Annotated in this window: 40 protein-coding genes and 1 pseudogene (2 of these 41 running past the window's edge); 10 read left to right on the plus strand and 31 right to left on the minus strand. The window is 41.1% G+C overall.

Features of this window, described 5'->3' with window-relative positions:
- From BV902_RS22520 to BV902_RS22560, 9 genes are all read right to left on the minus strand, one after another.
- A protein-coding gene (locus BV902_RS22520; protein ID WP_172840730.1) for a glycoside hydrolase family 95 protein crosses the window boundary here: on the minus strand, nucleotides 1–318 show its start. 1911 nt of this gene lie to the left of the window's left edge; the window shows 318 of its 2229 coding nt (coding positions 1–318); the start codon lies at nucleotides 316–318; its stop codon lies off the left edge, out of view.
- Between the two features lie 34 nt (nucleotides 319–352).
- Complete coding sequence (locus BV902_RS22525; RefSeq protein ID WP_075993874.1) at nucleotides 353–1948, minus strand: solute:sodium symporter family transporter; 1596 nt, start codon at nucleotides 1946–1948, stop codon at nucleotides 353–355.
- Between the two features lie 16 nt (nucleotides 1949–1964).
- Complete coding sequence (locus BV902_RS22530; protein ID WP_075993875.1) at nucleotides 1965–3005, minus strand: GntR family transcriptional regulator; 1041 nt, start codon at nucleotides 3003–3005, stop codon at nucleotides 1965–1967.
- A gap of 13 nt (nucleotides 3006–3018) precedes the next feature.
- The gene (locus BV902_RS22535) at nucleotides 3019–5040 is read right to left on the minus strand and encodes an alpha-galactosidase (RefSeq protein ID WP_157626193.1); all 2022 of its coding nucleotides are present in this window, start codon (nucleotides 5038–5040) and stop codon (nucleotides 3019–3021) included.
- Between the two features lie 73 nt (nucleotides 5041–5113).
- Nucleotides 5114–6313 carry a DUF4998 domain-containing protein gene (locus tag BV902_RS22540; protein WP_075993877.1) on the minus strand — a complete coding sequence of 400 codons (1200 nt, stop codon included), beginning with the start codon at nucleotides 6311–6313 and terminating at the stop codon, nucleotides 5114–5116.
- Nucleotides 6314–6337: 24 nt separating this feature from the next.
- Entirely contained in the window at nucleotides 6338–7567 is a 1230-nt protein-coding gene (locus BV902_RS22545) for a DUF4959 domain-containing protein (protein ID WP_075993878.1), read from the minus strand.
- Nucleotides 7568–7581: 14 nt separating this feature from the next.
- Nucleotides 7582–9519, minus strand: coding sequence for a RagB/SusD family nutrient uptake outer membrane protein (locus BV902_RS22550; protein WP_075993879.1), 1938 nt, complete (start codon nucleotides 9517–9519; stop codon nucleotides 7582–7584).
- A 25-nt stretch (nucleotides 9520–9544) separates the two neighbouring features.
- Nucleotides 9545–12784 (minus strand): SusC/RagA family TonB-linked outer membrane protein, encoded by a 3240-nt coding sequence (locus BV902_RS22555; RefSeq protein WP_083663739.1) that lies wholly within the window; start codon nucleotides 12782–12784, stop codon nucleotides 9545–9547.
- A gap of 304 nt (nucleotides 12785–13088) precedes the next feature.
- On the minus strand, nucleotides 13089–13394 hold the full coding sequence (locus BV902_RS22560; protein ID WP_075993880.1) for a hypothetical protein: 306 nt from the start codon (nucleotides 13392–13394) through the stop codon (nucleotides 13089–13091).
- A gap of 222 nt (nucleotides 13395–13616) precedes the next feature.
- Here BV902_RS22560 and BV902_RS22565 point away from each other — a divergent pair, with 222 nt between their 5' ends.
- The 3 genes from BV902_RS22565 to BV902_RS22575 all read left to right on the plus strand — a co-directional run bounded on the left by BV902_RS22565 (nucleotide 13617) and on the right by BV902_RS22575 (nucleotide 16405).
- A complete protein-coding gene (locus BV902_RS22565; RefSeq protein ID WP_075993881.1) occupies nucleotides 13617–14489 on the plus strand; it encodes an AraC family transcriptional regulator in 873 nt (290 codons plus the stop codon).
- A 134-nt stretch (nucleotides 14490–14623) separates the two neighbouring features.
- Complete coding sequence (locus tag BV902_RS22570; protein ID WP_157626195.1) at nucleotides 14624–14956, plus strand: hypothetical protein; 333 nt, start codon at nucleotides 14624–14626, stop codon at nucleotides 14954–14956.
- 483 nt (nucleotides 14957–15439) lie between these two features.
- Entirely contained in the window at nucleotides 15440–16405 is a 966-nt protein-coding gene (locus BV902_RS22575; RefSeq protein WP_172840731.1) for a DKNYY domain-containing protein, read from the plus strand.
- A 409-nt stretch (nucleotides 16406–16814) separates the two neighbouring features.
- Here BV902_RS22575 and BV902_RS22580 read toward each other — a convergent pair whose 3' ends face one another.
- The 7 genes from BV902_RS22580 to BV902_RS22605 all read right to left on the minus strand — a co-directional run bounded on the left by BV902_RS22580 (nucleotide 16815) and on the right by BV902_RS22605 (nucleotide 27303).
- Nucleotides 16815–18278, minus strand: a complete 1464-nt coding sequence (locus tag BV902_RS22580; protein WP_075993884.1) for a polysaccharide lyase 6 family protein — start codon at nucleotides 18276–18278, stop codon at nucleotides 16815–16817.
- 28 nt (nucleotides 18279–18306) lie between these two features.
- Complete coding sequence (locus BV902_RS22585; RefSeq protein WP_157626197.1) at nucleotides 18307–19074, minus strand: hypothetical protein; 768 nt, start codon at nucleotides 19072–19074, stop codon at nucleotides 18307–18309.
- A 24-nt stretch (nucleotides 19075–19098) separates the two neighbouring features.
- Nucleotides 19099–19263 carry a RagB/SusD family nutrient uptake outer membrane protein gene (locus BV902_RS27845; protein WP_216640397.1) on the minus strand — a complete coding sequence of 55 codons (165 nt, stop codon included), beginning with the start codon at nucleotides 19261–19263 and terminating at the stop codon, nucleotides 19099–19101.
- Complete coding sequence (locus tag BV902_RS22590) at nucleotides 19260–20660, minus strand: RagB/SusD family nutrient uptake outer membrane protein (RefSeq protein WP_216640398.1); 1401 nt, start codon at nucleotides 20658–20660, stop codon at nucleotides 19260–19262. The genes BV902_RS27845 and BV902_RS22590 overlap by 4 nt, the downstream gene beginning before the upstream one ends.
- 58 nt (nucleotides 20661–20718) lie before the next feature.
- Nucleotides 20719–23817: a SusC/RagA family TonB-linked outer membrane protein gene (locus BV902_RS22595; RefSeq protein ID WP_075993886.1), complete on the minus strand. Its 3099-nt coding sequence runs from the start codon at nucleotides 23815–23817 to the stop codon at nucleotides 20719–20721.
- Nucleotides 23818–24021: 204 nt separating this feature from the next.
- On the minus strand, nucleotides 24022–26154 hold the full coding sequence (locus BV902_RS22600; protein ID WP_075993887.1) for a glycoside hydrolase family 31 protein: 2133 nt from the start codon (nucleotides 26152–26154) through the stop codon (nucleotides 24022–24024).
- A 9-nt stretch (nucleotides 26155–26163) separates the two neighbouring features.
- Nucleotides 26164–27303, minus strand: coding sequence for a glycoside hydrolase family 88/105 protein (locus tag BV902_RS22605; RefSeq protein ID WP_237241790.1), 1140 nt, complete (start codon nucleotides 27301–27303; stop codon nucleotides 26164–26166).
- 255 nt (nucleotides 27304–27558) lie between these two features.
- On the opposite strand from BV902_RS22605, the gene BV902_RS22610 reads away from it, so the two are divergent.
- Nucleotides 27559–29214, plus strand: a complete 1656-nt coding sequence (locus BV902_RS22610) for a hypothetical protein (RefSeq protein WP_075993889.1) — start codon at nucleotides 27559–27561, stop codon at nucleotides 29212–29214.
- A gap of 951 nt (nucleotides 29215–30165) precedes the next feature.
- Here BV902_RS22610 and BV902_RS22620 read toward each other — a convergent pair.
- The gene (locus BV902_RS22620; protein WP_075993891.1) at nucleotides 30166–33471 is read right to left on the minus strand and encodes a TonB-dependent receptor; all 3306 of its coding nucleotides are present in this window, start codon (nucleotides 33469–33471) and stop codon (nucleotides 30166–30168) included.
- A gap of 465 nt (nucleotides 33472–33936) precedes the next feature.
- On the opposite strand from BV902_RS22620, the gene BV902_RS22625 reads away from it, so the two are divergent.
- Complete coding sequence (locus BV902_RS22625; protein ID WP_075993892.1) at nucleotides 33937–34413, plus strand: hypothetical protein; 477 nt, start codon at nucleotides 33937–33939, stop codon at nucleotides 34411–34413.
- A 76-nt stretch (nucleotides 34414–34489) separates the two neighbouring features.
- On the opposite strand, the gene BV902_RS22630 is transcribed toward BV902_RS22625, so the two are convergent.
- From BV902_RS22630 to BV902_RS22645, 4 genes are all read right to left on the minus strand, one after another.
- Nucleotides 34490–35275, minus strand: coding sequence for a M48 family metallopeptidase (locus BV902_RS22630; protein WP_237241793.1), 786 nt, complete (start codon nucleotides 35273–35275; stop codon nucleotides 34490–34492).
- A 153-nt stretch (nucleotides 35276–35428) separates the two neighbouring features.
- Complete coding sequence (gene plsY, locus BV902_RS22635) at nucleotides 35429–36079, minus strand: glycerol-3-phosphate 1-O-acyltransferase PlsY (RefSeq protein WP_075993893.1); 651 nt, start codon at nucleotides 36077–36079, stop codon at nucleotides 35429–35431.
- 15 nt (nucleotides 36080–36094) lie between these two features.
- Nucleotides 36095–36952 carry a carboxylating nicotinate-nucleotide diphosphorylase gene (nadC, locus tag BV902_RS22640; protein ID WP_075993894.1) on the minus strand — a complete coding sequence of 286 codons (858 nt, stop codon included), beginning with the start codon at nucleotides 36950–36952 and terminating at the stop codon, nucleotides 36095–36097.
- Between the two features lie 77 nt (nucleotides 36953–37029).
- Nucleotides 37030–37488, minus strand: a complete 459-nt coding sequence (locus BV902_RS22645; protein ID WP_172840732.1) for a DUF4783 domain-containing protein — start codon at nucleotides 37486–37488, stop codon at nucleotides 37030–37032.
- A 173-nt stretch (nucleotides 37489–37661) separates the two neighbouring features.
- Between BV902_RS22645 and gpmI the strand changes: the two genes are divergently transcribed.
- From gpmI to BV902_RS22665, 4 genes are all read left to right on the plus strand, one after another.
- Nucleotides 37662–39194: a 2,3-bisphosphoglycerate-independent phosphoglycerate mutase gene (gpmI, locus tag BV902_RS22650; protein ID WP_075993896.1), complete on the plus strand. Its 1533-nt coding sequence runs from the start codon at nucleotides 37662–37664 to the stop codon at nucleotides 39192–39194.
- Nucleotides 39175–39762: a hypothetical protein gene (locus tag BV902_RS22655; RefSeq protein ID WP_075993897.1), complete on the plus strand. Its 588-nt coding sequence runs from the start codon at nucleotides 39175–39177 to the stop codon at nucleotides 39760–39762. The genes gpmI and BV902_RS22655 overlap by 20 nt, the downstream gene beginning before the upstream one ends.
- A gap of 213 nt (nucleotides 39763–39975) precedes the next feature.
- Nucleotides 39976–40290 (plus strand): hypothetical protein, encoded by a 315-nt coding sequence (locus tag BV902_RS22660; RefSeq protein ID WP_157626199.1) that lies wholly within the window; start codon nucleotides 39976–39978, stop codon nucleotides 40288–40290.
- A 163-nt stretch (nucleotides 40291–40453) separates the two neighbouring features.
- A complete protein-coding gene (locus BV902_RS22665; protein ID WP_075993899.1) occupies nucleotides 40454–42748 on the plus strand; it encodes a TonB-dependent receptor in 2295 nt (764 codons plus the stop codon).
- A 98-nt stretch (nucleotides 42749–42846) separates the two neighbouring features.
- On the opposite strand, the gene BV902_RS22670 is transcribed toward BV902_RS22665, so the two are convergent.
- On the minus strand, nucleotides 42847–43401 hold the full coding sequence (locus BV902_RS22670) for a ferritin (protein WP_075994939.1): 555 nt from the start codon (nucleotides 43399–43401) through the stop codon (nucleotides 42847–42849).
- A gap of 260 nt (nucleotides 43402–43661) precedes the next feature.
- Complete coding sequence (locus tag BV902_RS22675; protein WP_075993900.1) at nucleotides 43662–44318, minus strand: tetratricopeptide repeat protein; 657 nt, start codon at nucleotides 44316–44318, stop codon at nucleotides 43662–43664.
- Between the two features lie 342 nt (nucleotides 44319–44660).
- Between BV902_RS22675 and lon the strand changes: the two genes are divergently transcribed.
- On the plus strand, nucleotides 44661–47138 hold the full coding sequence (lon, locus tag BV902_RS22685; protein ID WP_075993902.1) for an endopeptidase La: 2478 nt from the start codon (nucleotides 44661–44663) through the stop codon (nucleotides 47136–47138).
- Between the two features lie 75 nt (nucleotides 47139–47213).
- Here the strand turns inward: lon and BV902_RS28790 are convergent, their stop codons facing one another.
- From BV902_RS28790 to xylA, 8 genes and pseudogenes are all read right to left on the minus strand, one after another.
- Nucleotides 47214–47324, minus strand: coding sequence for an IS3 family transposase (locus tag BV902_RS28790; RefSeq protein WP_083295844.1), 111 nt, complete (start codon nucleotides 47322–47324; stop codon nucleotides 47214–47216).
- 99 nt (nucleotides 47325–47423) lie between these two features.
- On the minus strand, nucleotides 47424–48686 hold the full coding sequence (gene dctA, locus BV902_RS22695) for a C4-dicarboxylate transporter DctA (RefSeq protein WP_075993903.1): 1263 nt from the start codon (nucleotides 48684–48686) through the stop codon (nucleotides 47424–47426).
- Between the two features lie 132 nt (nucleotides 48687–48818).
- The gene (locus tag BV902_RS22700; protein ID WP_070563684.1) at nucleotides 48819–50729 is read right to left on the minus strand and encodes a class II glutamine amidotransferase; all 1911 of its coding nucleotides are present in this window, start codon (nucleotides 50727–50729) and stop codon (nucleotides 48819–48821) included.
- A 120-nt stretch (nucleotides 50730–50849) separates the two neighbouring features.
- Nucleotides 50850–52727: an Nramp family divalent metal transporter gene (locus BV902_RS22705; protein ID WP_075993904.1), complete on the minus strand. Its 1878-nt coding sequence runs from the start codon at nucleotides 52725–52727 to the stop codon at nucleotides 50850–50852.
- Nucleotides 52728–52811: 84 nt separating this feature from the next.
- Complete coding sequence (locus BV902_RS22710; RefSeq protein ID WP_075993905.1) at nucleotides 52812–53459, minus strand: 2'-5' RNA ligase family protein; 648 nt, start codon at nucleotides 53457–53459, stop codon at nucleotides 52812–52814.
- 42 nt (nucleotides 53460–53501) lie between these two features.
- The gene (locus tag BV902_RS22715) at nucleotides 53502–55457 is read right to left on the minus strand and encodes a gamma-glutamyltransferase family protein (RefSeq protein WP_075993906.1); all 1956 of its coding nucleotides are present in this window, start codon (nucleotides 55455–55457) and stop codon (nucleotides 53502–53504) included.
- A gap of 135 nt (nucleotides 55458–55592) precedes the next feature.
- A pseudogene (locus BV902_RS22720) lies at nucleotides 55593–57268 on the minus strand (sodium/sugar symporter).
- Nucleotides 57269–57319: 51 nt separating this feature from the next.
- Nucleotides 57320–57671, minus strand: the final stretch of a protein-coding gene (gene xylA / locus BV902_RS22725) for a xylose isomerase (protein WP_075993907.1). 977 nt of this gene lie beyond the right edge of the window; the window shows 352 of its 1329 coding nt (coding positions 978–1329); its start codon lies beyond the right edge, outside the window; its stop codon occupies nucleotides 57320–57322.

A 57671-nucleotide genomic window follows, 5' to 3' on the forward strand; every position in this document is an offset into this window, starting at 1 on the left:
TAAGCCCTTATCCAAATTCAATTTCCGGCTATAAGCGGCAAAGGATTTATTGACGTCGGAGTCAAAGCGAACAAAAAGATCGCCAAAAGCCTGATAGGCACCTGTTTCCTGTTCATCACCTGTCCAGAGGCTATTTTCATTAAATTGAATATGTTCCTGATTTACGCCCGCGAAGATCATCGCGCCAATTCGTCCATTTCCGATGGGGTATGCTTCGGTCATCCAATCTTTGGCAGGTCGATCATCCCAGAGATAATACCGTTGGGCCTGGGAAGTGCCAAAACAAATGATCAAGAGTGTTAAGAGAACGTATTTCATTTTTGTGTGCATCAACATAGCGGTTTATACAATTTTATTGGGCAATGCCCAAAGGTGAAAAAACAAGGTATATGACAATCATCAGGACAATCAAAATTGCGCCCACACCATAGCGGCCTTTCCAATAAGCTTCTTTATCCTGGCCCGAAAACTCAAATTGATACTCCGATAGATAGTTTGGCTGGCTCAGTTTACTTCCCCCCCAAATGACCAGTGCCACAGCGATAAACAACAGCGCGAACAGGTGCAGATAGTGTAGCTCTGTTTTCCAGACAAACACCAGAAAAAAATAACTGAACATGTATAAAAACAATCCAATCTGTGCCATGCGCGGTGTCACACGGCGGGATAAAATCCCTAAGATCATAATGGTGAAAATGGGCATATTAAATAAGCCCGATACGGTCTGCAAATAGGTATAAAATCCATCGTGGGCAAAAAGGATAAAAGGGGCAATAAACATCGCCGAAATTGAAATAATCAATTCAAACAATTTCCCTTTTCGCACCAATTCCTTTTCACTGTATGGTCTCTTTTTATAAGCCAGATAGGGTTTGTAAATATTAAAAATAAATAAACTGCCGCAGCTCTGCAGCCCTGCGGTATATGTTGTCATCGCAGCGCCAAAGACTAAGGCCAAGGAAAAACCGATCAGGATATCGGGAAAAATTAAAACGATAAGTTTCGGAAAAACAGAAGCCGTAGGCTGTACATGCGGCAACAGATGCACAGCCAAAAGCCCCGGCAGATTGATCAACAAGGGCATAAGGAGCTTACCACCTGCAGCCAAGGTCATCCCTTTTTGGGCCTCCTTTAAATTCCTAGCACTCAGGGCCTGCTGTGCAATATAGGGTTCCATCCCCCAGTAATAGAAATTGATCAGCAGCATTCCGGTAAATAAGGTCGAAAATGGGACCGCATCATGCTTTCCGCCAACAGCATTGAGGTGCTCTTTTTTTTCATGCAGCAACTGCGCTAGACCAGACCAGACATCGCCACCTCCAAGGTGCCAGAGCGCAAAGACAGGAATAAGCACAGCAAGTAAAAACAGACATAAGCCTAAGCTTAAATCCGATAAGGAAATCAGCTTGAGACCACCCAAAATACTATAAAAACTACCTATCACGCCTAAAGCCCATACCAGCAACCAGATGCTCTGCCAGTAGGTAATATGCAATAACGCCGGGACATCAAACATGGTCGCAAGGCTCAATGCTCCACCATACAATACAGGAGGCAGCAAATTGACAATATATCCAATCAAGATGAGGATAGAAACCAGCATTTTTGTTTTGGTGTCAAATCGCAGCGCCAAGAAATCCGGAACCGTCCGAAAGCCATGCTTAAAATAAATAGGTAGCAGAAACTCCGATACCAAAAGCATGGCAACAACGGAACTAATGCCCCAGCCGATAACTGAAAGATTATTGATATAAACCGATTCGTTTTCACCTATAAACTGGTTGGCACTCAAGTTTGTCAACAGCAAGGCTGAACCAACCATCCAAAAGCTATTGCTCTTTCCAGCCAGAAAGAAACCGTTGAGCGTCGTGGAATAGGTGGTCTTAAATTTCCATAAGGACCATAGCGCAACCAAACCGGTAAAAAGACAAAAACTAAAAATTATCATCGTAAAACTTTCTTTTTTATACAGAGCCGCGATCTGCCAATGTTGTCGGCACCACTTCCCGGATCAATGTTCTTTCGAGCACAAACTTGGCTGCTTCGGCCCCAATCCGTGCAAAACTTGTTGAAAAGGTGGTAATACCACCGCTGATAATCTCTTTGATGACATCATCATTATGCGATAAAATCCCCAGATCCTCACCCAAGGTCCAGCCCTTTTGCAGCACCTCTTTTAACATCTGATAGAGTTCCGGATTATGAATGGTAAAATACAGTTTCCCTTTTTTTAGATCACCTACATGGTACTGCTTTTCGATACGTCCTTTTATCTTATGGTCTTTCAGAAAGCGTAAGAAAGCATTTTTGATTTCATTGGGTTCGGCTGTATTTTCCCTAAAATAGAAGATCACTTCTTTATACTTTTTGATCTTTGGTTGTAGTTGCTGGAATACGGCATAGGTGGCTGCTTCAAATTCCTGAGAAACATAAGAATATTCCGCACCCAAATCCATCAGCCGGTCGATAATCAATAGTTTTGACACAGGAATATTTCGCAATAAACGCTCAGAATCGGCATTTTCAATCGGAGCGACAATATATACCGTATAGCGTCCCTGAATCCGATTGAAAATATCTTCAAAGGTTTCCATATTGTTGTGATGGAAAAAAAGATCGACCGTCACTTCCTCCGGAAGATTGGCCCGCAATTCGGATACCAAGGTATCCTGAAAAGTATCGTAAGCATATAACAGGACGGCAACTTTCTGTTTCAACTGCGTGTTATTACTGACTACAAAATATCCTTTTCTATTTTTGGATTCCACCACACCATGAGCAATCAGGTCACGGTAAGCTTTGGCAAAGGTTTCGCGTGCATAACCCAGGTATTGGATCAAGTTATTGACAGAAGGCAAACTGGCGTGCACCTCCAGTTCATTGGCATCAATGGCATCCAACACGCCCTGTACGATACATTCATGTTTCGAAAGCCCATTTAAAGCTTCCAATCGTTTGATCCGATCGATCAACGCCTTAAACTGTTCTTCTTTGGTTATCTTCATATAATATTATTAACTAAAGAGCAATCTTAAGCAATTTTGCTCCTGCTTGCTCAAAGGCAATGGGATTCTTAGCAGTAAATTCCTGCGCTGTTTTTTCAAACAGTTCCACCGCCTTATAGGTTGTATTTGGCTCCAGGCCAATCTGTTTAAAATCTATGTTTATTGTTGCCGGGGCTGTATTGTAATTAAATACGGCCACATACAGCGTTGTTCCAATCTTTTTGTAATAATACGTATTTGCTGCCTTTCCTTCTACAAATCCTGCCGGACGGAAGCTTTTACCGTCGGCTATAATTTTTAGAATTTCGGGATCCTGCAGATATTGATTCATCTTTGGTTGCCAGTTTTCTTTTTTCGACAGGTCGTCGCCAAGGATAATGGTCCCTGTTACCACACCGGAAAGCAATCTTGCCTTATTGACTTCAGGGCTTTCATCGTGAAAGACCAGGTGGTCGGCATCGATAAAATCGTAGAGATAGGTTTGCCACCAGCCGTAACTAACGCTATTTAGCGTATATTGAGTTTGATCGATCGTCTTCCAGGCGTCGCAGGCTATTCTGCGCATGTGTGCAAATTGGGCAGTTGCCAGGGACGGCGAAATTGCGGCATAGATCAACATTTTACCCTGCAGCACGTCGACGAGATGTTTCATCCCCACAGCATAAGCCTGCATACCTGTCTGAATTTTCTTATCATAAAAACCTGTGGATTCGATTGCCGCATGAGAGAGGAAATCGACCTTGATCATTCGGAAGCCACAGTCGACCAATTTCCCTAGGATCACATCCATACGGACCAACGTACCGGGATGTGTCGGGTCAAGAGCCCGACCACCATCTAAATTGTGGTAGCCTTTCTGGGTTTTGGTCCAAAGCTGGCCAAAGGTAAACTGACTTCCCTCCGCCTTGCGGTCGGGGCCACTTCTATGCCCCCAGTCTGTAAAAGGGGCCCAATACACGCCGGGCTTGAGGCCCAAAGAATCACAATAGCGAACAAATTGCTTCAGCTGCGTGTAGTCACCTGACATACCTCCGGGTGTCATATTATCCCAAAAAGAGTCAAGATCTATAAAAGCCTCGCCATCTGCGTTCCGGAAATAAGGAATATCTTTCGCAAAATAATCTGCCGTGCCTGTGGCATTCTGAAAATTAAGTTTTTCCTGTATCACACCCCAGCTGTTCCAGCCGACAGGTGTGGCTCCTTGCCACGATTTTACATAGGCCGGCGATAGCTTCCGGTGGATTTTAGCATAGTTTTCGAGCCCTGTACGCCAATCCTTGTCGTAAGACACGAGGTATTTTGGAGAGTGAATGACATCCCCCTTCACCGTCCCGTGCGCCATGGAATCGCGTGTGATAGTTACATCCGTAAATCCGGCCTGCGCTGCCAGGTGGGTATATTGCCCCTGATCTCCTTCGATCGCGATACCCGATTTCCAGACGGATTGATCCAATGAACCAATCAACAGCCCTTTTCCGCTGTCCTTATCGTATACAACACCGACTTCGGCGCTGCGCTTACTATTCCTTGCAAGGACATTGTTTTCATACGAAATAAACGTATCGTTATCAAAAGGAACAGCCAGTTGGTACAAGGATTTTCCCAGGCCGGCAACCGACGCATTTGACCAGATCGGCACAAGTTCATTGCTGGCTATATTTTTACCCCTAACTTCCAGCTCAAGGATGACCCCATCTATTGTGTCGTAGCAATAAAAATGCTGCAGCAATGTGATGCCCTGTTGAGTTTTAACCGAAATGGTATACTGTATGCCTTTGCCCAAATTGTCCTGAATAGGCTTTTCTGTGACGCTGCGGGTTCCTTTCAGTTTATCGGTACTAATTTTTTGTCCATTAGCAAGTGCCAGATAGGCACTTGCTTGTTGGATATAGGCGACTTGATCTTTACTTAGTGAATATGTTCCATCTTGTTTATTATAGGTCAACGTTAGGCCATTTTTCTTGACCTGAAAAGGCTGCGCATACACAGTCATCGAAGCAGTCAGTAAGAATAATATTCCAAAAAAATATTTCATCGATTTATTTTTGAGTTCTCTATTTTGATTCCGTTTTTTCAAAGATTTATTAGGGACATTAACTTTTATACTATTATTGTCCATTCCAGAAACTGAGCTCGCTCATGTTACTCTGATTTGTATCACCGTTCGCATTATGTTTGACCCGGATTCTAATATACCTAACTGGTGGTGGATTTTTAATCAATTCAAACTTTTTAGCGGCACTTCCATCATCGGTTCTTACGGCATCCAATAACAATATCCATCCTTTTTGTATCGCTTCATCCTTCCAGCCAGCGTCATTGGCCGGCAATGTAGTAGCTGCATTACTAATATCTGCTATTCCCCACACCTCAAACTGATCCGGATTATGACAGCAATTTCGACCTGTCTCCTCTAAAATACTTAGATTATTATATATCTTACCCATATCGAAACTAATGGTATGCGGTAAAGGCACATTACTTTGACTATGGTATATATTCGGATATCCCTGCGGTCCTATACTACCATCCCACAAATTTCGAAGGGGACTTTCATTCAATGTACCAACATCGTTGGGTAACGAGAGTTCTTTGAACAATGATTTATCACATAAAACATTAAAATAAACCTGTGGAAAAACCGCATCAGCTGTGGCACTAAAAATATCTATAGCATTCCGCGTGGGTTTATAAGAAGATCTATACGTAATTTCCGTTCCTGGCTTATAATCGTTTAAATTCAGAATACTATCTGTTGGAGCAAGATCAACTTCTTTGATCATATTCGCGGTAGTGGTATATTTCACTTTTGTCGTCACATTTACGGTATCCGGTTTGTTAAAATTAAGTTCGACCTTTCCATTATCAAAAGTTACATAAGGAACATCAGCATTATAAGGTCTATTCAATAAACTCGCCCGATAAATAGGTCCATATATTTTGGCGTTCAGAAGTTTCGGAATGGATTTATTTCCTTTCGCATCGTATGAATAGATCGTGAATGTATATACTGCTTCCTCCAAATTGGCAATTGTTGCCGAGATACTATCCTTTTGATCAGTGACATTGACAACGACGGAATCTTTTTGATTATAAAAAATCACATACTTGACAATACTTGGATCAGAACTTTTTTTCCAGGTCAGTATTGTTCGAAAATTTCCTGGCTTTTCAAGCACCTGACCAACCAAACCGGTATAAACAATTTCATGCCCCCCGAGTAAGTCCCGGAAATCTGTCTGTTGTTTGCTACAACTTGCAAGTAATGCAAGAAAGAAACAGATTAAAGTAATTATATTATTTTTCATTGTTTGTTACATTGATAAACTTTACTATTCAGGTGTTCCATAAGGCGTTATCTCCATCAGATGCGCACCGGCCTCTCTTCCCCAAACGGTTGACACAGCTATTCGCAAATACTTAACTGGAGGAGCACCAAATGGCACTCTAAAACTTACACCTTGTTTAACAAATTCTTCGTCGGCAGCAGTCGAGTTGGCCGGTGCATTTCCGGATGGTGGATCGGGGAAAATAAAATTCCCTAAATTCACCCAATTGCCAATCACCGCCCCTTCATCTGCTCGCACAGGTAACTTGACATTATCAGGTATGGCAGCATTGCTCCCCCATAACGAAAATTCCCTAGGATTGGCATACTTATACGTATACTGTGATCCTGTTCTTTCAAACAATACAAAGCGACTCAGCTTATATGTTTTTCCTATACCAAAACTGCAGGAGTAAGGGAGAGGTTCTCCGAACTTGGTATGCCAGCCACTGCCATCGGCCCTACCGTCCCACAAATTTTGTATCTGCCAGTTAAAATCTATTGGAGTATCTGAACTCAGATTCAGTGTACTAAATTTGTTTTTGTCCATCGCCTCTTCAAACAATGGGGTCAATGAAGTCTGTAATGTATCTGAAAAATTTCCCCAGCGGTCAGCAACATATACTGCAAATTTGCGTTCAACGGCATTAAACCCAAATACAGAATGATTTATTTTAGTAGCTTTGGTAATAAACTGGTCTTCAATTTCCATCAAACCAGTGTTTTTATTGAAGCTTAACAACACGATGCTGATCTGCTTGCCCGACGGATTATCGCCCGTAACATTGACGCCAGAAAAATCCGGTGATAGCACAAGTGATGGACGGGTTTCCAGATAGGCTGGTATCTCCGGATTTACAGTAACGGTAACGGGGTCAGACATAATATTAGCTCTCGTTACTGTATACAAAGTGACTTCGTAAGGTTTTTCTTTCGCAAATCCCTCCACAACCACCGTATCCTTATAATAAGAAGACTTGGTCTCCCTAACAAGGTTATCGTTTACCTTGTATTTGGCCAACACATACAGAATATTCGGTGAATTGGGCAAATTATACGTTATATTGGCACCACCTGTAAAATTATCAACCTTAATGTTACTAACAGGCAAAGGTTTACTTGTATCTTCCGAGATAACGACATTAAAGCCGTTGTTTTTCTTACAGCCGCTTATAATAACTGCTGTCAGTATAAAGAGAGCTAAAGGAAGAGTATATTTTTTAATATTCATCATAACTAAGTTTACTGTTACCACAAAGGATTCTGAACTAGATTACTATTTACCGGAAAATTATCGGAATTAATTGGCCATAAATAGTTCTTTGCACTAAAGACCGGAACAAATAAGGTCAAAGGGCGATAATAATTAACGGATTGCTCATTATATATATTCCAACCCTGTATAGGCTTACTCATGACACTCTGCAATTCCTTCCACCGGCGCAAGTCCCATCCCGGCACGCATTCAAATGCGAGTTCGATTCTTCGTTCCTGATGGATGATCTGACGCAAGCCTGATTGTGTCGTATATTTTGAGGGATTTGTCGACAAACTAGCGGTATACGAATCTCTTATTGCTGGTATATTTGCTCTAGCCCTTACAATATCGATATAGGGTAGTACCTCACTAAAATTCTTGCCTTGTTCATTTAGGGCCTCTGCATACATCAAATAGAGATCGGAAAGTCGCATCAATGGAAAATGAAAGTTTTCATAAGTCATTTGCGTACCGTATACTGTTAGATAATTCACCAATTTTTTGGCCCAATACCCCGTAATATTTGTATGTGATTGATCTTTAGGCCCTGCATAACTTGTCGTTCCCTTTGCCTGTACATAAAATGCATTTGTCGGATTATTTAATTCGCCGTTTCCATACCATACACCACCATCGAAAGCGATCGCAGCATAAAAACGAGGCTCACGTTTGAAATGTGCAGCGACAGTTTCATAACCATTGTGTACATAATATTGATCGTTAACTGTTGCTGTTTTCAGTGCATACCTATTTCTGTAATCCCAGGTTTTGTCCTCCTCAATAGGGAGTCCATTCGCTGTATAAAATAGTTCCTGTTGCGCAATCGGAACAGAAAGCGTTCCCTGTGCGCTACCTAAATTGGCTGCTGAGGCGGCAGAAAGCCGTGGCATAAAACGTTCTTGTAAACCAAACCCAAATACAGGATTCAAACCCCATATTAATTCAGTGTTCAATTCCCACTTTTCGGTAATGGCGGTTTGCATAGTCAAAACATCCTTTAATTCTTTTGGAAGATTTGCGGGCATCGCAGCTGTAGGTGTAAACGTATGCAAGCGCAGGCCATTAGCAAGACAAGCGTTTAGTGCCTCGGAACAAGCTTGAGCAGCGCGGTCCCATTTGGTATTATCTTTTGCCTGATTAAACAGAAGTTGACCATCTTTATTACCAAAGCCAATGTAATCCGGATTTCCATTAAATAGGGGACTAGCTGCAGTTGTTAAAATCTGCGCTTTGACGGAAAGTGCTATTAGTCCTGTAATTCGCCCCAATTCCAATTGTGGGTTTTGGATTTGAATGGGTAGATTCGGAATAGCCTCGTCAATTAACCGTACCATATAGTTTACAACCGAATCTACCGGAGCCCGCTTCACCTTAACGTCTTCGATTGAGCTATTAATTGGTAAGTTGACATCAATAATTGGAATAGGCCCGTACATTCTAAACAAGTAAAAATGATAATAGGCTTTCAAAAACTTCGTTTCTGCAATCCATCTTTTCTTTTCCGATTCACTAAGGTCGATGGGCTTATCAATGTTCTCAAGCATAGTGTTACAACGTCTTATTGCCTTAAAAATAGCTTGCCCTCCCTCAGCGCCATCCCAGTAATTCAGCCCTGGTTTTCCCGTGTTCTGCGTACCTCTCATGATATTAAATCCTACAGGATTAAGCCCCTGATTATCATTTATTTCATTTGGTGCAGGATAGATTATCTCCCCTGAAGTAGAAAAACCCGCGTCCAGCCAAGGCGTATTCATCTGCTGTAACGTTGAGTAGCAGGTAAACAGATAATTTTCAGCCTCGTTACGATTTCTAAAAGCATAATCGATTGTACCGACATTGTCAGGTGTAACATTCAGGTACTTCTTACATGACACCGTCGAAATAAACAGGACAGCCATGTATAAAAATTTTGAATATGATGTCTTCATGTGTTGATTCATTATAGTAAAAGGCTTATATACCGAGGTTGATGCCTAGGTTATATACTTTCTGGAGCGGATAGGCAAATCCATTTCCTCCCAGCTCGGGATCCCACATTTTGAAGGGGCTCCACGTCAACAGATTCAATCCACTAAAATAGATACGCAAGTTCCTGACCTTAATCCTGTTTAGTAATTTTGTCGGGAATCTATAACCAAACTCCAAAGATTTCATCCGGATAAAGCTACCGTCGCGTAGCCACCATGTACTATTTTGGCGATTGTTTTCTATCTCCGCTCCATTTGTACCCAATCTTGGGTATAGGGCATATAAATTTTGGTTATCTTCAGACCAATGGTTATCTGCATACTGTTGGATCACCTGGGTATTTCCCGGTAACCAAGAGTCAGGGCTCTTGATAAATGGACTTGTCCGAGCTGGATCGATAACAAAAGAAACCCTTGCCTGCCCCTGGAAAAATACGCTAAGATCGAAATTTTTATATCCTGAGGATAAACCGAAACCATATACAATTTCTGGAACTGTTGGATTGCCAAACCAAGTTTGGTCCTTACCGTCGATAACACCATCTCCATTTAGGTCACGATATTTAATGTCACCACCTCTTGGTGCAATTCCATTACTACTGAAAATCTGGGTCGGCGAATTCTGCGCTTCTGTATCGTCAACAAATAAGCGCTCAGCGATATAACCATAATTTCTATTTATTGCCACACCGGTATGAAGTCTATATTTTTCACTGTAATTAGGCTCTTCATACTGGGTATATTTGTTTTTGGCGAACGTAAAATTTGCGATGGAAGAGATCCAAAAATCATTGCTAAAGTTGTGTTTTCCATCCAATGAGAATTCAATTCCTTGAGATTCCACCTTTCCAATATTTGCGTTTATGCCCGCCTCTAAGCCCATTGTAGTTGGAATATTAGCACGATCCTGGAGAATATCGGATTTATAGTTTTTATAAACTTCAGTAATCAGCTTCATATTTTTCAGGAAAGTAAGCTCCAATCCCAAATTGATCTGTCTCGAAATCTCCCAGGTGACATCTCTATTTTCATAATTATTGATTGTTACACCATTATGCGAATAGCCATTATTAATTCCAAAATATGCTGGATTGCCACCATTTAGATTTACATCCGATAGATAAAAAAATCTTCTATCACTAATTGCATCATTTCCAACCAAACCATAACTACCTCTAAGTTTCATTCGATTGATCACATTGGAAAAATGTCCATAGAACTTTTCATCAGATATAATCCAGGATGCCCCCATTGTTGGAAAGAATCCATACCTATGATTTTCCGAAAAGCGCTCAGAACCGTTGTATCCGAAGTTGAACTCCAAGAAATATCGGCTTTTGTAGGCATAGGTCGCACGTCCGGATAAGCCTAAATTTCGATAAGGCAGCGAGGTAAACAAAGTCTTTGCGTTCGCATTTAACTGCTGTTGTTGTGTTCCTATCAGTGCCGCGCTAATATTGTGGTTTTCATTCAAATCAGCTGTATAGTCCAATACGCCCTGTAAATATAAAAATGTGCTGAGTGTACTCTCTCCGGCGTAATAATTTAAATACTCTCGCGCCTGATCAGGTTTATTGTTAATCCAGTTCAACGTATATTGATCACTAGCTTTGTCGTAGGATTTTACATTATAAAAATAAGGTGCATAAGCCAGTTGTGATTCAAATCGCGCATACCTATTTGTGCTAAAAATGCTTCTGAAATTCAGACCTTTTGTAATAAAATCCAATTTTTGATTTAGTTCCAACTGAGCCAGCATCCGTGATTCCGAAAATCTTCTGTTTCCTCGAAGTAAAGCAGCATAGGGATTAATGTTCTTTACCTCAGTTGACGAAGATGGTAATGTACTACCATCAGGCAAAACAGTCGCATCGGTATTGTTCCCAAAGAGAATATGTTGTACACCGGCATTTGCCGCATCAGGTTCATAAAAAGCTGGAAAATCCACCGGACTTGTATGCATCGCTATATTATAAAGATCTGTTGCAAAAGATGGATCATTGGTCATCGGCCCCCTATATTCATTGAAATTTCCGGAAAGACGAACAACAAGTTCCGTACTTTTAGTCAGATCGATATTGACATTAGAACGGAGCTGATAATTTTTAAAGCTGACATTGTTATTATTGTTATTTCTAATATCCGTCTTCAAAATACCCGCGTCGTTTGCATATGACCCAGCAATATAATAGCGAGCCACACCACCTCCACCAGAAACATTCAGATTTGCTCTTTCGGTACTTGTCCGTTTCTTAAACAACATATCCATCCAATTGACAGCTGGATAAACAAAGGGATTACTTCCAGGTGCACCTTCCATAGATGCCTGCGTATTCATAATTTTGTTAGGAGTATAAAGTGGTACTGCAGCTGGATTTCTTGTCAAGAGCGCTTCATTATATAATTTCATATAAGTAATTGGATCAGCGAGCTGCAAATTTTTAACAGATTCAGATGCAGAACGTTCCAATCTAACATCAATTTTTGCTCTTCCACTCTTCCCTTCTTTTGTTTTTACGAGAATAACGCCATTTCCGCCCCGCGCTCCATACAAAGCCGTAGAACTGGCATCTTTCAAAATAGAAAAGCTCTCGATATCATCAACTTGCAATCGCGCTAGATCGGAACTGGTCATTTCAACGTTATCAATCAAAATCAGCGGATCTCTTTTGTAGCCAAAGGTTGTAACGCCACGAATAAAGAAATTTGAGTTATCCTGCCCCGGTTGTCCACTTGGTTGAAATGCAATTACACCTGCTACTTTTCCGGCCAACGCATTGGTTAGATTACTCGCCGGCACTTTCAAGTCTCCGGGCCTAACGGAAGTCACTGCTCCGACAATTGCTTCTCGCCGTTGTTTTTGCCCCAATGCCGTGACTACAACTTCACCGATCTCGTTGCTTGTCGATTTCATCCGTACTGTTACAGTGAGCTGATTAGGCTGCACTTTCAGGAGTTGTTGCTGATAACCTACTATGGAAAATTTGAGTACATTTCCATCAGCAACATCCAACTGAAACCGTCCTTGTGCGTCGGTCTTTGTCGCCCGTCCCTTTCCCTCCTGGGCGACAACACTCACACCCACAATTCCCGCTCCCAGCGTATCAACAACAGTCCCGGAAAGCTTCCGAAACTGTTCCTGAGCATATCCCTTACTTATAGCCAAAGCAATAAGAAACAGGAATAGTCCAGTTTTTTTAATAAAGTTAATAGATTTCACACTCATAGATTAGATGGTTATTATTGGTTATTATATAAGGTTTAAAACAGAATAGCAATTCCCCTTTAAATTAGCTATACTATACTACTCTATACTAGTTATTAATCAAATGTATAAAATGTATTTATGTCATCCAAATATTTTTTACAATAATAGGTTCACGCTGTGTGTCATAACTAGGCTAGCGAGCCACTATTTACCACGAGGAAATAGGAAAAAAATAAAGCGGGATGCACAATCATGGCTGATTATACATCCCGCTTAGTAAATAATTTTAAAAATTTTGATCACAAAAAAAGGTAGGCCTAGCCTACCCTTTTGTCAATGAGTGATGATATTTTAACGTATGATTGAGTGAATGTGCGGTCTGCCGGGCATCGTCCTGATAGGACGATAAATCTTGGCAGGCTCTGATATCTGCTACATCCACCTTGTTTCTTACTTTGCTGATGACCTGATTTAATTCCGATTTCCAGTTGCCCGGATCGCCAAAATCGTCCACCCAATTTTTGTTGATAAACCTTTTATAGTTCAAAAGCAAAATATACAATTCCTCACCACTACCGGCGCGATTGATTGACGTGCGCCAGTTCTCTAATTTTTCTTTAAAACTCATAACCAGCAATATACAAAAAAAATATTACTTTTTCAAATTAAGGAGCTTATACTGCCTTTCATTGACCTGAATATGACATGTCGCATATTTTTTTGACCGACAGCACTTGCATTGCATGGATAGGACCTCAATTCCCTGTCAAGTAATATTCAGAAAAACTATTATATTTATTCATTGCGATTTTAACGCTTAGGCGTTTCCTATTGGTTTGAAGACACTATTATGCGTTATTTTGATTTTGACGACAGCAAATACGGCTTTCCCTTAGCGATGGATGCCCACCGGTTCGAGGATAATACCGATCTGATTTTTGAGGCCGGTCCGCACACCATCAACTTTTTTGAGATCATGTTTTTTGAACAGGGAAACGGAGTCGCATATACCAATGAAAAACGTATCGAATTATGCCCAGGCACCATCTTATTCGCTTCACCCAACCAAATTAAGCAATGTGACTTTGATAAAAACGGTGTCAAAGGATTTCATTTAATCTTTAAACCCGAGTTTTTGGAATCTTTCTTTCAGGATAAAACACTGGTATACAAACTCCCCTATTTTTACAATTACTCATTTGCACCTTATATTGTCGCTATGGAGGGTGATTTTGGGTTGTTCAAATCCATGCTCTCCGAAATTGTTTTTGAAGTCGGTGCGTTCCGATCCGACAGCCCCAATATGATCCGCGCATTACTTGCCAGTATTTTACTTCGACTGGACCGGCTATTTCGTGCGTTTCACCATATAGCCAACGAAAGCGCAAACAACAATTTGCTCACTCGATTTAAAATGCTCATGGAAGAGCATGTCAACTCCAACCTGAACTGCAACCAATATGCTAGTTTACTAAAAATACACCGCAATGAGCTGAATCACAAAATCAAAGCCTACACGGGACATAGTCCAATTACCCTCCTCCAACATCGAAAAATACAGGAAATCAAACAGCGGCTTCTATTGGATGAACAGTCTATCGCCCAAATTGCCTTTGAACTTCATTTCAGCGATCCTAATAATCTTTCCAGATTTTTCAAAAAACTGACGGGCTTATCTCCTTCCGCATACAAGCAGAAAATGCAAAATGATAGTTTTTCATAAACTTGTGATATTTATTCAATGACGCAGCAGGCTACCTTTGCATAGATCGTCATTCCAATCGCGCGGTGAGGATCTCCGTTTTAAGATTCATCAGCTGGATACCTGTATGTTATCGAGCTACACAATGGAAAAATATGCTAAAACTACTGCTACTCTCTTGTTCACTGTATGGGCTGTTTACTACTCCACCTTACCGTATTACCGGTCGGTTGGTTGACCATCAGTATAACCCCGTTGGGTATTTTATTCTTGAAACCTATGCGTCCAATAAGGAAAGGGAACCCTTGGCTTTATTAGGTCGAGATACCGTTAGAAACAGCAATGGCGAATTTAAAATACAGGTGGTAAAAAAGGGCAGCTATCTCCTGAAAATAGCCGTTCCGGATTACACCGATTATTCCCTGTTTACCACGATCCAGGATTCCAGTTACTCTTTTCCCGAAATACACTTACAGCCGACCAAATAAGTGCCATCTATTCAGCCTTGTATCCAGCCTTTTGCTGTTAGGAAGCTTAGCTTACCCATAGACCCTGTTTTTGCGATCACATTAGCCTTCTCTAGGGTGATTGGTCGTATTCGCGTAAGGTATGCAAGGGACTTACTGGCGCCCTTGCTTGCTTATTCTTTGCCTATTCTCTGCCGATTGGTTGCTATTTAATTACCGTTTTAGCAGAGAAACAGCGAAGAAACACCAAAGAAACGGCAAACGAATAGCAAACCATTCTCGAAGCAGATACAAAGAAGCCCCGAAGAATAAGCAAAGAAACGGCAAATAACCACCAATCAAGCAACAGAGAATCAGCAAATAAACAGCAAACCGATCTCGGAACAAGTGCAAGATAGCGTACAAAAAAATTTAATTAATGACTAAACTTTACTGGTATTACCGGGTCTCATTAACAAGAGTACACCAAGATCATTTGCTTTCAAATTTAATCCGATGCCCTATATGATGACAAAAGTCCCATTTAAAACCATGCTCGTTCTTCTTTTGTTGACTACTGCCACACAGGCTATTTGTGCAAATATTGCGCAATATAACCGTACTGCCCTTTTGCTTCAGGACCATCTGGGCGATGGTTACAGCAAAATCGGATCACGCGTTTATTATCGCGGTAAAGAAATTCCGAACGCCAATGCCGGTTCATTTCAATTTTTAGGTTCGGGTTATGCAAAGGATACCTGGAAGGTTTATTTTCGAGGAGCAATAATAGCTGATGCAAGTCCATCCACTTTCCAGTTCCTGGGAGACGGTTATGCCAGCGATGCCTGGAAGGTTTATTTTTATGGCAAGCCACTGTCAAATGCAACAGCGTCTTCCTTCAAGATACTGGGAAATGGTTACAGCAAAGACCCCTGGAAAGCTTACTATTTAGGCAAAGAAATTAATGGGGCCAATGCTTCAAGCTTTGAAAATCTCGGCCGGGGTTATGCAAAAGATAATTGGTCGAGCTATTATAGAGGCGAAAAGAATGATAAATTTGCTGGTCCTACCACTCAGCCCCTTGGCGGTCAATATGCCAAGGACAATTGGTCTGTTTTTTATAAAAATCAGAAAGTGGAAGAGGCTTCTCCTTCAACCTTTGAATACCTTGATGACGACTATGCCAAAGACGCCTGGAACCTTTTTTACCGCGGAGTCAAAGTCGAGGGCGGCAGCCCCAACTCGTTCAAATTAATCGGAAATGGCTATGCAGCAGATCCCTGGGTAGTTTACTATCAGGGGGTAAAAGTTAAGGGTGCCTCGCCATCTACATTTAAAGCGCTTGGAGGAGGTTATGCAAAAGACTCCTGGGCAGTTTTCTATCGCGGCCAGGAGTTAAAGGGAGCAGGTGCTAGCACTTTTGAGTACTTAGACAACGGCTATGCACGGGATGCGTATACGAAGTTTTATCGGGGCGAAAAATTGGATTAATTTTATTCTATAATAATGTTGATACCGACCATTTTGGCCTTGTATTTAATTTTTTCGATAAGCCCAGAGTAGCTTCAGTTGCGCAACAAGAATTCATTGAACAACGGCCAATCCACGGAAAGATAGTATAAGCAAACGAAAATCTGATGGTGACCAAGTTCGGCCTTTTTACAGTGCTTGTTCAGTGATTGTTCAGTGCTCGTTCAGTGCTTACTCAGTGATGACTGAACAAACACTGACTGATTACTGTCTAAATACTGATTAAAAATTGGTTTTAGGTATAATTTGGTAGCAGTATATTGTTGCCGTTGATCCCAAAATTATATGCGGTAAATACAAGCATTGTTTACCGCAAAAAAAGCGGGGAATAAACGATTTATTCCCCGCATAAAGTAATGTTTAGGGTCATTTAAGGATTAATAACCAAGCTATTTCCCAGGCCGGTCATAAATACAGGACCTATATTTTGGGCTTTCAGCAGATCGCGATGTTTTGTATCCAGTTTAGGCGCTCCAGCATCTGCCGCTGCTGCAAAAGGATAATTCCCCACAAAGGCCCCCAATACCGGGCTGCTACTCGTAGGCTCATAGATGCCATCTGTTGTTAGTGTGTATTGAGGATTAACTCGGGTAAATCCAGCCGGCAGCTGTTGACTTGTCGGTACATCAAAAACGATGTTTCCCTGATACACAAAATTGACCGGTTGATCGGTAAAGGTCAACATGGTAGATTGGGCAGATTGAGAAACCACGTTATTTGCGATATGCCCATCCGTTGGCGGCAATGTCCGGCTATTGCCACCTTTGCCTGAACCTATATCAAATGACTGCTTACACTTGATCATTGTATTGGCAACAACTTTCACGCGTTTTACCTGAAAGTAACCGCTTAAAGGTGAATTTGGTACACCGTCCATGATGGCCAACGCAGCTTTTTGTCCCGTGCCGGCCATATTCTGGAAGTAATTGTTGTAGACAAGATGATCTTCACCGATGATACGAATACCGCCAGCGGCACTATTGCCATTACCAACAAAATAGTTACCATAAACGGCTGATCCATTACCATGCCGCAGACAAAGGGTTCCCTGGCTTTCATAGAAATAGTTGTTGCGGATCGTATCGGCTCCCATCTTATTGGATATAATTTCCGTTTCGCCGTTACAGCGCTGGAAAATATTATCTTCAATGGTTGTAAGTGCATTTGTCATCGACCAATCGCTGGTTCCGACACGGATGGTTTCCCCACCATTATCCGGTACCGCAGCACGCTCACCAAAGAAGTTGTGATCGATCCGGTGTTTCATTGGTTTACTGGTTCCCCATACGACCATGGTCGGTCCCTGATGGGTCTTTCCTTTTAAATAGCAGTGGTCAATACGATGGTAGGATCCATTGATGGAAACCCAACGGTAGTCGGTCGTTGCTGCAGGCGGATTATAGTCCACAATCGACGTATTGGTAAGGCGGCAGTTTGAAGAGGAAGAAGTGAAATCCACCACATTTTTGCCTGTCGTATACCCTTCCTGGAATACCAGTCCATCCACAACTAACCATTGTCCCGTGATACTAACAGAAGAAGTACCTTTCATGATAACAGCCCCCCGCTGCTCTGCCATCAATACAATAGGCTGCTGTTTTGTTCCCTGAGCACTGAAGGTTAGTTCCTGATTGGTCCATTGGCCGGACTTCATAATCACCGTGTCTCCGGGCTGTAAGCTCAGTGCCTGAAGATCCGCTGCCGACTGAATGCTGTGGCATTGCACACAGGCAATACTGTTTAAAGTGAGTTTTTCAGCTGGCGATTTCTCACAGCTAGTTCCTACCGCCAATAGCAGAAGAAGTGAAGCAATAACTGAATTCTTTTTGATCATATTTAAATTTGTTTAAAAGGTTCTTTCGTTAAAGTGCTCCCGAAAAAGGATAAACTGTTGTATTGCCCTTGCTTCCAAAGACATGAACCACGCCATTCGTCACAATATACCCCCCGGATCGATTGGTTGTTTTATTGTTAATCTGAATCGGCGCCAAATCACTGTTATTGACCAGCCGTAACACCATCAGTCCTTCCTGATCAAAACCTTTGCCTTCATTCATGTATCCCAATAAAGAACTTTTGCTGGCAACAGTGTTCGCTGGAAGCATCGTTTTGGCTTTTGTATTTTCAATGGTCAGCTTATCGAAGTTGTAATTCCCTTGCAGCATGAGGTAAAGGAAATAGTTACGGACATCATCTTTGTTGTATTCTTCCCATTTTGTTGCCGGTCTCGTAATCGGTTTGCCTGTTCTGTCCACTCCGGTCACAATTGGAAAGTCAAAAAACAGGCCTGCTGTCACCTTCTTCGTTTTAGTATCCCAGGTCTTTATAGCTTCGTTATGTAAGAAAATAAAGGTTCGATCGTTTTTTTCAAATTCTTCCAAAGGAATTTCGGCATACTCTAAGCCTTTCCGCATCCATTTGAAAACTGTATCCGTTGGATTTTCTACAGTCTCGTAAGATCGGTTCTCCAAAAATTTTCGTGCGCTTATCCCGATATTGGGATCTAAAGTTTTATGTTGGTAATCATAATCTTTTTGCAGTTCCAAATCGAAAAGTGAACAACTTGTCATTAATAGACTTGCTACGATGATAGCGCTATATGTCCATTTTGTCTTAAACATTCTTTTCATGACTCTCTGATTTAAATTCTTCTGTTAATCTGTATATCCGGGATTTTGAACCAATGATTTATTGGAGTTTAAAACATTCCGGTGAATAGGCCAATACACTCTGTTTGCTGGATCTAGAAATCCAGGTTTATCTAAATTACCTGCTTCTTCCTGTCTACGTTTCAAGATCGGATCCATCACTTCTTTCACACGTTCGTGCGCACCAGATCAAACCACCTTTTACCTTCACCAAAAAGTTCCAGACGACGTTCATCCAAAATCGCCGTTTCCAACTGGTAGCTTGTAGCAATAGATGCATCATTTGCATCATACTGTGGCAGGCGTGCACGCTTGCGGACAAAGTTTAAATATTTCAGGGCATTGGTTCGGTCACCGAGGCCATTCAACGCTTCAGCGTATAAGAGATACATGTCACTCAGTCGGTACATGGTCAAATAAACTGGCAGGACCTGATTTGTCACCGGCCATGGATCCGCTTTGGTTGGATTGGCATCGGTTGGATACCACTTGATAAAGCGATCTCTCTTGTTGCTTGGCAATCCAAAATAGACATCCAATGTTTGCTGAGGTCGAATATCAGGACTTGGCGAGGTTGTCGTTTGTGGCTGAAACCAGGTTGCCCACACTCCTTCATCGACTATGATCTGCTTATTATTGGGGGACCACGACGTTTGCATACAGGCACAGCCATTTTTTAAGTAATCCCAATGGATACTCCAAATCGTTTCTTTACTCGAAGTTGGATTGACAAAAATAGTTTTCCAGCTTGCGCCATCCTGCAAATTGGTTTCATTGGTTCCGGCATAGCTCACTCCTGTAGGAGACTTTGTCAAAAACAGGCGTGTGATCCATTTTGTTGCATTTTGATAGTCCTTTTTCCACATATACACATCAGCCATGATCGCACATATTCCTGCCCCGCCGATTGTCCATAGGGCGTTTTTAGCATCTTTATCGACCAGAGAATAGGCTTTTTCCAGATCTGGAATAATGACCTCGTTCAATATCTTATCTTTCGGTTCACGTGCGCTGGCAGCGGGCTGCTGTACATCCTCATAAGGTTCAAGCCATATCGGAGCATCACCCCATACACGGACGAGATAGAAATAACACATCGCTCGAAGCGCATAACACTGCGCGAGATAATCCTTAAGCATCTCGGGGGTAATACGGCTATCCAATTCCGCTGCCCTTGGAATATACTTGATATTGTTATTGATACGCCCGATCGCAGTATAGAGCCCGCTCCAGTCTGAAAACTGGTTGGTCGGCGTAAGGCTGTTTAATACGATCTCGTCCACATAGTCTTTGGTGTAACTAATTGCACGGTCAAAATTATCGGCACGATACTCGCCCCAATACAGGTATTTTTCGAGATAATTGTCTTTATTGTCCTGATAATTCCCCTTACCAACCATTTCAAGCTGAAAGGCGCTATACATGCCGGCTATTGCGGCCTGCACATCGTATAAGTTTTTATAATGCTGGTCCAGCGCAACTTCGGCCAGCGGTTTCTCTTCCAAAAATTTGTTACAGCCCCACAATGTAGCTGACAGCAGTAACAGTGCTAAGATCCTTGTTTTCATGTCAAAAATATTTTATCTGTCCCATCCTTCAGACGGAACTTACCCTAATCGATAAATGCTAAAAATTGATATTTACGCCAAATCCAAACTCCCGTCTCCTCGGATAACGGCCATCATCCTCTCCCGGTGTCAGCGGATTGTTTGTACTGAATTCGGGATCGTAGCCCCTATAATTGGTCCATGTCAACAGGTTGCTTCCATAAACAAAGGCTGTAAGCCCTTTCATTTTTAATCTGTTGATCAACTCCGGATCGAAGGTATAGGCCAACCGTGCACTTGACAGACGAACAAATGTTGCATCTTCGATATAAAGGCTATTCTGATTTGTTTTTAGGTTTCCACGGTTGTTTCTCTCCACATAATTTGGATATTTGGCCACATCGCCGGGTTTGCGCCATACATTGTACACCATATCCGGAGATCCCGCACCAGTATTAGAGGGATAATTCTGACGTTGAAGCAATGCATTATAGACTTCACCGCCAAAAGATCCATTAAATAGCACATTTAGGGTAAATCGCTTGTACCTAAAGGTCTGCATTAAACCAAAATAAAAATCCGGCGTCGCATTGCCGAGGATCATACGATCTTCGTCATTGATCAAACTATCTTTCTTATTGTTAAGCCATTCAGCATCTCCACCTTTCAGTTTACCATCGGGTGCATATAGCTGATGTACAGTTCCCTGATATTCACTACCGTTAAATGTGTATACTGCTTTTCCATCACGATACATTGGTTTACCCTGATCATCAAGTACAAGTGTCAATTTCTCCCAATTGTCATTGTAGGCGTTGGACTCGTCCCAGGCATACACCCCTAAATTGCGCCAGCCATAGAAATTTCCGATACGGCCGCCTTCTTCTGCGTACCATTTATTGCCCGGAAAAAATGGGATTCCATCGGCGAGCTTCACGATCTTACCGCGCTCAAAAGAAATATTACCATTCACTTCCCAGCTGAAATCACGTGATACGATTGGTTTTCCACTAATTACAAACTCCATTCCGCGGTTGCGAATCGTTCCCAGGTTGACATTCACCTTTGCATAACCGGTTTCCTTGGCAAGCTCCCGTGGATACAGTAGATCGGTGGTGGTTTTGACATAGTAATCTGCGGTAAATCCTAATCGACCATTTAAGAAAGTAAGGTCTAGGCCCACATTGTTCTGGGTGGTCGTTTCCCATTTGATCCGATTATTTCCAAATGTACTGGTCAATGCCGCTCCGCCGACACCATTATAAGACCCACCAAAAGCTACTTTTGTATACGATTCATAATCGCCCACCTTATCGTTTCCGAGCTGTCCAATGCTATATCTTATTTTAGCATCGACCAATGCCGGCTTCGCCCATTTCATGAAATTCTCGTCCGAAAAACGCCAGGCAGCAGATGCTGAGAGAAAGTTTCCCCATTTATTTGCTGCGCCGAACCGCGATGAACCATCCCTTCTGTAGGATCCCTGAACGAGATAACGTCCTTTGTAGTTGTAGCCGATCCGGCTAAAAACAGAGGCAGAAGCGTTGGCCGTTGCTGTGGTATAGGTTTTCGACGGCGTTAGGTAATCCGGAAAAGTCACCAGAACTTCCTCATTGACGCTATTCATATATTCAGAATGAAAACGATCATAGCGTCTACGATCCGAACTGAATCCCAGTAAGGCCGTGACATTATGGTCCTGTGCAAAAGTCTTGTTATAATTCAGATAGGATTGAAACTCCCAGGTGAACGTTTTATTAAACTCGTTTGTTCCGCTATTCTGATCCTTGTTTGCCGATAAAAAACGTGGCGAGAACTGGGTATTCTGTAAATTGTCCAGCCGCACATTAAACAAGGTCGTAAATTTCAGGTCGTCCCGAATTTGATAATCCAACTGATTGTTCAATTGCCCGGAATAGGTTTCATCGATATTTTTTTCAAACAAGGCGTTGGCGACAGGATTCCGCTTCGAACCGATGTAGCTTGTTAAAGAGCCATCAGGATAGTAAATCAAGGAATATGCCGGACGGTCCATGACGACGCGGATCGTATTGCCGATTGGAATCGTATTGCCTTTTTGCCAAGAAAAAGAAATATTGTTGGAATACCTCAATTTGGATGAAAACTGATATTCAACATTGATACGTGACTGTAAACGCTTGGCGTAACTATTCAAGATGATCGATTTATCATCCAGGTAATTCAAACTGCTGTAGTAACGGAGATTTTTCTGACCACCTGATACGCTCATCTTGATTTCCTTCTTTTGAGCAAGATTTCCCAATAAGAGTCTTTGTAAATCGTTATCCGAATTAAAACTTGGGTTGATGGAATCCGTATTGGTATTGAGGCCTTGAATATATCGGAAAGCCCTTACTTCAGCAGAGTTACTTACTGGGATATAATGGGCTAGACGGCCGAAAAGATGATTGTAATTAACATTAACCATGGGTCTTCCTTCAGATCCGCGCTTGGTTGTGATGAGGATAACGCCATTGGCTGCACGCGATCCATAAATAGATGCCGAAGCAGCATCTTTGAGGACCTCGATATTCTCGATATCTGTTGGGTTTATGGTGGCACCATCGGGATTAATTACTCCATCGACCAGATATAAGGGACCATTTCCCCCATTCAACGTGGAGGTACCCCGCACCTGAATAGATCCTGTCGCCCCAGGTGCCCCACCACCGTCATTGACAATAAGGACTCCGGCAGCCTGCCCCTGCAAGGCATCAAAAAGATTAATGGGTTGACGCTCTTCGATTTTCTTTGCGTTGACGGACGATATAGCGCCTGTGAGGTCACGTTTCTTTGCAACACCACCATAACCCGTAACAACAATCTCATCCAGCGCATTGTCACTATCTTCCAACGTGACATCAAGTTGCCGCTGGTTACCGACAGTACGCTCCTGCTCTTTCATGCCTACTTGACTAAAGACAACGGTACTGGATGATACAACATCAAGCTGATACTTCCCCGTGGCATCTGTACTTGTCCCCTGACTTTTCCCTTTGATACGAACAGTGACTCCCTGCAATGCCTCTCCTTTTTTGTTGGTCACCTTTCCCGAAAGCCGAATGTTTTGTTGGGCAAAGACCGGTAAGCCTATACTCCCCAAGGCTAGAAATAGGAAGAGTACAAAGCACCCCATTTTTGTGATACTTTTTATCATAATAAATCAGTTTTTATGGCGATTGTCTATCATGAGAAGATGATCGATAACCCAGCCATGCATTTAATAAATTGGTTATTTTTTATAATCAGTTACCTCAAATATCAGTCAATCTGCGAGGTTAAACAGTGTATTTTTTGGTCTTTTTAGCGGTAAAAAATGGTTTTTAGGTGCTTAAAACATAGCTTATTGTTCAAAACAATATCATTGTCCCATAAATTCAAACTTTACTGTACCTATCGTATTCGGTTTATTTTTGGCTGGTGCCGAGATATCGCCTTCCAGTTTCCCGGACGCATTTCTTTTCAGGACAATCCTACGCCAAGAATAGGCCCCTTTCTCATAATCGAAACTCAGACCATCATCGTCATACAGGTTATACATCCCCTCCTTCTCCCCATAATGTCGGATAATCAGGTTCACTTTTTCTCCTGCTGCAGGCGCATGAAGCCGTGCTGCCGTCATTGGAATAATGCCGCCATCTTTTACATAGACGGGTATCCGATCGTCTACGGGTTTGGCGACGATTTCCTCGCCATTACCGACATAGCGGCCCGAATAGAAATCGTACCAGTTACCCTTAGGCAAAAGCACCTTTCTAGTAGACTCGCCTGTAAATAAAGGCGCCACCAACAGATATTCACCACACATGTACTGATCTTTTACCTCCTTGTTTACCGCTTCCAGATAAGGATTGGTTTCCAGATCCTGATTGCTCAGGCTCGCTTTTGTTTGCCCCTGAAATCCCTCTTCCAGCACCATGGCCCGAAAAGGAGGTGTTCCTTCAAAATGGTATTTTGCAAATTCAGAATAGAGATAAGGCATCAATTCCATCCGCAACTGCGCATAGTACTTCACTTTTTCCGCCACTTCAGGAAAAGACCAGGGTTTTGTTCCACTCGACCAAGCATTGATCATGGCCATTGGTGAGAATACAACAGTCTGGAAACGGCGCAACCATTCCTCGCCTGTCTTGGAACCCCTTACCTCCGGTGTCCACAGTACGCCGCAAAACCCACTATTGACCAGCGCTGTAATAAAGTCTTGATGACTATAATAGTCGTTATAGATTACATAGGGCATGTTGTTGGCTCCGGCGTTGGATGCACGCACCAGTCCAAACGTCCGTTTGTTGTGCTGGCGGTATAGACTGTCGGTCAATTTTTGTGCAAGTACACCATAGGTTTGCCGCATCTGTATACCACCGATACTCGAGGGAAATTTGGCCATATCGGGCCAAAGGTAGTAGTCGTAACCATCGACTTCATCAATCTTATATCCGCTGATGCCGATATCGATCTGCGAACGGCTCAATTGGCCTGCAAGGATGCGTTTTGCGTTTGGATGATTTAGATCAGGAACAGTTCCATTCCACACCGTATGTGAACCGGTAAAAGGTTCAATCGCTTTACTGATAGGAGATTCTGGAGAGATATAGGGGTTTGTCCAGAGGTTCAGACGCACACCTTTATCGGCCAGTTTCTTTACCAAGGCTGCCGGGTTTGGAAAACGTCCCTTATCCCACTCAAAAGAACAAGGGTAAGCTTTGGACTGCCAGCCGGGTTCGAGACCGATAAAATCAAGCGGGAAGCCATGTGCCTCAAATTCCGCCACCTCCTTGATCACCTCATCTGCCGTATAAAGCTTTTGTACACGTTGCGTAAAACCGAGCCCCCATTTCGGCGGCAGGGCACCACCGCCACAAAAGAGGTTATAGCGTTTTATGGCATCAAGCGGATTGATGCCTGCAAATACATAAACTTCGGCCCCTTCTGCAGGGACATATACTTCCACCGCATCGGAGTAAGGCCGGGAGTTCCAGCTTTTATCGGTATTGCGATCTTTTACTTCTGAAGGAACTTTAGCGTCTTTCCGTACACCTGTCCCCACATAATACGTTAAATATTGTGCTGAGTTGACCAATACACCATATCCTCTGGAAGAGACGTAGAACGGAACAGGTGCATGGGTGCGCCCATTATCTTTGCCACCATAATGGTCGACATGCAGGTTAAGAATCTTGCCCCGCTGATGTACCGTCTGAAAATTAAGTCCCAGTCCGTAGATCTGTTCGTTTTTTTGCAGCGGGAACCGCAGGTATGTTTTACCATCGATCAGTTCGGCATGCACCTCCATTTTGGGTAAAGGAAAATCGACAGACTGCAACCGTTCGAGGGTTGCAGCTTGAGGTGTAGCCCCTGCTGCAGACAGCAGCGTATAATTATCGGGTTTGCCAAATGTTCCTTTCCACACACCGGGGTATTGTTCCTGCCAACGAATAGGTTGTGCCACTGCTTCAATCGCCAACAAAAGCAGCAAAATTGTCCATAATCTCATCGTAGCTGGTTATTTTTTTAATAAAGCGTACACACACCAAAGTATGGGCGCCTGGCCGTGCATATCCCCTGTTTTCTGTTTTCGATCGAGATAGTACTGGTAATCATTTTTTCGGTTGGTACCTTCACAGACGTTGCTGATATCGCCATCTTTGTTGATGTAGCCCGTCAGAGCAATCCATGCCTTGCGTGCGATCGGCGTATATTCCTTAGCATCGAGCCATCCCTGTCTTATGCCCATAATAATGGCATAAGTGAACATGGCAGAACCCGAAGTTTCTACCCAGGATTCAGGTTTATCAATCAATTGCCCCCAAAGGCCGTCCGGCCGCTGATACTTCTTTAGACTTGTAATCATTTTGCGGTAAGCAGCCAATATTTTGGGTCTATTGGGGTTATCTTTCTTTAATGAAAACAGCAATTCGCTCATTCCCGCGGCCATCCAGCCATTCCCGCGGCCCCAAAAGAAAGGCGCATCCGGTGCATGATAAAAAAGACCATTTTCCTTTTGAATGGTATCGAGGTAGACCACCATTTCATGGGCTGCGCGATCAATATAGTGCTGATCTCCCGTTACCTGAAAAGCCTTTGATTGAATCATGGTAATCATATACATATCGTCAATCCAGTAGCGGGTCTGCCAGGTAAGTCCTTTATCGAGAAATTTCTGATAACCGTCTTTTACAACCTGAGGGGAGTCAATCGGAATGGACCATTGTGCATTTGCAAAACGCATTCCCATGGTATAGCATTTCTTGTTTTTCGTTTGCAGATAGATTTCCAGCGGAACCGTTCCAAAGACGGAAAAGTCCACATGCCAAGGTCGCGGAACAAGGTGCTTTTCCGTGTCAAACAAAGGCATAAAGCGTTCTGTCAATTGCGTCAACAATTTCTGATCATTGCTCACTTCGGCATACTTTAATGCTCCATACCAAGTGCAGACTTCGGGATAAGTAATGTTTTTTGGCGGAGCTGGCGGTTTAAAACTGTTATGCGGACTTGCCACAAAACGTTGAGCCACGAGATCACCTATTAATCTGGGGTCAGCCTGCGCTGGCCAATTAACGAGATCTGTGCTTTGCGCAAATGCACAAAGGGACATGCAGACGCCAATCCCCAGGAGTATGGACATACAGAACTGCTTCATCATCAGTTGGGTTTATAATTAAGTTATAACCCAAATATCAGCAAGCCAGTCTGTATTAAGGGGATAGTTTTTGTTCGTTTAGGTGGAAAGATTGATCGAAATTATTATTTGCTTTTGGCAATTGAAATATTAAAATCATCAAATATTTCTTAACAAAGAAAAAATAAAACAATAACTTACAATACACACAAATGTGTAGAATTAATTAATACAAATATTATAAATTCGGATTTATATTAATTTAGATTAAAAAATATTATGAAAAGAACTTTAACTTTACTTTTTATTCAAGCCTCCTTTATATTATTTTCTTGCCAAAAAGAATTATATACAAGCGATTTAGTAAATGAAGCAGAAAACAGCAGTAAGAAAAAGGCCACGACTGTAACAACTAATTCTACAGTTTCTTTCGATTGGGAGACAGATAATTATGTTCCAGCAAAGGGGAATACAAACCCTCTACTGCTCCCTTGGAAATCAGGGACAACTGCAATACATCCTCAATATGCAGACGACTTTAAAAAGGCAGATGGGTGGGTATTAGCATATAACACATTCAGTCCTGAAATTTATTTAAATGATGCAAATTATAATTATTACTTTGCTCTATACAATAGGTTCAGAGGACTTTTAAGGTTCTATCATTGGATTCCATCAAGCTCTTCACCTTCAAGCTATATACAGCATGGACTTGCTTTATATGGAAATACCAATTCTAATTTATTAAATTTCAATGCGGTTGATATTGTTTCGAAAACTAATCAAAGTTCGTTTTCTTTAATAGAAAATCAAATGTTGACTCACGCTGGTGGATCTTGGTATGTATTCGAATACGAAATGTCTTATGATCCAAATATTTCAAATACAACCTTTCCGAGTTTTGGTATATCGATGGTTCCTTCTTGGGTTAATATAACTCAAGTAAATCTAGGAGGGTCATCTTCAGGAAATATCGATGGAACTATTGGAACGTCAGGTTCATCTTTTAACCTTTTAGGCTTTGTACAAAAAAGTGCGATGACTCTAATGGGAGGTACTATTAGTCAAAATATTCTTGCTTTATTAAAACCGCTGAGTGCAACAAATGCAGCAAAATACGAAACTGATTTGAAATCTACTGTCTCAGAAGCAGGTAAGGGCACAGTTAAAGGAATAGTTAATGGCATTCTTGGTTTAGGAGGAACGGGAGATAATTATCAAAAGGTTAAGCTTAATATTAAAACAGATATTAAACTCAATGGTACAATGACATCAAATGGTTCTTTACTAAATATCAAACTGGCAATCCCTGGCCAATCAAACGCGACCAACAACTTTGGTGTAACTCTAGCCGAACCTATGGGCATTTTCTCACTCAGTTCAGCACCTATCGTAAAGAATATCATTGACACACACCAAGTACAATACACTGACGATCAATACAATGAAACTACAACAAAAGATTATTCAGTAAATTACCTAACTATCGACAATAGCTCTTATTCTATTTTATGGAATCCTTCAATTATAAACAATAGTTCAACCGGAGCTCATATCGAAAATCTGCAGATCCAGCTTGTAAACTCATATGATGCATTCTATCCAAATGGAATTTCTACAACATTTGGAGGATTAAGATTTCAAGACTTAGGCAACAGCCAAGCTGTCGCTGCATTGTTTTATGAGCAAAGGGATGTATATGTGGGCGAAAATCTCACAGAAGAAACTAATGGAAAAAACACTTACGCTTTATCAAAACCCAATTCTTCTGCCCCCTTCGTTATGGCATTTGCTGGTAGTGGTGCTATACAAACACAAATAGGAGTCCGCTTTATTTTTGATGTAGTCCCAAATAACGGAAGTAAAAGAAGTAAAATTATAAAAACCTTTGATGCTAAGGTTAATTATTCATATAGAGATTTTATTCAGCATTAAGTTAACAAATATTCACTGTTTGAAAATTGAAAGGCTAAAAAAGTTATGTGCTTCTGTAATTGTTCTATTAATATGAGCTATATTTCTTGGACTTATCACATTCCCATATAAAACGATAATTAATAAATATATTTGAATGACTAAGGAAGAACTATTATCAAAAAAGCGAGGTTAATAACCTCGCTTTTCTTTAATATTAGGATAACATCTACTCCATGTTGTACTAAGATTGCTTACATTTCTAGTTACATCTTTTACAAGAGCCCCACTTTTAAAGAGTTCATGTTAAAGGTTGGCTTATCTATCTTATTATCTACAACAGTTAAGAAGTTTGTACCTTGACTAACCAAAGTTTTTTGTACTCCCAAATCTTTATTGATTAAGTTACCCAAGATGATTAGATCCACTGTAAATTGGAATTTGTCGCCTTTTTTAACCAGATTATTAAAGATATTTTTAGTTAAACGAAAGTCGATTCTATTCAACTATGGTGTCAAGAATTGATTTCTATCCCAATATTTACCTTAGTATTTGGTTAAGCCATTGTTATTGAAACTCAGTGTACGCTTTTTTCTGTTCGTCGATGGTAAATAATACCTTTCCACTTTTATCTACAGCATTGACAAAGTTCACTTCATCAACAGATTTTGGCAAATAGATTAAATCGCTGCTGACGCCTTGCATCCCAAAAGTAAACAAAGTTCGTTTCGGCAGTTTAGTTGTACTGGATAAGCACTTTTATAATACTTTTCTCCTTTGTCAATAGGGCTACGCAACCGTTGAGTAAACAGCGCTATTACTGTGTTATATCCGTTCTTAGGAAGCGCTTTATCCATACGGGGGATAACAGCATAAAAACACTACTTTAATTATCAGTTTTATAACAAAAACACCCCAAAAGCTTTTATCAAGCTTTTGGGGTGTCGTAAATCAATTTACTATATATTATCCCTAGTTAAATTTAAATTTAACACCGAACTGCATATAATAAGTTGAAGTAATTGTTTGGTTAATACGTGTAGTTTCTCTAATTACATCTCCATTAGCACCGTTTAATCTAAATTCTGGTTTAATGTTTCCTTGTACATCTAACGCTGGAGTAGTTCTTGTACTAGCCATATTTGTCGGAATCAACAATTGATTATTGCTAATTTTATAAACTCCCCAATCTGAATTAAAGAGGTTACCGATATTAAATACATCCCAGAAAAATTCTAAAGAATTCTTTTTACCACCGATTCCATTAAACAATTCTTGTGTAAATCTTAAATCGAATTGATGTCTCCAAGGCATTACACCACCATTACGCTCTGCATATTTTCCTTTTCTTGACTTCAAATAGTCATCACCATCAATCAAAGCAAAGAATATTTCTGATTGTTCTTTAGCTGTATAGCCTTTTCCACCATAAATTGAACCCGGTGTCGCAACAATATCAACAAATGAAATTTCAGATGCATCTTTAGGAACATAGATCAAATCATTATTTTGTCCATCACGATTAAAATCAGCTGAGTAAGCATAAGATACTCTTCCTGTTGATGATCCTGAATAAAATACTGTAATAGAAGTATTCAAGTTTTTAATCCATTTATTTGAATAACTTACAGATCCTACCAAACGATCAGGCAAAACATTATCAGTATATCCTAAAGTAGGATTATTTGAATTTCCGACAGATTGGTAAGGCAATGACCATAAATTTGCAATTTGGCTACCTGCTCCATCACCGTAATTTTTTGCACCACTACGTGTATAAGCTAAGCTCGCTGAAAATCCATCTTCAAATGCTTTTGCCAGTTGAGCAGTTACAGACCAATAATGCCCCCCTTTTTGGTTCGACATTTGAATGGCTGAAAATGCACCTGTAGCTGTAGGTGATGCTTGACCATTTGACAATTTATTGATGTATTTATCTACGTTAGCATCAGCATAAACAAAACGATTATCACCATAACCTGCAATGTTCATTTGTTTAGGGTCAGCTAGATTGACATTCTTTGCCACAGCAGCATTAATATCCTTATTATAGATAGCCTCTAACGTACCAACTACTCCAAACGGTAATTTATAATCAACCGCGATACTAGACTTCCATGTCGATGGGAATTTCAAATTCGGGTCCATAACCGAAATACTCGATGATGAAATCTGTGTCGTTGGATCAGCAATCGTTGCTGGATAATTAGCTTTAATATCAGGACTGAAAGCAGGAACATCAGCACCCGATTTTGTGATTGAAGCTTGTAACATTCCTGAATCTCCAGATTGTGAGACAATCCACACAAAAGGAATACGACCAGTAAAGATACCTGTTCCCCCACGAAGCATTAATGAGCGATCCCCCATGATATCATAGTTAAAACCAAATCTAGGTGATACCATTACTTTCGTTTTTGGCAATGCTCCAGTATTCAATTTTAAACCATCTGCAAAAGTTAGAGCAGAAATTAGTGGATGTTCTTTAACTTCATTTACATTCGGATACCCTGGCAATTCTAAACGAATACCACCAGTCAATTTCAGCTTATCGTTAACTGTAAATTGATCTTGTACATACAATGACCATTGATTAAATTTAAAACCAGGGAAGGCTTGTGAGCCATCTGCAGTTAACGGATAAGTCAAAGCATAATTCGTAGCTTTTGCTCCATTTTTAAAATCATCCCATGAATTAAAGAGATAATATCCTGCTCCAAAGCGTTGGAACCCATTTTTTACATCACTTGTTTCAAACTGTAGACCTCCTGTAAAATCATGGTTGTTATAAGTATAATTAAAATCCATATTCCCAGTCCAAGTTTTCACAGAACGTAAATTTCCATAAGAAAACGGTTCATAACCAAAAGTCGTGATAACGTTATCTCCTTGCTTAATATCTACAAGAGGAAATTCTCCACCGTTTACCGAACGAGGCTCATCTTGGTTTACGTAGGATATCCTTGCAGAAGTATTTACATTACCTAACTTTCCTGTATATTCCATTGTTCCCGAAAACAAATTCGTCTCCTGGAAATAATTTGAATTTGAAAAATGTAAAGCATTGCTTCCAGTACGGCTCAATCCTGAAACACCAGAACCAGTATATGAGTTACTAATTTCAGAAGGAGATTTAGCTTTAACTTGGTTATATCTAAAATTTATTTTATGGTTATTGGCAATATTCCAGTCAATACGAGCAAAGATTTTATCGTTATTACTTTTATTGGAATATCCTTGATAAGGTCCTGTTTCATAACCATACTTTTCTTTTAAAAATGAGGATACCTCATTCATAAAAGCTTCTGTAGGTCTAGCAACATAGGTAGGAGTTCCTGCAGCACCGAACGGATTAGAAGGTGAAGAAGCTATTTTAACAGGACCTGGTTCTTCTGTTTTATTTTGTTCCAAATTCACAAAGAAGAATAATTTATCTTTGACAATTGGCCCTCCAAGGCTCACCCCATATTGTTTAACTGACAATTGGTTAACGGGAGTCAATACATCACCAATTCTAGTACCTTGTTGTTTATCAGAACGACCAGTATAAAAAGCCGAACCAAAAAATTCATTACGCCCTGAACGAGTAACAGCATTGATCGCTGCTCCTGTAAATCCAGACTGACGTACATCATAAGGAGTCACATTAACCGATATCTGTTCAATCGCATCAATAGAAATTGGAGATCCATTTGCAGGAACATTACTTCCAATACCAAATTGGTTATTGAAGTTGGCTCCATCCAACGTAAAGTTATTTGATCTAAAATTACCTCCACCGATAGAAGCCCCATTAGCTTGCGGTGTCAAGCGTGTTAAATCATTAACACTACGTGTAATAGATGGTAAATTTTCAATTTGACGACGTCCAACAATTGTAGAAGCGCCATTCTTTTCACTTTTCAAGGCTGCTCCTCGAGTTACTACAACTTCTTCAAGGTTAGTTGTAGCATCCCCAAAAACTGGATTTAAAACAAATGGTTCACCTAATTGCAAATAAACATCTTCGTAAACAACAGGCTTTTGACCAACATAAGTTACTTCAATTTTATAAGGTCCCCCAACACGCATATTAGCTAGGTTAAACCGGCCTGCAGCGTTAGCCGAGCCAGAATAAACAGTTCCTGATGGCACGTGCGTAGCCTTAATTGTTGCACCCGAAGTTAGACTGCCGTTTGCTTCTTTTACGATACCTGTAACGCTACTTGTCGTAACCTGAGCTTGTACAGCACCATAGCTGGCCATAACAAGAGCGAAAAAGAGTAAAGATCTTTTCATATAATGTGATTTGTTAAAAAATGTTAAGCAAAATTACTAAGAGATTTCAAATTACAAAGGACTTAATATAAACTTAACACACTAAACCACACATACTTCATGAAATACAGACAAATTTTACTATATTAACATACAATTTATTCGCAAAAAAAACGTTGTAACATGTTTTAAAACAGCATTCCACTCCGAACCGACCCACCAAAAATAATTTTCCACATCAAATCCCCGAAAATCTTTTGTAACAACATTCTTCCATTCGGAATTTAACTTTTTAAAAATTTTTAACTAATTTCCTGTCAATCGAGACTTTTATTAAACAACTCAGTTTCTTGTCGAATTTGAGCCACTATAACCTATGCTGATCGAAAAAATCAAAACGATTGTATAGACGTGATGGTTTATATAAAAAATGTTTCAAAAACCGAGAACTTTTCAGAAATTCGCGCACCTAATAATTTATGCTTCATGGAAGACGGTATTCAAAATTCTTCTTTTCAAGAACCTGTAGACATTAAACTATCTCCTGCAGGGCTCTCCTTCTTGGCTTCAGCGGCCAAATGGGCCAATTTTTTGGCCATTGTCTGTTTTATTTTTATCGGCATTTCTGCCATAACCATGGTCAGTCTAATCTTCGGAGCCAGTGCATTATCACTCGGAGCCGACGAATATGTAACAGCAGGGGCCTTATCCACATTCGGGGTACTTTATCTCTTATTTCTTGCTTTCTTCTGCCTTCCCATCTATTTCCTGTATAATTTCGGATCAAAAGCGAAAAAAGCAATCGAGAACCGCGATAGCATCCAACTCGAATTGTGCTTAGATGCACTCAAAAAACATTACAAATTTATTGGCATCATAGTCATCATCACCATCGCCTTTAATTTTATGGGGCTAGTCGTTGGTGTCGTACTCGGCATTAGTGATGCTTTTGCAGGCGTATAACATAGCCATAAATAACGCTTATAAAAAAGCGGAGTATGCTAGGTGCATACTCCGCTTTTTTTATTGTATTGATTCTTTATTTTTTATAATATTTCATCGCGTTTGGAATCAATTTCTGAATATCCGCAATCCGTCGCTCATCACTCGGGTGCGTACTCAAAAACTCTGGCTGCCCTTTTTGACTACCCGAAGCCATACGTTTCCAGAAATCTACAGCCTCATTTGGATTGTAACCTGCCAAAGCCATAATAATCAAACCTGCTGCATCCGCATCCGATTCATCGCTCCTCGAAAACTTTAACTGCGCCAGATTACCACCTAAACCATACAGATTGTTAAAAACACCGAGCGTACTGTTTCCAGATACACCTGCCGCTGATCCTAAAATCTGTCCACCTAATTGTAAAGCAATCTGATTCGAAGCCTGAGCTACCGAATGCTCCTCAATAGCATGGGCGATCTCGTGCCCCATAACTGTTGCCAACCCCGCTTCTGTACGTGTTACCGGCAATATTCCGGTATATACCGCAACTTTACCCCCAGGCATACACCATGCATTCACATCATCGCTCTTCACCAAATTAAACTCCCAGTTGAAGTTAAATTGATTTGCGCGACCTGTACTTTGCAAATACTGGTTAACCGCCGTTGCAAGCTTGTTACCAACGCGTTTCACCATGGCTGCATCTGCAGTTCCGGTTACTACCTTCGCGTTATTTTTCGATAAGAAATCTTTATAAGCCAATGCAGCTTGTTGGTTCACTTGATCTGCGCTGACCAATTTCAAATATTTTTTTCCTGTAACTGCTGAAGTTGCGCAACCTGACAACCCCGATGCCAGTGTTACACATGCTAATACCATAGCCGAATATTTAAACACTCCGTTCATATGTATATATTTTCTTTCAATGGCCATATGGAATATCCGTGCGCTGGTGATCGGCCTAAAGCTTTTCCAACATGGATATTTCACAATAAATTATTAAATACGTTATAGCGGATGCAATTATTGTGCCTATTCTTTTTCCTTCGGCTTTTTCTTAAAGAGATAAATCTTGGATTCATGTCCCTTTAATAGGCGCTCTATATTCTTTTGGTGGGTAATTAACAACAGGATACAGATGGCTATCCCATAAAGCAGCACAGAAGGTATCGTTGTTTTAAAAATAAAGGCCAAACTAAAGGGAAATGCAAAACCTGCTGAAATGGAACCCAACGAAACATAATGTGTTGTCAGCAGGATGATGATAAACACAGAAACACAGACCAAAGCGGCAGGTGTATGTATAGCGAGGATCATACCACACAAGGTTGCCACCCCTTTTCCACCTCTAAATCCCGCAAACACAGGAAACAAGTGCCCCAATACCGCAATAACGCCAAGTGCCAACTGAAAGTTAACAAATTGGACATCGCTCGTATTTTGCCCCAGTTCTATTAAATAAGCCAGGTTTGTTGCTGTCCAGCCTTTAAATATATCTACAAACATCACGATCGATCCCGCTTTAGGGCCCAATACGCGAAAGGTGTTAGTCGCCCCAGCATTACCGCTACCGTACTCACGAACATCTACCCCATAAAATGCCTGTCCCAACCAAACGGCTGTAGGTATGGAACCAAACAAATAAGCTAGTAATACTGCAGTTACTAAATAAATTGATATCATTAATTAAATCAGTTCTTATATTAATTTGGCCTTCAGACTAAGATCCAGGCTCCTTACACTGTGTGTCAAAGCACCTACTGAAATATAATCTACCCCAGCCTCCGCATACAATCGGATCGTGTCGAAAGTTATTCCCCCAGAGGCCTCTGTCTTGAATCGATGGTCAATAATCTGAACAGCTTTGGCTACATCCTGCGGCGAAAAATTATCTAACATGATTCGGTCCACTTCGCCAAAGTTAAGAACTTCATCAAGCTCCGCAAAATTTCGGACTTCAATTTCTATTTCTATTGGTTTATTTAGGTTCTTTCTGTAATCATTTGCGCGCTTTAGAGCTGGTACAATACCGCCACTATAGTCCACATGATTGTCCTTAATTAAAATCATATCAAAAAGGCCAAAACGATGATTGGTCCCACCTCCTATACGAACGGCTTCTTTCTCCAAGACACGCAATAAGGGTGTCGTTTTCCGGGTATCCAAAACTTTCGTATCTGTACCTTTGAGAAGGTCTACGTATTTTCGGGTAGTTGTCGCTATGCCACTCATACGCTGCATGACATTCAGCACCAAACGCTCTGCCAGCAAAATACTTTGGATATTTCCCCTCACATAGAAAGCAATATCACCTACTTTAACCTGACTTCCATCGTTGATAAACACCTCGCAGGCCAACGTATCGTCGATATAGGCAATAATCGCCTGCGCCACTTCAACCCCTGCTAAAATACCATTATCCTTAACAATCAATTTGGCTTCACCTTGTGCCCCAGTTTCAATCGTAGAAAGTGAGGTATGATCTCCATCGCCCAAATCCTCCGCGACAGCCTGTTTTACAAAATGGGCCAGATAGTCCTTGATTTCCTTCTCCATAAATACTATTTATTGGGCTAAGATGTGGAATAATTTTTTAATCGAAAAATAGATTTATAAAAAAAGCATCGCTAGCTTTAATTTTTGTCGATTCTTAGCTCTTCAATCGAATGGTTATTATTTCCTACGCCGATCTTAATAAAGACACGATAGTTTGTTTGTTCTGTAGCTAATGTAAAGGTAAAATATTGATAGCCATTGTTCGCATTGCTGGCTTGCATTAATTTAACAGTCTTGGGTTTATGCTGATTAAAAAATGCCGCCAACATGATTTCTGACTGATACTTTGTGTAGACGCCATTCTCCCCCAAAATAGATAAGGTCAAGTTTGAACCGAAATACTTAGCCATATTTTTTGCGTTACCTTCTTTCAAATATGATTTCAGTTCCTCTGAAATACTTCCTAAAGAATCATCATTACCTGGCAAAGCTACCTTTACCACTGTATTTACTTCTCTTAAATAATGCCCGAAGGCCGCAGTGTGTACAAAAAGACTATTAATAAGTATAAATGCGCAATAGCTTAAAAATTTCATATAGCTCAACATATTATAGAACAGCTTCTATCATCCATATCAATCATTAGGTAGCTCCGTTTTTTTACCGAACATAAATTATGCCACAAACCTATAAAATTATTAGGGATTAACAAGGGAACTTTTTAAGATGCGTTGATAGATTCTAAAATTAAGATTATCTTTGTTATACGATGAATAAGAAAAAAGTTGCACTCATGATCCTAGACGGACTAGGATATGGAAAACATGATAAATCAAATGCAGTTGAAGCTGCAAACACACCATTTTTAGATCATTTATTAGAAGCTTATCCAAACTCGAGCTTAGAGGCTTCGGGTGAAGCTGTAGGCTTACCTGCCGGACAGATGGGAAACTCGGAGGTTGGTCACATGAATCTTGGCGCCGGAAGAATCGTCTATCAAGAATTGGGTCGTATTCACAAAGCTGTCAATGACGGTGTATTCAATTCGGACCCTATTATTCAAGACGCATTTAAATATGCATTGGAAAATAACAAAAAGGTACATTTAATCGGATTACTTTCCGATGGTGGTGTACATGCGCATACAAAGCACTTAAAAGGCTTATGTGATGCTGCAAAACAGGCCGGCTTGACAAGTGACCAAGTTTTTATACATGCATTTTTAGATGGCCGTGATACGGATCCAAACTCCGGCATTGGTTATGTTAAGGACTTACAAGACTATTTAAAGACGACAACAGGCACTTTTGCCTCTGCAATAGGCCGATATTATGCGATGGACCGCGACAACAGATGGGAACGTGTAAAATTATCATACGATCTTTTGGTAAAAGCGGAAGGTGAAAAATCCAATGACCTTGTTGCATCGATCCAAAAATCATACGACGAAGGTGTAACCGATGAATTTGTGAAACCAATTGCATTGGTAGACTCAAATGGTGCGCCAGTGGCAACAATCCAAGAAGGTGATGTAGTATTCTGTTACAACTTCAGAACGGATCGTGGCCGCGAGATTACAATTGCGTTGACACAAAAGGCATTTCCAGAATATGATCTACAACCATTAGATCTATATTATGTGACAATGACCTCTTACGATGAAACATTTCAAAATGTCAGAGTTGTTTTCCAAAAAGACAACTTGTCCAATACTTTAGGTGAAGTGTTGGAGGCAAACCATAAAACACAAACGCGTATTGCCGAAACAGAGAAATATCCGCACGTGACATTTTTCTTTTCAGGAGGTCGTGAACAACAGTTTGAAGGTGAAAACCGCTTGTTGGTTCCATCTCCCAAAGTAGCGACTTACGATCTTCAACCGGAGATGTCTGCCAAAGGAATTACAGAAGCTATCGTCAACGACATGGAGACCCTTCAACCAGATTTTATCTGTCTGAATTTTGCAAACCCAGACATGGTAGGTCACACAGGTGTTTTTGAAGCTGTCATAAAAGCGGTAGAAACTGTTGATCAATGTACAAAAACGGTTGTTGAAACAGGCCTTAAAAATGGTTACTCCTTTATTATTTTGGCCGATCATGGTAACTCCGAGTTTATGGTCAATGAAGATGGATCGCCAAATACGGCACACACCACCAATTTGGTTCCGTGTATCTTAATTGACGATCAGTATAAGAAAATAGCAGATGGTAAATTAGGTGATATTGCCCCGACCGTCTTACAACTTTTAGGCGTCAATATCCCCGTTGAAATGACAGGAAATGTATTGGTATCAGAATAATAATTTACTTAAAAATAGCAGTAGAGCACTTTCCCTTCTTATGGGCAGTGCTCTGCTTTTTTGGAGCTGTGGATCTCCATCCGCAACAAAAAAAACACAAAAATCTACAGCTATATTTTCTGTCGATTCGTTTTTTAATGCCGAAGTCAATCGTTTGCAGCAGCTCAATCCCGCAGTTCTGAAATCTGTCAGCAAAGACGGTGAGAAAGAACAACGCGAACTAAAAATTGGCAGCTGGAAAAATGAACTCTCCGCTTTTCAAGCTGCCGATATCAGCAAAAACTTCGATCCATCACTGTATGAAGTCAAAGCAATAGACTGTGTGACAGAATTTACAGCTAAAAAGAAAGAACTACAGATACAGAAACTACGCATCGAGTTTGACAAAAACGAAAAGGTAAAACACATCCATATCGATAAAACGATAACAAATACCTTATACGATAGTCAAGAAAAATTAGACTATTACAGCGACTCGCTGTATCGAATTGTCAAACTGCAAGATGTCCAAGGCTTGGATGCCAATCAATACGAAATTGAAGGCAAGTTTATTCCTTCCAAAAAATAGACCGCCTGATCAGCACCATACACAGCCCTCAAGAATAGCATCCATTTTTGAGGGCTTTTCTGCAAATTCAATTTATCTTTTAAGCGGACATTTATACAGTGTCACAACAATAATAAATGCAACACAATTGCTTTATATTTTATTTTCCTTATCTTTGACCAGATTAACAAAATAACTCAACGGATAAATGGGTTTAAACGTAGTGATTTCAGCGTGAAAGATATCTCATTGAACAAATTCGCAGCATTCATGCTCTTAATGACCTTCTTAATTGGTCAGTTCATTGTGTATACCCATGCGCATCCGCAAACTGCACTCAGTATCGTAGACAGTCCTGCAAAAAAACACCATGCAGACCATCCGAAGTGTTCCATCTGTGACCAAAATTCACATCCACAAATTGTTTTTCATTTTACGCTACGCGAATTAATACTCCCGACACAGCAAGTTGAATTTGGCCTGTTTATCACGGGAGATCAAATTATTCGATCACTGCTTTCTGGTAACCGTGGTCCCCCCATCGCTTAATTTTTACATAAGTCCAATAATGTCACTCCTATATTCTTCTCATTATTGCGACAAACGACTTCATAAAAGTTTTTAGGACTCGACAATCTCAAGAATTCATACGATGAGTTATTGGGCTGCTGTTATCCTTGATGTTATATATACGTAAAAATTATTCGTACAAATGAAACTTAAAATTATAGGCTGCATTTTTATGCTTGTCTCCTATTTCTCCATATTTCCGGCCCTTGCCGCAACAATCAGCGGTAAAGTAACGGATGCAAAAACAAATCTTCCCATTGCCGGTGCTACAATATCTCTGCAACAGCTTCGTTCGAGCACTGCATCAGACCAACAAGGTCAGTATAGCTTTAAATCACTTCCTTCAAGTGGACGCTACCTAGTTGAGGTCCGTTTCTTGGGCTATCAGTCCGTTGTCAAGACCGTCGATTTAACTTCAGAAAATCTTTCCCTTGATTTCGCCCTAACCGAAAGTATTATTGAAACCAATGAAGTCGTCGTTACAGGTACATTGGTCACTTCGCAGAGCCGGCGTAACAGTACCTCGGTTGCTGTAATCTCCAAAGATGAACTGCAGGGAAATGCGACGAATCTTATTGATGCTCTTGCCCGACAAGTTCCCGGACTAAGCCAGATCACAACGGGACAAGGCATTTCAAAACCTGTTATACGGGGACTCGGTTATAATCGTGTCGTCACGGTGAGCGATGGTGTCAAACAGATGGGACAGCAATGGGGCGACGAACATGGTATTGAAATCGACCAAAATCAACCGGATCGTGTGGAGGTCCTACGTGGTGCAGCCTCTTTGATGTACGGATCTGATGCTATTGGCGGTGTAATCAATGTGCTTGAACCAAATGTTCCTACAGCTGGGCAAATTAAAGGTGAAGTATTGAGCAGCTACTCCACCAATAACGGACTAACCAATAGTTCGGTTATGCTTACCGGTAATGAAAATGGCTTCGTATGGCGTGGGCGTGGTTCTTATCAAAACGCCTATTCTTATAATACGCCCGCAGGCCGATATGGCAATAGTGGTTTTAATACCAGTAATTTCAGTGGTATGCTCGGGCTAAACAAGCAATGGGGCTACTCTCATCTGAATTTTTCATACCTGAAAAATAATATCGGCTTTTACGACGCCGAACCTGGTGACCCACTTTACATAAACTCAAAAAGCCGGACCTTAGATTTCCCCAAGCAGGACATCCGCCATTACAAACTGGCCCTCAACAATAACTTTGTCATCGGTTCCGGTACTTTAAAACTTGATCTGGGCTATCAAAAAAATCAACGTCGGGAGCTCGAAGAAGCAACACCTTCTTTATTCTTTGACCTGAATACATATTCACTTGACGCAAAATATTCTTTAAGTGAAAAAAATGGCTGGCAACATGTCTTTGGTATTAGTGCTAGCCAGGAACACAGTTTAAATAAAGGTGTTGAATTCTTAATTCCGGCCTATGATCAGTTGGAATTGGGCGCTTTTGGCTATGCAAAGAAAACCTGGGGCGAAAACACCTTTAACGTCGGATTACGCTATGACTACGTCAACAACAAAGGCAAGCAGCTCTTTATTGAAGACGAAGAGCAGTTCGCTGGTTTTAAAAATAGTTTCAGCAATGTTAGTGGAGCACTTGGATATACCCATATTTTCAGCGAAGACCTCAATTTTAAAGCAAATGCCGGTTCGGCTTTTAGAGCTCCTAATCCGGCAGAATTAGGTTCCAACGGTGTACACGAAGGAACGTACCGCTATGAAGTGGGTAATGAAAACCTGAAACCTGAACGAAGTTACCAAGCGGATGCAACCCTCGAATTTGGACATAGCATCGTTACAGGAAGTATCGGAATCTATGAAAACTATATCCACAATTTTATCTATGCCTCAACAACAAAAGGTGACACGAAAACCGTTGTGGGTGAAGATGGCGATTCTCATACCTACGACGTATATCGCTATGGCCAGGTAAACGCCAATCTTTACGGTGTCGAAGGAAGCCTAAATTTTCATTTGTTAAACTGGATACACCTGGATAATACATTTAGCTATACCCATGCACAGAACAATACCTTTAACAGACCCTTGGCATTGATTCCAGCTGGTGTTGTACACAATACATTGCGTCTTGAGCCCAAGATTAGCGGTTTGAATGCTTTCTACGTTTCTGTGGGGCTAGACAATTATTTCAAACAGAGCCGCATTGATGAAACCTTCGAAACGCCAGCAAACTCGTATACTTTATTGAACGCAGGAATCGGTACGACATTACATCTCGGATCGCAGCAACTGAAAGTATTTGCAGCAGCTTCAAACTTGACCAACAAACGTTATTACGATGCGTTGAGCCGATTGCGCCCAGGACGTCTTTCACAGGAAGACACGAGCTTTGGTGTCTACAATATGGGTAGAAACATCACCTTCGGTGTGTATCTGCCATTGAGCATAAAGTAAATTAAGCCTGATAATAAATGATCGTGAGATCGATTAAGATTAGTACATGGCAAAATAGAAAAGCGGGATCTTGAAGATCCCGCTTTTTTATTTTATACTTATTTGGGGTCATCTGCTGTCGCTTCCCTTGCCAAGGCTACTTCGTCGGGCATGGCTTCCAGGGAGGAATCCAACGCAAATAAGGATTCATCTGAAGCGCGGTCACCACCAGCGATTTTCAGTTTATCAATCAATTCCAATGCTAACTTCTCTTCCTCGATCTGCTCCTTAACAAACCACTGTGCAAAGTTCCATGTTGCCCAGTCCTTCTCCGCCATCGCTAAATTGACAATGTTATAGATCGCTTCGGTATTATCGACTTCATGTTTAAAAACGCGATTAAAGCATTCGGTCAGCGATTGCGGGTCCGCTGGCGGCTCTGCAATAGCTTGTATTCTGGGGCGGCCACCTCTTTCCAGAATATAACCCATAATTTTAGTCATGTGATTACGCTCTTCCTGGGCATGTCTATACAGAAAATTGGCGATTCCGCCATAACCCTGATCATCTGCCCATACCCCCAACGCCAAATAAATCTGTGCAGCTTCAGCCTCTTTTGTCATCTGACTGATTAAAATTTGCTGCATTTCCTTTGACAATCGATTCGTTTCCATAATATTCATTTTGATTTAGGAAAAGAACAGTTTCAGTGCTTATTTCGTTTGAAATTTATCGAAGAAAAACTGCCGAAAATTCGCCCCTTTAAATGAAACTGGACCTCATTTGTGACAGGCATATTCCAACCGTTACATTCCAACAAGTATATTTCAACCGGCACAAATCAATAGTTATAAAATCAATAGGTACAAAATTAATAAGCATAGAAAAAGGGAATACCATTGGCATTCCCTTTTTCTATGCTTTTATAGCGATACTATTTCAAGTTATCTCTATATACTTTCGCTTTTTTGATTTCTGTTTGGATATCTTTTTTCGATGCATCAAAGCTCAACACTTTTTCGTAATCCTTGATTGCATTGTTATAAGCGTCAGTTGCCATTGCCTTATTGTAGTTAGGCGTACCCTCCGTTCCGATCAAGATACCTAAATCGCGATTAGCGATCGCTCTATTTTGATAGAATTTCGAATCAGTCGGCGTAATGGCAATTGCTTTTGAATAATCCTCAATAGCAACTTTCAACAACTGCTCTTTGTTAGCAACAGATGTCTTATTTGTGGATTGAGTAGCAAGATTGTTTGTTGCTTTCGCTTTGAAGTATAAAGCATTTGCATTTTTACCGTTCAATGCAACTACTTTTCCAAAAGTTTCAGCTGATTTTTTATAGTCACCATTTTGAAATTGAGAATATCCCAACATATATAATACGTCCGGATCTTTCCCTTCCTGAGGGAGGGCTTTAGTCAAGTATGACTCTGCATTCTTGAAATCACCATCCAAAAGAGCTTTCTGCCCCATTCTCACATTAGCGTTGCTATGCTCAGCCTGTTTAGGTTGTTGTGCATTCGCGCTAAAAGCAACTAAAGCAAAAACCCCAGTAAACAAACCCAATTTAAATGATTTTAAATTCATATCTAAATAGTTACGTTTTTATATTCACTCTTTAATGATCACTTGTGATCGTTTCTACATCTGTAAAAAAGCATCCGATTGATTTCTTTAAACTTAAAAACTGCCATCGGCGCCCTTTCACATTCCAATATTACAATTATTATGCCTATTTCTCCAACAAATGGCAGATAAATTTTATTTAACCTGCCTTTTTTTCCTATTCTAGAAAATAGATTTGTAATTTTGCTCACTTTTAGCAATTGGCACTTCCCTTGCAATATAGGGGAAACAATAATAGAAGCTTAAAATTTGAAAGTCAGCCGTCAACATGTCAGCGACTGCCAAATACACAAAATAAATACTATGAGCAAATTCGAAACTTTTGATTTCAGTCAAGCAATTCCAATCGTTGCAGAGGATACCGAATTCTTCCCCCTACTTACACAAGAGGATGAAGATAATATGGCGAATGCTGAAATTCCAGAAGCATTGTCTATTTTGCCTTTGCGTAATACCGTATTATTTCCCGGTGTTGTCATTCCGATTACCGTAGGTCGAGATAAATCCATCAAACTGGTCAAAGAAGCCTATAAAGGCAGCAAAACCATCGGTGTTGTTTCTCAAAAGGACATGACTGTAGAGGACCCAGGATTTGAAGAACTAAATAAAGTGGGCACCGTAGCTCATATCATTAAAGTCCTCCAAATGCCTGATGGTAATACCACCGTCATCATCCAGGGAAAACAACGGTTCAACTTGTTGGAAATTGTCGAAACTGAACCTTATTTAAAGGCACGTGTGGAGAAATTCAATGAAGCGAAGCCGAAGATGACCAAGCACTTTAAAGCGACAATTTCTACCTTAAAAGAAATGGCACTGCAGATCATCCAGCTTTCGCCAAACTTACCTAGTGAAGCTGGTATCGCGATTAAAAATATTGAAAGCCCTTCGTTTCTGATCAACTTTATTTCGTCGAATATCAATGTCGAAATGGTCAGAAAACAGGAACTACTTCAAATACCTAAAGTAGAGAATCGTGCCAAACTTTTATTGGAGCTCCTGACGACAGAAATCCAGATGCTGGAACTAAAGCACCAGATCCAGAATAAAGTACGTGTCGACCTTGACAAGCAACAACGTGATTATTTCTTGAACCAACAGCTCAAAACAATCCAGGAAGAGCTGGGTGGAAACACGCCTGATCTTGAGCTGGAAGAGCTTAAAAAACGGGGTAAGAAAAAGAAATGGAGTGTTGATGTCGAAAAACATTTCACAAAAGAACTCGAAAAGCTATCGCGTATCAATCCTGCGGCTGCAGATTATTCGGTACAGCTCAATTACCTTGAGCTACTACTTGATCTACCCTGGAATGAAACAACAAAAGACAATTTTGATTTAAACAAAGCACAAAAAGTGCTCGATAAAGATCATTATGGGCTTGAGAAAGTAAAAAAACGTATCATTGAATACCTTGCTGTATTGAAATTAAAAAATGATATGAAAGCACCTATTCTTTGTTTAGTAGGCCCTCCGGGAGTCGGTAAGACCTCTTTGGGAAGATCTATTGCCAAAGCATTGGGGCGTAAATATACCCGTATGGCCTTGGGTGGTGTGCGCGATGAAGCAGAAATCAGAGGACACCGCAAAACCTATATCGGCGCAATGCCGGGCCGTATCATCCAGTCCCTGAAAAAAGCAGGAGCCGCAAATCCGGTTTTTATTTTGGACGAAATCGATAAAATGAGCGCGGATTTCAAAGGGGATCCTTCGTCGGCCTTATTGGAGGTATTAGATCCGGAACAAAACACACATTTCTATGATCACTATGTCGAAATGGAGTTTGACCTTTCCAAAGTGATGTTTATTGCGACGGCCAATTCTTTGAGCGCTATTCAACCAGCGTTATTGGATCGGATGGAAATTATCGAAGTGAATGGTTATACCATCGAGGAGAAAATCGAAATCGCGAAAAAACACCTTTTGCCAAAACAACGCGAAATGCATGGAATGGCTGCCAAAGATGTCTCGTTAAAAGCTAAGATCATCGAACAGATTATCGAGGATTACACACGTGAATCTGGTGTCCGCGGATTAGAAAAAAAGATCGGCTCCGTGGTACGTGGTATTGCAACACGCATTGTCATGGAAAAGGATTACAGTCCGAGTATCAACGAACAGGATCTACTCGATATCCTGGGGGCTCCAATATTTGATAAGGACATCTACGAAAATAACAATGTTGCCGGTGTCGTAACGGGTTTGGCCTGGACTTCCGTAGGTGGCGATATCCTATTTATAGAATCTTCGCTGAGCCCAGGAAAAGGACGTTTGAGCCTGACAGGTAATTTGGGTGATGTCATGAAAGAATCTGCGTCGATAGCTTTAGCCTACCTGAAAGCCCATGCTTCGGATTTCGGCATTAATTACCGCGTTTTCGACCATTGGGATATCCATATCCATGTTCCTGCGGGTGCCATTCCAAAAGATGGTCCTTCAGCTGGTATAACCATGCTCACAGCACTGACATCGCTATTTACCCAACGTAAAGTGAAAGAGAAATTAGCCATGACAGGTGAAATTACCTTACGTGGAAAAGTATTGCCTGTTGGTGGTATTAAGGAGAAAATCCTTGCCGCAAAACGTGCGAACATCAAAGATATTATCCTTTGTAAATCCAATGAAAAAGACATTTTGGAAATCAAGGAAGATTATATCAAAGACATGCAGTTCCACTATGTGACTGAAATGTCGCAGGTGATCAAACTCGCCCTATTGGAAGAAAAAGTAACTGGTGCCATCGATCTGACACAAGATTTAGAAAATACCAAAAAAGAGAATTAATAGATCCCCGAAAGGTCTTGAATAGAAATGGGCTATCCAAAATTGGACTGCCCCCAAAAGATTGGACAAATTTAGTTAATTAGATTTGTAATAATGAGCTCGATATTCTGTCGGGCTCATTCCATTTAAATTTAGTTTTATCCGTTGATTATTGTAATAGGAGATATAATCTTCTATTTCGCTCACAGAACCTTATCAGCTATTCTTAAACGGTTTGAGCTGACTTTTCAAACATTTTCTTTGTTGGAGCCAAGCTTCTTTTATCATAGCTTTTGATTGCGGATATCATCGCTTAGAACCTAACTTTTCATGTAGGAGCTCCTCGTCCAAACTATCTTCATATTTTGAAATCACCAGCGTTGCCGCTGAATTTCCGATCAAATTGGTTATCGCCCTTGCTTCACTCATAAAACGATCCACACCAAAGATCAAAGCGACAGATTCTACCGGTACATGGCCAACTACAGGCAAAGTCGCAGCAAGGGTAACGAAACCACTTCCTGTTACGCCTGCAGCACCTTTGGAGGTCAATAGCAATACCAGCAATAAGGTAATTTCCTGCTCCAGACTGAGATGCATATTGAGGGCCTGCGAAATAAAGACCGCTGCCATAGTCAGATAGATACTTGTCCCATCCAGATTGAAAGAATAACCCGTGGGGATCACTAAACCCACAACAGGTTTAGCACAGCCCGCATCTTCCATCTTCTGCATAATGCCCGGCAACGCCGACTCGGATGAGGAAGTCCCCAAAACGATTAAAATCTCTTCTTTGATATATTTTAAAAACTTAAAAACATTCACCTTGAGATAAAAATACAATACGGCCCCAATCACGATGATCACGAAGATAAAACAGGTCAGGTAGAAGCTCAACATCAGCATACCGAGTTTAGATAAGGCCTGGATTCCAAACTTACCGATCGTAAAACCCATTGCTCCCATTGCCCCGATTGGAGCCAGGTACATGATCATTTTGATAATGGAGAAGAGAACCTTCAGAAAAGATTGCAATACATTGAGCACAGGCTCAGAAGCTTTCTGCCCTATTTTTGTCATACCGATCCCAAATAGCACTGCAAAAACGAGTACCTGCAACATGTTGTCCGACGCTACCGCAGCTATCACATTACCTGGAATGATCCCGATGATAAAATCCATAAAACTATGTGGCTCTTTGGATTCTGAAATATAATGAGATACCGAAGATACATCAAGACTAGCTGGATCGGCGTTCATGCCAGTACCCGGCTGTATCCAATTAACAAAGACCAAACCGATAATCAGGGCAATCGTTGTCATGATCTCGAAATAGATAATGGAGGTTAAACCGATTTTCCCCACTTTTTTTGTATCCTGCATGCCCGCTATCCCGATCACAATGGAGCTAAAAATCAATGGCGCAATAACCATCTTGATCAGTTTAATAAAAGCATCTCCTAATGGTTTTAGCTTAACAGCAAAATCGGGGTAATAGATACCACAGATGATCCCCATAAGTATACCCACGATGACTTGAAAATAGAGGCTCTTAAAAATATGCTTCATGATAGATTTATTTACGGACAGTAATTTCCCTTGCTTTAATCGGTTTTTTAATTTAGGATATTGAAATTAATTGGTACGAATATAAAAAAAAAGGGATGCATAAATGCATCCCTTCCTATTATAATTTTGAACTTAGCTGCTGAAATATGCTCTTACATTCTTTCCTTCAATCCAGTTCATATAAGCTTTATTGACAACCTTGTTTCCACCAGGTGTTGGGTAATCACCGGAGAAATACCAATCACCCTTATGATCTGGACAAGCTTTGTGTAAATTATCCAAAGTCTGATAAACTACTTCAAGCTCTGCTTTCAGGTGGTGAGGTCTTACGATTCGGGCGATTTCTTCCGAGATCTCTTCATCAGTAAAAGGTGCGTAGATCGCTTTGACATAATTATCGATATCATTAACATCCTGAGTCATTGATAACACACATTTTTGATAAACTTCATCGATAATATGTGCCATACCACGTTGTTTTAGGAGATTAATTGCGGCTTCGAAAGCGACAAACTCACCCATACGTGACATATCGATACCATAACAATCTGGGTAACGGATCTGAGGCGCAGATGAAACAATCACGATTTTTTTCGGATTCAAACGATCCAGGATCGTTAAAATACTTTGTTTCAATGTTGTTCCCCTAACAATCGAGTCATCAATGGCAACGATCGTATCTTCGTGATCCTTTACAATACCGTAAGTTGTATCGTATACGTGCTGTACCATGTCTGTACGGTCCGCATCTTGCGTAATGAACGTACGTAGTTTAGCGTCCTTCACGTTAAGTTTTTCAAAACGAGGTTTAATACTCAAGATCTCATCCAATTCTTCATCAGAAATTTTTTCTGAGCGATTCAATAAAGTATCTTTTTGAAAATCCCGAACATAGGTATTGATACCATCCATTAAGCCATAGTAAGATACTTCAGCTGTATTTGGAATAAACGAGAATACGGTATTTTTGATATTATTTTTAACAGATTCCAATACCTGAGGTACCAGTAATCTACCCAATTCTTTACGTTCTTGATAGATATCAGCATCTGATCCACGTGAGAAGTAAATACGCTCGAAAGAACAAGAACGTTGTTCTACGGGTTGTCTAAACATCTCTTGGGATACTGTACCATCTTTTTTGGCGATCAGGGCATGGCCTGGTTTAATTTCCTTCACAGCACCAATTGGAATATTGAATGCAGTTTGGATAACCGGTCTTTCCGATGCTACAACCAGGATTTCCTCATCCTGATAATAAAACGCCGGACGGATACCCGCTGGATCGCGCATAACAAAAGCATCACCATGACCAAAGATACCTGCGATGGTGTAACCGCCATCCCAAGTTTTGGCCGAACGCTTCAATATTTTGGTAACATCAATATTTTTAGCAATCAGCGAGCTGATCTCAATATTAGAATGACCTTCTTTTTTGAATTGATCGAAAAGATCTTGGTTCTCATCATCTAAGAAATGGCCAATTTTTTCCAAAACGGTTACGGTGTCCGCTTTTTCCTTTGGATGTTGTCCCAACTCATATAACTGTTGCAACAATTCGTCCACATTGGTCATGTTGAAGTTACCCGCTACCACCAAATTACGAGACATCCAATTGTTTTGTCTTAAAAATGGGTGACAGCTTTCGATGCTGTTCTTTCCATGCGTTCCATAGCGCAAATGTCCTAAAAGTACTTCTCCCGTAAAACTTACGTTATCTTTTAACCATTGCGTATCTTTTGACTCCTCCGGAAATGCTTTCTGAACAGAAGCAAATTTTTTCTGTACATATTCGAATATGTCTGCCACAGCAGTTGAGCCCATTGCTCTGTAACGCGAAATGTAACGATTTCCAGGTTTTACATCAAATTTAATGGTTGCAATTCCAGCCCCGTCTTGTCCACGGTTATGCTGTTTTTCCATTAATAGGTACAATTTGTTGATGCCATAAAATGGCGTACCATATTTTTCCTGATAATAAGATAAGGGTTTTAACAGGCGAATTAGTGCGATTCCGCACTCGTGTTTAATAGCGTCGCTCATATCTTGATTTGATGTCGCAAAAATAAGAATTATTTAGCACTTAGCGATCGCTCCGCTCACTTTTTCAGCAATAAAATTACAGTGAATAGACAGAGGCTCTTTCGAATAGCTCCTTAAGGCCTATTGGGCGATAAAAACAGGGACTTTCACCGCATGTCGCAGCTTGTTAACGGTCTCACCAAAAACAAAATCCTTCACACCACTGTGCCCATGGCTTCCAACAACCAGCAGATCGGCACCGTATTTTTCACATACTTCTGCAATACTCTTGATCCGGTTATTGTATCCCAGTTCATATTCAGTTTGATGTCCTTGCGACAATAGAAAATCAGCATACAATTTCAGCCGTTCCAAATCCTGACGCGATTCGTAATCATCCGTCGACTCCCCGGTATATTTCACCGATGCACTCTCAACAATATGTACAACGACAAAGGTCGTGTCGTCATGCGACAACTGTAAAGCATATTGGATTACTTTCTGATCTGAATTTGAGAAATCTAACGCAATCACAACTTTCTTAAAAGAGCCCTTATGTTCAAAATGCAATGCCTCAAATGGTGGGTGAACCTCCAGCTCCGTTGGTTTCGATTTGAGTAAAATGGGGTATAATACAGTCATGATAAGCAAGACGAATAAGCCCATCGCCCCCATCAGCAATAATACCGTTACCACAATATTATCGGCTTCACCAATCCAGCCGACCACTTCGTCGTAGACCAATTTAAAATTCAAAACAGCGATAATGGCCGCTATCAGCCAGGCCGCAATTTTTGTTAGCGGTTTAATGGCAAAAGAACCCATCTTGACTTTATCGCTCACAAAATGGATCAACGGTATGACGGCAAAAGCGAGCTGCATACTCAAGATCACCTGACTAAAGATCAGCAGCTGTCCAACGCGACCTTCACCCGAAATAAGTATCACCAATACAGCCGGGATAATCGCCAAAAGCCGGGTTATAATCCTTCGCAAAGTCGGACTAATCCGCAATCGAAGGTATCCCTCCATCACAATCTGACCGGCTAGGGTTCCCGTCACCGTTGAGCTCTGTCCGGCAAGAATCAAGGCAACAGCAAACAATTTTGAGGCCCATTCCGTTCCAAGAAGATTGCCCAATAGGTGATAAGCATCTTCAAGTTCGGCAACGTCATGCATACCGTTTTTATGAAAAACAGAGGCTGCAAGAATCAATATCGCGGCATTTACCAAAAAGGCCAGGTTCAAAGCAATGGCGCTATCCCAAAAGTTATACTTGAGCGATTTTCGGATCGAAACCTCATTCCGGTCAATCTTCCGTGTCTGCACAAGAGCCGAGTGCAAATATAGATTATGTGGCATGACGGTTGCACCTATAATGCCTATAGCAATATATAGTGCGGCACTATTCGGGATACTGGGTATAAACCCAGTGGCCACCTCGGCAAAATCCGGTTTCGCCAAAAACATTTCTACCATGAAACACATGCCGATAAGCGCAATCAGGCCAATGATAAAAAGTTCCATTTTCCGCATCCCCAGCTTCTGAAGATAGAGCAATAAGAAGGTATCTGCAAAACTGATCATTACCCCCCAGAGCAGATCAATGCCGAAAAGGAGGTTAAGACCGATTGCCATACCCAAAACCTCCGCCAGGTCACAGGCTGCTATTGCAATTTCAGCAAGTACATAGAGCACAAAATTCATTCGTTTAGGATAGGTCTCCCTGTTACACTGCGCAAGGTCTTTACCGCGTACAATACCTAGACGGGCACATAGATTCTGTAGCACTAGCGCCATGATATTACTCATCAACAGCACCCAAATCAGGGTGTACCCAAATTGGCTTCCTCCAGCAAGATCGGTAGCCCAGTTACCCGGATCCATATACCCCACACTAATGAGATAAGCCGGACCAAAGAAACTAAGTATCTTCTTAAATTTGGATTTCCCTTGATTGACATCTACACTTTCATGGATATCAGATAGGGATTTATGATGAGATTCGTCGTAATGCATAAAGTACTATAAGTGCAATATCGTCTATTGTCGGCCTTAAAGATAAAAAGCTTTACATTATTAGGCAATTAAACCGCGATATTATTAGAATTTAAATGCCAGCTGGCCAGAATTTTCCTTTGATTGGTTGCCAAATTGGATGAAATCGATGATCTCGTACTGCCCTAAATCAGGTTTAAACTGCCGCACATGAACGCCCTTGCACATAAAGCTCAGGTCGACAGACCGCAACTGTTCTTTTGCAATTTCAAGCTGTTCTGGTTCCAGACGTCGTCCAATCGAAATATGGGGTTCGTCGCTAATCTCGATCAAATCAAACTCCGCTAAAGTTTGAACAACCTTTCGCGCCCGGTCCTTGAGATAACTCCGGGCATGTACAGTCGGTGCAATATAGTACGCACCACCGGCGAATGATGAAAAATGATCAAAATAAACATACTGACTCCGCTCATAGACCAAAGTCTCCTGCAAAGCCTCAATAGCCATTGTCAGTTTACTCCCATCTGCTTCAAAAGCACATATCGTTACATGGGCTTTGGAATTGCAACTGGGATACCAGCCTTTGTTTTTGTCGGGAAACAGTTCGGCTAACGATGCACGTAGTCGCCGTTTTAAGCCATCTACCAAGACAATACCAGCTTCATCAGGCTGAAAAACAAACGAATATTTATTGACACTACCCTCCATAACAAAAATCAGTTTCCGATCAGTAGGTAAGATAACAAATACCATGGAGATAACAAAACCAAAACCCAGCAGCAAGCTAATGAGACACTACCACCCGATGCCATAGTCCTCCCCATTGTTGCTGCTGCCACCCCAAAGTGTATGGTGCTGCTGGTCGAAATAAATAGCATTTATAGGTCCACTGGTACGATCACCGAGCTGTATGCTATACCCCATTTTCTTTAATTGTTCAATAATTGCTGGTGCTGTATTTTTATCCAATAGAAGGCTACCTGAGCGCGGTTTTCGATCATCGGTCTTCGTTCCTCCCAGCGATAGCCAAAGCTGGTTACTGTTGATATTGGCCGCCTCGCTGGCTTGTTGTGGCGTCATACCAAACTCGACCATATTCAAGAAAAACTGCAATAGGTTTTGATCCTGTGTATCTCCTCCCTGCACAGCAAAAGAAAGGTAAGGTTTTCCGTTTTTCAAAGCCATCGAAGGCGTAAGCGTTACACGCGGTCTTTTCCCCGGCTCGACCACATTGAACGGGTTAATCAACGAATCTAAGACAAAACTCTGCAAACGTTGGCTCATGCCCACCCCGGTATTCCCGGCGATACAGGCAGGGAGCCAACCACCACTCGGTGTGATCGAAACAACCCAACCTTCTTCATCCGCAGCTTCAACGCTTGTGGTTCCCCGCAATAAACGGTCGACATAAGCACTATCCACCGTTAAAGATGCCAAAAAAGCTGTTTTTGGCAATTCCGTTAGCGACGAACTTGAGCGTGCGTCATGTTTAGGAACAAAATCATTTTTCAGCTCCGTATGTGGCGTAAACTCTTTCTTACGCTGCTCCAGTAACGAAAGATACGGATTCTGCTTACCTTCGTAGGGATAAGGGTCTCCGGGAAGTACATTTGGGTTATTTTGCTTAAGATCAATGGTTGCGGCCCTCGCCTTGGCATAGGACTCATGTAAAAGACCTTGAATAGGTGTCTTAGGTTTACCGTAAGGATCACCGTAATAAAAATCCCGATCGGCAAAGGCCAAGTTCATAACTTGATAGAGTGTATGGATATAGGGAGCCGAATTATAACCCATTGCCTTTAGATCGAAGTTTTTCAGCAACTGCAAACTCTGCAGCATGGCCGGTCCCTGTGTCCATTCTTGTAATTTATACACATCTATGCCCTTATAATTGACATGCAATGGTTCCTCCTCAATAGGTTTCCAATTGGCTAGGTCTGCTTTCGTGATTAAGCCTCCTTGCTCCTTACTGCCACGGACAAATTCATCTGCAATATCGCCGGTGTAAAACCGATCATAAGCAGCCATGATTGCAGCCTTTCGATCTTTACCCGCTGCAAGAGCCTGCTTTTCGGCCTCTATCAATTTGGATAGGGTCTTATGCAGATCCTGCTGTACAAAAACCTCTCCGGCTTCGGGAGCTTCCCAGGATTTACCATCATGTACTAAAAACACCTTTTTACTGTATGGCCATTCTTTAATGCGCTCTTTGCCACGTTCAATACTCGTTGCAGTTTGCGCATCAATCGGGTACCCTGCAGCCATTTCAAGAGCAGGAGCTAATACTTCTGCTAGACTTTTCGTTCCATAATGAGCCAACATATAGCACAAACCGCCGGGTGTACCCGGTGTGACAGCAGCAAGGGGACCATATTCTGGTGGAAATTCGTAGCCCTTTGATCTAAAAAAATCGACTGTCGCTCCACTGGGTGCTACCCCCAAGGCATTTATCGCAATGACCTTCTTTAGTTTCGGATGATAAATTAAGGCCTGCGTCTCTCCGCCCCAACTCAGTACATCCCACATCGTACAGGTTGCTGCGAGCATTGCACAAGCAGCGTCCACCGCATTTCCCCCTTGTTGGAATAGCTGGGCACCCGCTGTTGCCGCCAAGGGTTTGCCCGTAATAGCCATCCAATGTTTTCCATGTAAAGGTGGTTTCTGTGTACGCTGAGCGGAACTCATCATCGGCGTACAGGTAGTGAGCAATCCAAACAGCGTCATCAGTAGCAAGGGGGATCTTCTTTTCATAGCAGCAATCTTTCGTTAAGCAATCTTTCGTTAAGCAATGGTTTTAGTAAAACAAGATAGGTATTTTTAAAACAAACAAAAAACTCCCATCAACCGAGATTGATAGGAGTTTTTAAAATCTTATTTGCTATTGGTTTACCAATAAATAGAATATAATGCTGTAACCAATAGCGCTACGATCAATGCAATGACCAAAAACGCCCGGTGTGGTTTAAACATCGTGGTATCAACTTCCAATCCAGCTGCACGACACCGCGCTTATTGTCGACTATACTGATGAGAATCATACCGATAATACAGATGATGAAGACGAATCCCATTCTATCCAAAAATGGAATTTCGTAGACTCCTGTTGTTGGATTTGGAACGGAGAAACCTGTCGATGACAAGAATGACAGATCGACCCAATCCGGCAATTTCTTGAAGATGATGGAGAAAATAAAACCACCAATTGTTGCAAACAAAGCTGCATTTGAAGTTGCTTTCTTCCAGAAGAATCCTAAAATGAACATCGCAAAAATACCTGGAGATACAAAACCCGTATATTCTTGAATATATTGGAATCCACCTTTTTTATCAATACCCAAATGTGGAGCAATCAGCACACCCAAAATCATGGCAACCACAACAGTTAGCTTGCCGATATTGACCAATTTCTTGTCCGATGCTTCTGTATTGAATACTTTTTTATAAATATCCAAGGAGAAGATTGTAGCGATACTGTTTGCTTTACCTGCCAAAGAAGCGACCACTGCAGCTGTTAGTGCTGCAAAAGACAAGCCTTTTAAACCTGCTGGCAATAAATTCAACAAAACTGGATAAGCGTGGTCAGGGTTTACCTCACCATGTTGCATCATTTCATTTTGGAACAAGCCATCTTTCCACATTACATAGGCTGCAATACCCGGCAACACAACAATGATAGGCATTAATAACTTCAGAAATGCTGCAAACAAGATACCGTTTCTCGCGGTTTTCAAATCTGCTCCAAGCGCGCGTTGCGTGATGTATTGATTACACCCCCAGTAATTCAAATTAACGATCCACATACCGCCAATCAACACAGTTAACCCCGGTAAATCGAGATAGTTCTCATTTTTACGATCCAAAATCATATGGAAGTGGTCGGAAGCTTTTTCGGTCATCAAGTGATAGCCTTCCAATACTCCTGAGCCACCATAGTGCTCTGAAACGAGATTCAAGGCTAGGTAAGTGGTAGCCAAACCACCCAATACCAAAAAGAAAACCTGAATAATATCCGTATAACCGATTACTTTCATTCCTCCCAATGTAATGATCACAGCAAAAATCGCAATGGCATACATACAGGCATCCAGACTGATACCGGAAATACTACTTACCGCAATGGCTCCCAAATAGAGGATGGATGTCAAATTAACGACAACATACAACAATAACCAGAAAACGGCCATGATCATCGCAACAGTCCCATTATATCGTTTATGGAGAAACTGTGGCATCGTAAAGATCTTGTTCTTTAAGTATACCGGGATAAAAAATACCGCAACGACAATCAGTGTAATGGCAGCCATCCACTCGTAAGTCGCAATAGCCAATCCCATCTTAAATCCGGAACCGCTCATACCGATAAATTGCTCGGCCGAAATATTGGACGCAATAAGTGAAGCTCCGATAGCCCACCAAGTCAATGACCCCTCAGCCAAAAAATAGTCTTTGGAACCTACAGATTCAGATTTTTTGCGATAATACACCCATAATCCGTAACCTGCTACAATAACAAAGTATACCAGGAAAACGATGTAATCTTTTGTGCTTAAATAATTATTCATGTATTGGTAATTGGTTTAATTTGATCGCCTAATATAGAAATATTTTTAGAACTATATATATCTATTGACCAAATTTTCTAAATACTCCTGTTTACCACTAATCGTTTTCGGCTCACCTAATTCCACTGCTAAATCCCTTAAGTTCTCCAGGGTCAATGTCCGTTCTTCAAATGACGCACCATGGCCTGTATCAAAAGAAGCATAACGATCGGCCCGTATTTTTTTGTAATCCGAGTCTTGCAAGATACGATCTGCCGTAATAAGCGCGCGCGCAAAAAGATCCATACCACCGATATGTGCATAAAACAAATCTTCAGGATCTGTCGAGTTCCGACGGATTTTGGCATCAAAATTCACACCTCCACCTTGGAATCCACCACCTTCTAAAATAATCAACATGGCT

Source organism: Sphingobacterium sp. B29, from assembly GCF_001952815.1.
Taxonomy (GTDB): Bacteria; Bacteroidota; Bacteroidia; order Sphingobacteriales; family Sphingobacteriaceae; genus Sphingobacterium; species Sphingobacterium siyangense.

Bases quoted from the DNA above. Each gene is read 5' to 3' on its own strand.
- BV902_RS22705 (WP_075993904.1), bottom strand. From the start codon at position 52,727: ATGCATTACGACGAATCTCATCATAAATCCCTATCTGATATCCATGAA.
- BV902_RS22540 (WP_075993877.1), bottom strand. From the start codon at position 6,313: ATGAAAAATAATATAATTACTTTAATCTGTTTCTTTCTTGCATTACTT.
- BV902_RS22530 (WP_075993875.1), bottom strand. From the start codon at position 3,005: ATGAAGATAACCAAAGAAGAACAGTTTAAGGCGTTGATCGATCGGATC.
- BV902_RS22665 (WP_075993899.1), top strand. From the start codon at position 40,454: ATGAAACTTAAAATTATAGGCTGCATTTTTATGCTTGTCTCCTATTTC.
- BV902_RS22535 (WP_157626193.1), bottom strand. From the start codon at position 5,040: ATGAAATATTTTTTTGGAATATTATTCTTACTGACTGCTTCGATGACT.
- BV902_RS22580 (WP_075993884.1), bottom strand. From the start codon at position 18,278: ATGATCAAAAAGAATTCAGTTATTGCTTCACTTCTTCTGCTATTGGCG.
- BV902_RS22600 (WP_075993887.1), bottom strand. From the start codon at position 26,154: ATGAGATTATGGACAATTTTGCTGCTTTTGTTGGCGATTGAAGCAGTG.
- BV902_RS22570 (WP_157626195.1), top strand. From the start codon at position 14,624: ATGCTAAAACTACTGCTACTCTCTTGTTCACTGTATGGGCTGTTTACT.
- BV902_RS22605 (WP_237241790.1), bottom strand. From the start codon at position 27,303: ATGATGAAGCAGTTCTGTATGTCCATACTCCTGGGGATTGGCGTCTGC.
- BV902_RS22630 (WP_237241793.1), bottom strand. From the start codon at position 35,275: ATGGTATTAGCATGTGTAACACTGGCATCGGGGTTGTCAGGTTGCGCA.
- BV902_RS22620 (WP_075993891.1), bottom strand. From the start codon at position 33,471: ATGAAAAGATCTTTACTCTTTTTCGCTCTTGTTATGGCCAGCTATGGT.
- lon (WP_075993902.1), top strand. From the start codon at position 44,661: ATGAGCAAATTCGAAACTTTTGATTTCAGTCAAGCAATTCCAATCGTT.
- BV902_RS22565 (WP_075993881.1), top strand. From the start codon at position 13,617: ATGCGTTATTTTGATTTTGACGACAGCAAATACGGCTTTCCCTTAGCG.
- BV902_RS22595 (WP_075993886.1), bottom strand. From the start codon at position 23,817: ATGATAAAAAGTATCACAAAAATGGGGTGCTTTGTACTCTTCCTATTT.
- BV902_RS22550 (WP_075993879.1), bottom strand. From the start codon at position 9,519: ATGAAGACATCATATTCAAAATTTTTATACATGGCTGTCCTGTTTATT.
- BV902_RS22645 (WP_172840732.1), bottom strand. From the start codon at position 37,488: ATGAAATTTTTAAGCTATTGCGCATTTATACTTATTAATAGTCTTTTT.
- nadC (WP_075993894.1), bottom strand. From the start codon at position 36,952: ATGGAGAAGGAAATCAAGGACTATCTGGCCCATTTTGTAAAACAGGCT.
- BV902_RS22710 (WP_075993905.1), bottom strand. From the start codon at position 53,459: ATGGTATTTGTTATCTTACCTACTGATCGGAAACTGATTTTTGTTATG.
- plsY (WP_075993893.1), bottom strand. From the start codon at position 36,079: ATGATATCAATTTATTTAGTAACTGCAGTATTACTAGCTTATTTGTTT.
- BV902_RS22545 (WP_075993878.1), bottom strand. From the start codon at position 7,567: ATGATGAATATTAAAAAATATACTCTTCCTTTAGCTCTCTTTATACTG.
- BV902_RS22670 (WP_075994939.1), bottom strand. From the start codon at position 43,401: ATGGAAACGAATCGATTGTCAAAGGAAATGCAGCAAATTTTAATCAGT.
- BV902_RS22610 (WP_075993889.1), top strand. From the start codon at position 27,559: ATGAAAAGAACTTTAACTTTACTTTTTATTCAAGCCTCCTTTATATTA.
- BV902_RS22575 (WP_172840731.1), top strand. From the start codon at position 15,440: ATGATGACAAAAGTCCCATTTAAAACCATGCTCGTTCTTCTTTTGTTG.
- BV902_RS22585 (WP_157626197.1), bottom strand. From the start codon at position 19,074: ATGAAAAGAATGTTTAAGACAAAATGGACATATAGCGCTATCATCGTA.
- BV902_RS22700 (WP_070563684.1), bottom strand. From the start codon at position 50,729: ATGAGCGACGCTATTAAACACGAGTGCGGAATCGCACTAATTCGCCTG.
- BV902_RS22560 (WP_075993880.1), bottom strand. From the start codon at position 13,394: ATGAGTTTTAAAGAAAAATTAGAGAACTGGCGCACGTCAATCAATCGC.
- BV902_RS22555 (WP_083663739.1), bottom strand. From the start codon at position 12,784: ATGAGTGTGAAATCTATTAACTTTATTAAAAAAACTGGACTATTCCTG.
- BV902_RS22590 (WP_216640398.1), bottom strand. From the start codon at position 20,660: ATGAAAACAAGGATCTTAGCACTGTTACTGCTGTCAGCTACATTGTGG.
- dctA (WP_075993903.1), bottom strand. From the start codon at position 48,686: ATGAAGCATATTTTTAAGAGCCTCTATTTTCAAGTCATCGTGGGTATA.
- BV902_RS22525 (WP_075993874.1), bottom strand. From the start codon at position 1,948: ATGATAATTTTTAGTTTTTGTCTTTTTACCGGTTTGGTTGCGCTATGG.
- BV902_RS22625 (WP_075993892.1), top strand. From the start codon at position 33,937: ATGGAAGACGGTATTCAAAATTCTTCTTTTCAAGAACCTGTAGACATT.
- BV902_RS22715 (WP_075993906.1), bottom strand. From the start codon at position 55,457: ATGAAAAGAAGATCCCCCTTGCTACTGATGACGCTGTTTGGATTGCTC.
- BV902_RS22655 (WP_075993897.1), top strand. From the start codon at position 39,175: ATGTATTGGTATCAGAATAATAATTTACTTAAAAATAGCAGTAGAGCA.
- BV902_RS22675 (WP_075993900.1), bottom strand. From the start codon at position 44,318: ATGAATTTAAAATCATTTAAATTGGGTTTGTTTACTGGGGTTTTTGCT.
- gpmI (WP_075993896.1), top strand. From the start codon at position 37,662: ATGAATAAGAAAAAAGTTGCACTCATGATCCTAGACGGACTAGGATAT.